Source organism: Klebsiella sp. KE9456 (assembly GCF_043832615.1).
GTDB classification, from domain to species: domain Bacteria; phylum Pseudomonadota; class Gammaproteobacteria; order Enterobacterales; family Enterobacteriaceae; genus Klebsiella; species Klebsiella indica.
Genome location: NZ_JBDYQK010000008.1, coordinates 173,014 through 227,531 on the forward strand (window position 1 = coordinate 173,014; position 54,518 = coordinate 227,531).

51 protein-coding genes (1 of these 51 running past the window's edge) are annotated in these 54,518 nt (G+C 53.8%); 43 read left to right on the forward strand and 8 right to left on the reverse strand.

Features of this window, described 5'->3' with window-relative positions; translation table 11 throughout:
• The 12 genes from ABK821_RS10420 to hisP all read left to right on the forward strand — a co-directional run.
• Positions 1-109 carry the end of a DedA family protein gene (locus ABK821_RS10420; protein WP_138361404.1) on the forward strand. It extends 551 nt beyond the left edge of the window, so the window shows 109 of its 660 coding nt (coding positions 552-660); its start codon lies beyond the left edge, outside the window; its stop codon occupies positions 107-109.
• 194 nt (positions 110-303) lie between these two features.
• Positions 304-1,218 (forward strand): acetyl-CoA carboxylase, carboxyltransferase subunit beta, encoded by a 915-nt coding sequence (accD, locus tag ABK821_RS10425; RefSeq protein ID WP_138361459.1) that lies wholly within the window; start codon positions 304-306, stop codon positions 1,216-1,218.
• A gap of 72 nt (positions 1,219-1,290) precedes the next feature.
• Entirely contained in the window at positions 1,291-2,559 is a 1,269-nt protein-coding gene (folC, locus tag ABK821_RS10430) for a bifunctional tetrahydrofolate synthase/dihydrofolate synthase (protein WP_138361403.1), read from the forward strand.
• Positions 2,549-3,232, forward strand: a complete 684-nt coding sequence (gene dedD / locus ABK821_RS10435) for a cell division protein DedD (RefSeq protein ID WP_138361402.1) — start codon at positions 2,549-2,551, stop codon at positions 3,230-3,232. The genes folC and dedD overlap by 11 nt, the downstream gene beginning before the upstream one ends.
• A gap of 198 nt (positions 3,233-3,430) precedes the next feature.
• Positions 3,431-3,919 (forward strand): colicin V production protein, encoded by a 489-nt coding sequence (gene cvpA, locus ABK821_RS10440; RefSeq protein ID WP_138361401.1) that lies wholly within the window; start codon positions 3,431-3,433, stop codon positions 3,917-3,919.
• Positions 3,920-3,952: 33 nt separating this feature from the next.
• Complete coding sequence (gene purF / locus ABK821_RS10445; protein ID WP_138361400.1) at positions 3,953-5,470, forward strand: amidophosphoribosyltransferase; 1,518 nt, start codon at positions 3,953-3,955, stop codon at positions 5,468-5,470.
• A gap of 145 nt (positions 5,471-5,615) precedes the next feature.
• Positions 5,616-6,200, forward strand: coding sequence for a UbiX family flavin prenyltransferase (locus tag ABK821_RS10450; protein ID WP_138361399.1), 585 nt, complete (start codon positions 5,616-5,618; stop codon positions 6,198-6,200).
• A gap of 277 nt (positions 6,201-6,477) precedes the next feature.
• Positions 6,478-7,260, forward strand: coding sequence for a lysine/arginine/ornithine ABC transporter substrate-binding protein ArgT (argT, locus tag ABK821_RS10455; protein ID WP_138361398.1), 783 nt, complete (start codon positions 6,478-6,480; stop codon positions 7,258-7,260).
• Positions 7,261-7,517: 257 nt separating this feature from the next.
• Positions 7,518-8,300, forward strand: a complete 783-nt coding sequence (gene hisJ / locus ABK821_RS10460) for a histidine ABC transporter substrate-binding protein HisJ (RefSeq protein ID WP_138361397.1) — start codon at positions 7,518-7,520, stop codon at positions 8,298-8,300.
• 67 nt (positions 8,301-8,367) lie between these two features.
• On the forward strand, positions 8,368-9,054 hold the full coding sequence (locus ABK821_RS10465; protein WP_138361396.1) for a histidine ABC transporter permease HisQ: 687 nt from the start codon (positions 8,368-8,370) through the stop codon (positions 9,052-9,054).
• The gene (locus ABK821_RS10470; protein WP_138361395.1) at positions 9,051-9,767 is read left to right on the forward strand and encodes an ABC transporter permease; all 717 of its coding nucleotides are present in this window, start codon (positions 9,051-9,053) and stop codon (positions 9,765-9,767) included. The genes ABK821_RS10465 and ABK821_RS10470 overlap by 4 nt, the downstream gene beginning before the upstream one ends.
• A 7-nt stretch (positions 9,768-9,774) precedes the next feature.
• A complete protein-coding gene (gene hisP / locus ABK821_RS10475; RefSeq protein WP_138361394.1) occupies positions 9,775-10,548 on the forward strand; it encodes a histidine ABC transporter ATP-binding protein HisP in 774 nt (257 codons plus the stop codon).
• Positions 10,549-11,115: 567 nt separating this feature from the next.
• Here hisP and ABK821_RS10480 read toward each other — a convergent pair.
• The 3 genes from ABK821_RS10480 to yfcG form a co-directional block, all read right to left on the reverse strand.
• Positions 11,116-12,009 (reverse strand): TIGR01777 family oxidoreductase, encoded by an 894-nt coding sequence (locus ABK821_RS10480; RefSeq protein ID WP_138361393.1) that lies wholly within the window; start codon positions 12,007-12,009, stop codon positions 11,116-11,118.
• A gap of 19 nt (positions 12,010-12,028) precedes the next feature.
• Entirely contained in the window at positions 12,029-12,391 is a 363-nt protein-coding gene (folX, locus tag ABK821_RS10485; RefSeq protein ID WP_138361392.1) for a dihydroneopterin triphosphate 2'-epimerase, read from the reverse strand.
• 65 nt (positions 12,392-12,456) lie between these two features.
• Positions 12,457-13,086 carry a GSH-dependent disulfide bond oxidoreductase gene (yfcG, locus tag ABK821_RS10490; RefSeq protein WP_343178238.1) on the reverse strand — a complete coding sequence of 210 codons (630 nt, stop codon included), beginning with the start codon at positions 13,084-13,086 and terminating at the stop codon, positions 12,457-12,459.
• A 199-nt stretch (positions 13,087-13,285) separates the two neighbouring features.
• On the opposite strand from yfcG, the gene yfcF reads away from it, so the two are divergent.
• The 3 genes from yfcF to yfcD are packed head-to-tail and all read left to right on the forward strand — an operon-like array spanning position 13,286 to position 15,151.
• Positions 13,286-13,930, forward strand: a complete 645-nt coding sequence (yfcF, locus tag ABK821_RS10495) for a glutathione transferase (RefSeq protein ID WP_343178239.1) — start codon at positions 13,286-13,288, stop codon at positions 13,928-13,930.
• A gap of 56 nt (positions 13,931-13,986) precedes the next feature.
• Positions 13,987-14,538, forward strand: coding sequence for a phosphodiesterase (gene yfcE, locus ABK821_RS10500; protein ID WP_138361389.1), 552 nt, complete (start codon positions 13,987-13,989; stop codon positions 14,536-14,538).
• Positions 14,539-14,596: 58 nt separating this feature from the next.
• Positions 14,597-15,151 carry an NUDIX hydrolase YfcD gene (gene yfcD, locus ABK821_RS10505; RefSeq protein ID WP_138361388.1) on the forward strand — a complete coding sequence of 185 codons (555 nt, stop codon included), beginning with the start codon at positions 14,597-14,599 and terminating at the stop codon, positions 15,149-15,151.
• A gap of 163 nt (positions 15,152-15,314) precedes the next feature.
• Here yfcD and ABK821_RS10510 read toward each other — a convergent pair whose 3' ends face one another.
• Complete coding sequence (locus ABK821_RS10510; RefSeq protein ID WP_343178240.1) at positions 15,315-16,334, reverse strand: LacI family DNA-binding transcriptional regulator; 1,020 nt, start codon at positions 16,332-16,334, stop codon at positions 15,315-15,317.
• A gap of 238 nt (positions 16,335-16,572) precedes the next feature.
• Between ABK821_RS10510 and ABK821_RS10515 the strand changes: the two genes are divergently transcribed.
• From ABK821_RS10515 to ABK821_RS10535, 5 genes are all read left to right on the forward strand, one after another.
• Positions 16,573-17,016 carry a PTS sugar transporter subunit IIA gene (locus ABK821_RS10515; protein WP_138361386.1) on the forward strand — a complete coding sequence of 148 codons (444 nt, stop codon included), beginning with the start codon at positions 16,573-16,575 and terminating at the stop codon, positions 17,014-17,016.
• A 78-nt stretch (positions 17,017-17,094) separates the two neighbouring features.
• Complete coding sequence (locus ABK821_RS10520; protein ID WP_138361385.1) at positions 17,095-17,367, forward strand: PTS sugar transporter subunit IIB; 273 nt, start codon at positions 17,095-17,097, stop codon at positions 17,365-17,367.
• Between the two features lie 20 nt (positions 17,368-17,387).
• The gene (locus ABK821_RS10525; protein ID WP_138361384.1) at positions 17,388-18,779 is read left to right on the forward strand and encodes a PTS ascorbate transporter subunit IIC; all 1,392 of its coding nucleotides are present in this window, start codon (positions 17,388-17,390) and stop codon (positions 18,777-18,779) included.
• Positions 18,776-19,606, forward strand: a complete 831-nt coding sequence (locus ABK821_RS10530; protein ID WP_138361383.1) for a transketolase — start codon at positions 18,776-18,778, stop codon at positions 19,604-19,606. Before ABK821_RS10525 ends, ABK821_RS10530 begins: the two co-directional genes overlap by 4 nt.
• Positions 19,599-20,552, forward strand: coding sequence for a transketolase family protein (locus ABK821_RS10535; protein ID WP_142502325.1), 954 nt, complete (start codon positions 19,599-19,601; stop codon positions 20,550-20,552). Before ABK821_RS10530 ends, ABK821_RS10535 begins: the two co-directional genes overlap by 8 nt.
• 108 nt (positions 20,553-20,660) lie before the next feature.
• On the opposite strand, the gene pta is transcribed toward ABK821_RS10535, so the two are convergent.
• Both pta and ackA read right to left on the reverse strand, forming a co-directional pair.
• Entirely contained in the window at positions 20,661-22,802 is a 2,142-nt protein-coding gene (pta, locus tag ABK821_RS10540) for a phosphate acetyltransferase (RefSeq protein WP_138361381.1), read from the reverse strand.
• Positions 22,803-23,076: 274 nt separating this feature from the next.
• Complete coding sequence (gene ackA, locus ABK821_RS10545; RefSeq protein WP_138361380.1) at positions 23,077-24,279, reverse strand: acetate kinase; 1,203 nt, start codon at positions 24,277-24,279, stop codon at positions 23,077-23,079.
• A 339-nt stretch (positions 24,280-24,618) separates the two neighbouring features.
• Here ackA and yfbV point away from each other — a divergent pair, with 339 nt between their 5' ends.
• The 4 genes from yfbV (at position 24,619) to ABK821_RS10565 (ending at position 28,234) form a co-directional block, all read left to right on the forward strand.
• Positions 24,619-25,074 carry a terminus macrodomain insulation protein YfbV gene (gene yfbV, locus ABK821_RS10550; RefSeq protein WP_138361379.1) on the forward strand — a complete coding sequence of 152 codons (456 nt, stop codon included), beginning with the start codon at positions 24,619-24,621 and terminating at the stop codon, positions 25,072-25,074.
• A gap of 85 nt (positions 25,075-25,159) precedes the next feature.
• Positions 25,160-25,654, forward strand: coding sequence for a YfbU family protein (locus ABK821_RS10555; RefSeq protein ID WP_138361378.1), 495 nt, complete (start codon positions 25,160-25,162; stop codon positions 25,652-25,654).
• A gap of 11 nt (positions 25,655-25,665) precedes the next feature.
• Entirely contained in the window at positions 25,666-26,325 is a 660-nt protein-coding gene (locus tag ABK821_RS10560; RefSeq protein ID WP_138361377.1) for a sugar phosphatase, read from the forward strand.
• Positions 26,326-26,401: 76 nt separating this feature from the next.
• On the forward strand, positions 26,402-28,234 hold the full coding sequence (locus ABK821_RS10565) for an SLC13 family permease (RefSeq protein ID WP_142502323.1): 1,833 nt from the start codon (positions 26,402-26,404) through the stop codon (positions 28,232-28,234).
• A 41-nt stretch (positions 28,235-28,275) separates the two neighbouring features.
• On the opposite strand, the gene yfbR is transcribed toward ABK821_RS10565, so the two are convergent.
• Positions 28,276-28,875: a 5'-deoxynucleotidase gene (yfbR, locus tag ABK821_RS10570; RefSeq protein ID WP_138361375.1), complete on the reverse strand. Its 600-nt coding sequence runs from the start codon at positions 28,873-28,875 to the stop codon at positions 28,276-28,278.
• Positions 28,876-28,965: 90 nt separating this feature from the next.
• Entirely contained in the window at positions 28,966-30,183 is a 1,218-nt protein-coding gene (alaA, locus tag ABK821_RS10575; protein ID WP_138361374.1) for an alanine transaminase AlaA, read from the reverse strand.
• 959 nt (positions 30,184-31,142) lie between these two features.
• Here alaA and ABK821_RS10580 point away from each other — a divergent pair.
• The 19 genes from ABK821_RS10580 to ABK821_RS10670 all read left to right on the forward strand — a co-directional run bounded on the left by ABK821_RS10580 (position 31,143) and on the right by ABK821_RS10670 (position 54,086).
• Positions 31,143-32,117, forward strand: a complete 975-nt coding sequence (locus tag ABK821_RS10580; RefSeq protein WP_138361373.1) for a LysR family transcriptional regulator — start codon at positions 31,143-31,145, stop codon at positions 32,115-32,117.
• Positions 32,118-32,723: 606 nt separating this feature from the next.
• Entirely contained in the window at positions 32,724-33,170 is a 447-nt protein-coding gene (gene nuoA, locus ABK821_RS10585; RefSeq protein ID WP_138361371.1) for an NADH-quinone oxidoreductase subunit NuoA, read from the forward strand.
• A 15-nt stretch (positions 33,171-33,185) separates the two neighbouring features.
• The gene (nuoB, locus tag ABK821_RS10590; protein ID WP_002913178.1) at positions 33,186-33,860 is read left to right on the forward strand and encodes an NADH-quinone oxidoreductase subunit NuoB; all 675 of its coding nucleotides are present in this window, start codon (positions 33,186-33,188) and stop codon (positions 33,858-33,860) included.
• An 86-nt stretch (positions 33,861-33,946) separates the two neighbouring features.
• Entirely contained in the window at positions 33,947-35,755 is a 1,809-nt protein-coding gene (gene nuoC / locus ABK821_RS10595) for an NADH-quinone oxidoreductase subunit C/D (RefSeq protein ID WP_138361370.1), read from the forward strand.
• A gap of 2 nt (positions 35,756-35,757) precedes the next feature.
• On the forward strand, positions 35,758-36,258 hold the full coding sequence (gene nuoE, locus ABK821_RS10600; RefSeq protein WP_138361369.1) for an NADH-quinone oxidoreductase subunit NuoE: 501 nt from the start codon (positions 35,758-35,760) through the stop codon (positions 36,256-36,258).
• The gene (gene nuoF / locus ABK821_RS10605; protein ID WP_308560939.1) at positions 36,255-37,592 is read left to right on the forward strand and encodes an NADH-quinone oxidoreductase subunit NuoF; all 1,338 of its coding nucleotides are present in this window, start codon (positions 36,255-36,257) and stop codon (positions 37,590-37,592) included. The genes nuoE and nuoF overlap by 4 nt, the downstream gene beginning before the upstream one ends.
• Positions 37,593-37,795: 203 nt before the next feature.
• Positions 37,796-40,522 carry an NADH-quinone oxidoreductase subunit NuoG gene (gene nuoG / locus ABK821_RS10610; protein ID WP_343178241.1) on the forward strand — a complete coding sequence of 909 codons (2,727 nt, stop codon included), beginning with the start codon at positions 37,796-37,798 and terminating at the stop codon, positions 40,520-40,522.
• Positions 40,519-41,496, forward strand: coding sequence for an NADH-quinone oxidoreductase subunit NuoH (gene nuoH, locus ABK821_RS10615; RefSeq protein ID WP_138361366.1), 978 nt, complete (start codon positions 40,519-40,521; stop codon positions 41,494-41,496). Before nuoG ends, nuoH begins: the two co-directional genes overlap by 4 nt.
• Before the next feature lie 14 nt (positions 41,497-41,510).
• Positions 41,511-42,053, forward strand: a complete 543-nt coding sequence (nuoI, locus tag ABK821_RS10620) for an NADH-quinone oxidoreductase subunit NuoI (protein ID WP_138361365.1) — start codon at positions 41,511-41,513, stop codon at positions 42,051-42,053.
• A 10-nt stretch (positions 42,054-42,063) separates the two neighbouring features.
• Entirely contained in the window at positions 42,064-42,618 is a 555-nt protein-coding gene (gene nuoJ / locus ABK821_RS10625) for an NADH-quinone oxidoreductase subunit J (protein WP_138361364.1), read from the forward strand.
• Positions 42,615-42,917, forward strand: a complete 303-nt coding sequence (nuoK, locus tag ABK821_RS10630) for an NADH-quinone oxidoreductase subunit NuoK (RefSeq protein ID WP_138361363.1) — start codon at positions 42,615-42,617, stop codon at positions 42,915-42,917. The genes nuoJ and nuoK overlap by 4 nt, the downstream gene beginning before the upstream one ends.
• On the forward strand, positions 42,914-44,755 hold the full coding sequence (gene nuoL, locus ABK821_RS10635; protein ID WP_138361362.1) for an NADH-quinone oxidoreductase subunit L: 1,842 nt from the start codon (positions 42,914-42,916) through the stop codon (positions 44,753-44,755). Before nuoK ends, nuoL begins: the two co-directional genes overlap by 4 nt.
• Positions 44,756-45,006: 251 nt before the next feature.
• Complete coding sequence (gene nuoM / locus ABK821_RS10640; protein WP_138361361.1) at positions 45,007-46,536, forward strand: NADH-quinone oxidoreductase subunit M; 1,530 nt, start codon at positions 45,007-45,009, stop codon at positions 46,534-46,536.
• A 6-nt stretch (positions 46,537-46,542) separates the two neighbouring features.
• Positions 46,543-48,000: an NADH-quinone oxidoreductase subunit NuoN gene (nuoN, locus tag ABK821_RS10645; RefSeq protein ID WP_308560929.1), complete on the forward strand. Its 1,458-nt coding sequence runs from the start codon at positions 46,543-46,545 to the stop codon at positions 47,998-48,000.
• Between the two features lie 688 nt (positions 48,001-48,688).
• Positions 48,689-49,222 (forward strand): fimbrial protein, encoded by a 534-nt coding sequence (locus ABK821_RS10650; RefSeq protein ID WP_138361359.1) that lies wholly within the window; start codon positions 48,689-48,691, stop codon positions 49,220-49,222.
• Positions 49,223-49,282: 60 nt separating this feature from the next.
• Positions 49,283-49,945 (forward strand): molecular chaperone, encoded by a 663-nt coding sequence (locus tag ABK821_RS10655; protein ID WP_343178242.1) that lies wholly within the window; start codon positions 49,283-49,285, stop codon positions 49,943-49,945.
• A 30-nt stretch (positions 49,946-49,975) separates the two neighbouring features.
• A complete protein-coding gene (locus ABK821_RS10660; protein ID WP_343178243.1) occupies positions 49,976-52,525 on the forward strand; it encodes a fimbria/pilus outer membrane usher protein in 2,550 nt (849 codons plus the stop codon).
• A 19-nt stretch (positions 52,526-52,544) separates the two neighbouring features.
• Positions 52,545-53,564 (forward strand): fimbrial protein, encoded by a 1,020-nt coding sequence (locus ABK821_RS10665; RefSeq protein WP_138361356.1) that lies wholly within the window; start codon positions 52,545-52,547, stop codon positions 53,562-53,564.
• A 12-nt stretch (positions 53,565-53,576) separates the two neighbouring features.
• On the forward strand, positions 53,577-54,086 hold the full coding sequence (locus tag ABK821_RS10670) for a fimbrial protein (protein ID WP_138361355.1): 510 nt from the start codon (positions 53,577-53,579) through the stop codon (positions 54,084-54,086).
• Positions 54,087-54,518: the final 432 nt, after the last annotated feature.

Sequence of the window (54,518 nt, forward strand, 5' to 3'; positions counted from 1 at the left end):
ACAGGAAAATCTGAAGCTGCTGATTGTGGCGATTATCATCCTTTCGGTACTGCCAGGCGTGATTGAAGTCATCCGTCACAAGCGGGCAGCGGCGAAACAGGCGAAATAACGCGGTGAATTTCTTCGGTCGGTACACTGTCGTCCGAAGAGTAAAGTGTGAGCGGTTCGACCACTTTTTTATCCCATGTTACGGGATGTTATGATTTAATGTGCAACATTCATGGTCTGTAAGGGGCAAAAATGGCATTATGCGCCCCTTGCGACAAAACTGGCATCGACCAGGTTCTGGTAGAAAGGTTATCAATGAGCTGGATTGAACGAATTAAAAGCAATATAACCCCCACCCGTAAGGCGAGTATCCCTGAAGGTGTATGGACCAAGTGCGACAGTTGCGGTCAGGTATTGTACCGGGCAGAGCTGGAGCGCAACCTGGAGGTTTGCCCTAAGTGCGATCACCATATGCGCATGTCGGCGCGCAATCGCCTGCATAGCCTGCTGGACGAAGGTTCTCTTGTGGAGCTGGGAAGCGAGCTCGAGCCAAAAGATGTGCTGAAGTTCCGCGATTCGAAAAAGTATAAAGACCGTCTGGCATCAGCCCAGAAAGAGACTGGCGAAAAAGACGCGCTGGTGGTCATGAAAGGCACCCTGCATGAAATGCCGGTTGTTGCCGCTGCTTTTGAGTTCTCCTTTATGGGAGGATCAATGGGGTCTGTGGTCGGCGCGCGTTTTGTGCGTGCGGTCGAACAGGCTCTGGAAGACCACTGTCCGCTGATTTGCTTCTCGGCCTCTGGCGGCGCGCGTATGCAGGAAGCGCTGATGTCGCTGATGCAGATGGCGAAAACCTCCGCGGCGCTGGCGAAAATGCAGGAGCGCGGGCTGCCGTATATCTCCGTGCTGACCGATCCGACGATGGGCGGGGTATCGGCGAGCTTTGCCATGCTGGGCGATCTCAACATCGCTGAGCCAAAAGCACTGATCGGTTTTGCGGGTCCCCGCGTTATCGAACAGACCGTGCGTGAGAAACTGCCGCCGGGATTCCAGCGCAGTGAGTTTCTGATTGAGAAAGGGGCGATCGATATGATCGTTCGTCGCCCGGAAATGCGCCTGAAGCTGGCCAGTATTCTGGCGAAGCTGATGAACCTCCCGACGCCAAATCCGCAGCTTGCGCCGGAAGGCGAAGTGGTGCCAGCGGTGCCGGATCAGGAACCCGAGGCCTGATGATACAGAGGGCGGGCCTGACGGCGCTGCCCTTTTTTTTACGCGTAGTTATCTTAACTCTTGCCGGATATCATGGAAAAACAACCTATTCCTCAGGCCGCGTCGCCCCTGGCAACGTGGCTTTCTTATCTGGAACATCTGCACAGTAAAGCGATTGACCTCGGGCTGGCGCGTGTCAGCGAAGTGGCGAAGCGGATGTCAGTATTAAAACCCGCGCCGTTTATCTTTACGGTAGCGGGAACCAACGGCAAAGGAACCACCTGCCGTACCCTGGAATCGGTACTGATGGCGGCGGGTTATAAGGTTGGCGTCTACAGTTCGCCGCATCTGGTGCGCTATACCGAGCGGGTGCGGGTGCAGGGCGAGGAACTGCCGGAACTCGCGCATACGGCCTCTTTTGCGGAAATTGAAGCCGCGCGCGGCGAGATTTCCCTTAGCTATTTTGAATTTGGTACCCTTTCGGCACTGTGGCTGTTTCAGCAGGCGCAACTCGACGTGGTGATTCTGGAGGTTGGACTTGGCGGCCGCCTTGACGCGACCAATATCGTCGATGCCGATGTGGCGGTGGTGACCAGTATTGCGCTCGATCATACGGACTGGCTGGGGCCGGATCGCGAAAGCATTGGCCGTGAAAAGGCGGGTATTTTTCGCGCCCGGAAGCCAGCTATTGTTGGTGAACCGGATATGCCGCTGACTATCGCCGGGGTTGCCAGTGAAAAAGGCGCGTATCTGCAGCGCCGCGATGTTGACTGGCATTATAAAACAGCCGCGCAGAGCTGGTCGTTCAGCGATCGGCGCGGCACACTGGCCAATCTGCCGCTGCCGCAGGTACCTCTGCCGAATGCCGCGACCGCGCTTGCCGCCCTGCGCGCCAGCGGGCTTAAGGTTGACGAGCAGGCGATTCGCGAGGGGATTCAAAATGCGATGCTTCCGGGGCGCTTTCAGATAATCAGCGATACTCCACGGGTGATCCTGGATGTTGCGCATAATCCACACGCGGCGGCTTACCTCGCCGGGCGTCTCAAAACCTCAGGGAAAACGGGGCGCGTACTGGCGGTGATTGGTATGCTGCATGACAAGGATATCGCGGGTACGCTGGAAAACCTGAAAGCGGAAGTTGACGACTGGTACTGTGCGCCGCTGGAAGGGCCGCGTGGCGCCACGGCGGCACAACTGATGGAACATTTGCGCGCAGGCCAGGTCTATACCAGCGTCGCGCAGGCGTGGCATGCGGCGATGGCTGATGCCAGACCAGAAGATACGGTGCTGGTGTGTGGTTCATTCCATACGGTGGCGCATGTAATGGAAGAGATAGACGCGGGGAGAATCGGTGGCCAGTAAGTTTCAGAACCGTTTAGTCGGGACGATCGTGCTGGTGGCGCTGGGGGTGATTATCCTGCCAGGGCTGCTGGATGGTCAGAAAAAACACTATCAGGATGAGTTTGCGGCCATTCCGCTGGTACCAAAACCGGGGGATCGCGATGAGCCGGATATGCTGCCAGCGGCGACGCAGGCGTTGCCTTCACAGCCTCCGGAAGGGGCGGCGGAAGAGGTGAGAGCCGGGGATGCCGCGGCGCCATCGCTCGATCCGTCGCGGATCCCGGTGAACAGTAACAGTTTTGATGTGGCGCAGGAGCCGGTTGTGACGGCAAAATCGCAACCTCAATCTCCACCGAAACCTCAGCCTGCACCTAAACCTGAACCGAAACCTCAGCCTAAGCCGGTCGAGAAACCACAGCCGCAGAAGCCGGCTGAAATTCCGGCGCCGACCGGTAAAGCTTATGTTGTGCAGTTGGGCGCGCTGAAGAACGCCGATAAGGTCAATGAGATTGTCGGCAAGCTGCGCGCCTCCGGGTTTACTGTCTACACGGTGCCTTCGACGCCGGTGCAGGGGAAAATCACGCGCATTCTGGTGGGGCCGGATACCTCGAAAGAAAAGCTGAAGGGGCAGCTTGGCAAGCTGAAGCAGCTTTCAGGACTCAGCGGCGTGGTGATGACCTACAGTCCGAACTAACCCTATTCTCTTTTTAGCTGAGAAGAGTGTAATCTGTGAACAGCCTCCGCTGAAGGGGTGTAAGGCGGTATGGCGTTGAATGTTTTTTCAGCGCCATTTTTATTTCTGTAGGGTATGGAAATCCCTACGCAAACGTTTTCTTTTTCTGTTAGAATGCGCCCGAACCGGAAGACAGGGCGTGAAAATCGTGGGACGTATATGGTCTGGATTGATTACGCCATTATTGCGGTGATCGGTTTTTCCTGCTTGGTTAGCCTGATCCGCGGCTTTGTTCGTGAAGCTTTATCTCTGGTAACCTGGGGATGCGCTTTCTTTGTTGCCAGCCATTACTACACTGACCTGGCTGTCTGGTTCACGGGCTTTGAAGACGAACTGGTTCGAAATGGGATTGCTATCGCGATACTGTTTATCGCAACGCTTATCGTTGGCGCTATCGTTAATTTTGTGATCGGTCAACTGGTGGAAAAAACCGGCTTGTCGGGTACCGATAGAGTGTTAGGGATCTGCTTTGGCGCCCTGCGTGGTGTGCTAATCGTCTCGGCGATGTTGTTCTTTCTCGATAGCTTTACCAGTATGGCGAAAAGTGAAGACTGGCAAAAGTCTGAGCTGATCCCGCAGTTCAGTTTCGTTATCAGATGGTTCTTTGACTATCTGCAGAGCTCGTCAAGTTTCTTGCCCAAAGCATAAGCGTTGGGATGTAGCTTAACGAGGAAAAGACGTATGTGCGGTATTGTCGGTATCGCCGGTGTTATGCCGGTAAACCAGTCGATTTATGACGCGTTAACGGTGCTTCAGCATCGTGGGCAGGATGCCGCAGGCATCATCACTATTGATGCGAACAACCGTTTCCGTTTGCGAAAGGCGAACGGTCTGGTGAGCGATGTTTTTGAAGCCCGCCATATGCAGCGTTTGCAGGGTAATATGGGGATTGGTCACGTTCGTTACCCGACGGCTGGCAGCTCCAGCGCCTCTGAGGCTCAGCCTTTCTATGTTAACTCGCCGTACGGCATGACGTTGGCGCACAACGGTAACCTGACCAACGCTCACGAGCTGCGTAAAAAACTGTTTGAAGAAAAACGCCGCCATATCAACACCACCTCCGATTCCGAAATCCTGCTCAATATCTTCGCCAGCGAGCTGGACAATTTCCGCCACTACCCGCTGGAAGCCGACAATATTTTTGCGGCGATTGCCGCGACCAACCGGCAGATTCGCGGCGCCTACGCCTGCGTGGCGATGATTATCGGTCACGGTATGGTTGCCTTCCGCGATCCGAACGGTATTCGTCCGCTGGTATTGGGTAAGCGCGATGTGGGCGATGGCCGCACCGAGTATATGGTTGCGTCGGAAAGCGTGGCGCTGGATACGCTGGGCTTTGAGTTTCTGCGTGACGTCGCGCCAGGTGAAGCCATATACATCACAGAAAAAGGCCAGTTGTTTACCCGCCAGTGCGCGGAAAACCCGGTCAGTAATCCATGCCTGTTCGAGTACGTGTATTTTGCGCGGCCGGACTCATTCATTGACAAAATTTCCGTCTATAGCGCCCGCGTCAATATGGGGAGAAAACTGGGTGAGAAAATCGCCCGTGAATGGGAAGATCTCGATATTGATGTGGTGATCCCTATTCCGGAAACCTCCTGCGATATCGCGCTGGAAATTGCCCGCATCCTCGATAAGCCATACCGCCAGGGCTTCGTGAAAAACCGCTATGTGGGCCGTACCTTTATCATGCCTGGCCAGCAGCTGCGTCGTAAATCCGTACGGCGTAAACTGAACGCCAACCGTGCTGAGTTCCGCGATAAGAACGTGCTGCTGGTTGATGACTCCATCGTGCGCGGCACCACGTCAGAACAGATTATTGAGATGGCGCGTGAAGCCGGGGCGAAGAAAGTGTATCTGGCCTCTGCTGCGCCGGAAATTCGCTTTCCGAACGTGTATGGCATTGATATGCCAAGTGCTAATGAGCTGATTGCTCATGGCCGTGAAGTGGATGAGATCCGCCAGCTTATCGGCGCAGATGGCTTGATTTTCCAGGGCCTGAACGATCTGATCGATGCGGTTCGTGCGGAGAATCCGGATATTCAGCAGTTTGAATGTTCGGTGTTCAACGGTATCTATGTCACCAAAGATGTCGATCAGCGGTATCTGGATTATCTGGATACTCTGCGTAATGATGATGCGAAAGCGGTTCAGTTGCAGAATGAAGTCGAAAACCTGGAGATGCACAACGAAGGGTGAGTCTTACGGGTTATCATATGGCCTGCGCTCGTAAGAGCGCGGGCCATTTTTTTGGTGATTCATCATCCATCGCAACGTTATGCTGTTGCGTTAGAGAGGATAATCCGGCAAAGTTTGCGCCACTGTGTAAGAAGGAGCAATTACCGTGAAGCGACTCATTGTTGGTATTTCCGGCGCCAGCGGCGCAATTTATGGCGTGCGATTGCTCCAGGTTTTACGCGATGTGTCTGATGTCGAAACTCACCTTATTGTAAGTCAGGCTGCACGGCAGACGCTGGCGCTGGAAACGGATTTTTCACTGCGTGAAGTGCAGGCGTTAGCCGATGTGGTTCACGATGTTCGCGATATTGCCGCCAGTATCTCTTCCGGTTCGTTTAAAACCGCCGGGATGGCGATCCTGCCGTGTTCGATGAAAACCCTGTCCGGCATTGTGCATAGTTATACCGATGGTTTGTTGACCCGGGCTGCGGATGTGGTGCTCAAGGAGCGCCGCCCTCTGGTGCTGTGCGTGCGGGAAACGCCGTTCCATACCGGTCACCTGCGTTTACTGCTCCAGGCGGCGGAAATGGGCGCGGTGATCATGCCGCCGGTGCCTGCGTTCTATCATCGCCCGCAAACCCTTGACGATGTGATTAACCAGACGGTTAATCGCGTTATCGATCAGTTTGATATTACCCTTCCACAGGATCTTTTCACCCGCTGGCAGGGCGCACAGGATTGCACTAAATAAGTGCAATGCATCCGTGAGTGTGCTCTTGTGGTGCAATTTTGTCGTCCCGATCAAATCCCCGATATTTAATTTGCTTTTTTGCGTTCTGGCGCTGCGGTTTATCCGTTATTGCTGGTATCTTTCCCTTTAAGACAAATACGCAACCTTTAATTAACAAATTTAACGTTGTTTTCTGTAGTCATTGTGAAAATGGCATAAAATGTGCAGGAATTTGTCGGCAGTACAAATAACAAGACGACGCATCGCATAACAATATCACGACACTTAAGGGTAACCTATGAAGAAGACGGTCCTGGCTCTCTCTTTAATGATGGGAATTTGCAGCGTTTCCAGCGCATTCGCTGCGCTGCCGAAGAGTATTCGCATTGGCACAGACCCCACCTATGCGCCTTTTTCATCAAAGGATGCGAAAGGGGATTTCGTGGGTTTTGATATCGATTTGGGCAATGAACTCTGTTCGCGTATCAAAGTTAAATGTACCTGGGTGGGCAGCGACTTTGACGCGCTGATCCCGTCGCTGAAGGCCAAGAAAATCGATGCTATCATCTCTTCGCTGTCGATTACTGAAAAGCGTCAGCAGGAGATCGCGTTTTCTGACAAGCTTTACGCGGCGGATTCCCGACTGATTGCCGCCAAAGGTTCGCCGATTCGACCGACGCTGGCATCCCTGAAAGGTAAACATGTCGGCGTACTCCAGGGCTCCACGCAGGAAGCTTATGGAAATGCATACTGGCGCAATCATGGTGTCGATGTGATCGCCTATCAGAATCAGGATTTAATTTATTCAGACCTTGCCGCTGGCCGTCTGGATGCCGCATTTCAGGATGAAGTCGCCGCCAGCGAAGGCTTCCTCAAGCAGCCCGCCGGTAAAGATTTTGCTTTTGCCGGCCCCTCCGTTAAAGACAAAAAATATTTTGGTGATGGTACCGGTATCGGGTTGCGTAAAGACGATACCGAGCTGAAGACGGCGTTTGATAAAGCACTGGCCGATATGCGTAAAGACGGTACCTACGACAAGATGGCGAAGAAATACTTCGATTTTAATGTATATGGTGACTAAGACGCCCGCAGGCCCGGAATGCCGGGCCATGTGGAACCGTCTTGCTCTTTATTGGTGCGTGAGTGATTTTTTTGAACCATCATGGTGCGCAAGATGGCCTCGTTGCACGATAAAATTGCATAGTTACGCGTTTCTGGTGCGAAAAGATTTCCTTTCTGGCGCAGAATGTTTTGCCTTATCGGGGCGAATAATGGCACGATAACTGGTGTAAGTGCTTCTAATAAACCCGTTAGAATGACAGTCTGTTGAGGATAGTTATGAAAAAACTGGCGTTGTCTCTCTCTTTAGCGCTGGCGCTTTCCAGCGTTTCCGCCGTATATGCAGCAATTCCGCAAAAAATTCGCATCGGTACCGATCCGACTTATGCCCCGTTTGAATCAAAAAATGCGCAGGGCGAATTAGTGGGTTTTGACATTGATCTGGCAAAAGAGCTGTGTAAGCGCATTAATACAAAATGTACCTTCATTGAAAACCCGCTGGATGCGCTGATCCCGTCCTTAAAAGCGAAGAAAATCGATGCCATCATGTCCTCGCTTTCGATCACGGAAAAACGTCAGAAGCAAATTGCCTTTACCGATAAACTTTACGCGGCAGATTCTCGTCTGGTGGTGAAAAAGGGGAGTGATATCACCCCCGATCTGGATAAGCTGAAAGGTAAACGTGTGGGCGTGCTGCAAGGAACAACGCAGGAAACCTACGGTAATGAATATTGGGCGCCGAAAGGCATTGAGATCGTCTCTTATCAGGGGCAGGACAATATTTATTCAGACCTGACAGCCGGACGCATTGATGCCGCGTTCCAGGATGAAGTGGCCGCCAGCGAAGGGTTTCTCAAACAACCCATCGGCAAAGATTATCAGTTTGGCGGTCCGTCGATTAAAGATGAGAAGCTGTTTGGCGTCGGTACCGGTATGGGACTGCGCAAAGAGGACAACGAACTGCGAGAAGCACTGAATAAAGCCTTTGCCGAGATGCGTAAAGACGGCACCTACGACAAGCTGGCGAAGAAATATTTTGATTTTAACGTGTACGGAGACTAACCATCTTGCGTACCCCATCGTGCGTCATTTGGCGCGCGATGGTCGATGACAGACAGGGTAAGACAGCATGCTGTACGGGTTTTCTCAGGTTATATTTCAGGGCGCGCTGGTCACCCTTGAGCTGGCGTTAAGTTCGGTTGTTCTGGCGGTGCTCATTGGTCTGGCAGGCGCCGGGGCCAGACTTTCCAACAATCGTGCGCTGGCGCTAATTTCTGAAGGTTACACCACCTTAATCCGCGGCGTACCCGATCTGGTGCTGATGCTGCTGATTTTTTACGGATTGCAGATTGCGCTTAATAGCGTGACAGACGCACTTGGCCTGGCGCAATTTGATATCGACCCGATGGTGGCGGGGATTATCACACTGGGCTTTATTTATGGCGCCTATTTCACCGAAACTTTTCGTGGCGCCTTTCTGGCGGTGCCGAAAGGCCATATCGAAGCAGCGACAGCTTTTGGCTTCAGCGGCGGGCAAACCTTTCGTCGCATCTTATTCCCGGCGATGATGCGCTTTGCGCTGCCTGGAATAGGCAACAACTGGCAGGTGATCCTCAAGGCCACCGCGCTGGTTTCATTGCTGGGACTCGAAGATGTGGTGAAGGCGACGCAGTTGGCTGGTAAAAGTACCTGGCAGCCTTTCTATTTCGCTATCGTCTGCGGCCTGATTTATCTTGTATTTACCACGGTTTCCAATGGTGTGCTGCTGATGCTCGAACGCCGTTATTCTGTAGGCGTGAAGAGGGCTGACCTGTGATTGAAATTATTCAGGAGTACTGGAAATCCCTGTTGTGGACCGATGGCTACCGGTTTACCGGCGTGGCGATTACGCTCTGGTTGCTGATTTCTTCGGTGGTGATGGGAGGCATTCTGGCGGTTTTTCTCGCTATTGGCCGTGTCTCAAGCAATAAATACATTCAGTTTCCTGTCTGGCTGTTTACCTACATTTTTCGTGGTACGCCACTGTATGTGCAGTTGCTGGTGTTCTATTCAGGGATGTACACGCTGGAAATCGTCAAAGGAACAGAACTGCTGAACGCGTTCTTTCGCAGCGGCCTCAACTGTACGGTGCTGGCGCTGACGCTAAATACCTGCGCGTATACCACGGAGATTTTCGCCGGAGCGATTCGCTCGGTGCCAGCCGGAGAGATTGAGGCGGCGCGGGCGTATGGTTTTTCAGCGGTCAAAATGTATCGCTGCATTATTTTGCCTTCCGCGCTACGCATCGCTCTGCCTGCATACAGCAACGAAGTGATTTTGATGCTGCACTCCACCGCGCTGGCTTTTACCGCTACGGTGCCGGATCTGCTGAAAATCGCCCGTGATATCAACTCGGCAACTTACCAGCCGTTTACCGCCTTCGGTATTGCCGCTGTGCTGTATTTAATTATCTCGTATGTGCTGATTAGCTTGTTCCGCAAGGCGGAAAAGCGCTGGCTGCAGCATATCAAACCCTCTTCGACGCACTGAGAACGCCATGTCCGACAATAAATTAAATGTAATCGATCTGCATAAACGTTACGGCGAACAGGAGGTGCTGAAAGGCGTCTCGCTGCGGGCGGAAGCCGGGGACGTAATCAGTATTATTGGTTCATCAGGTTCCGGTAAAAGCACCTTTTTGCGCTGTATTAACTTTCTCGAAAAACCCAGTGAAGGCACGATTGTCGTTAACGGGCAAAATATTGGCCTGGTTCGTGATAAAGATGGCCAGTTGAAGGTTTCAGACAAGAACCAACTGCGTCTGCTGCGTACCCGACTGACAATGGTGTTTCAGCATTTCAATCTCTGGAGCCACATGACGGTGCTGGAAAACGTCATGGAGGCTCCGATTCAGGTGCTGGGATTGAGCAAACAGGACGCGCGCGACAGGGCGGTGAAATATCTGGCAAAAGTGGGTATTGATGAGCGCCAGCAGAGTAAATACCCGGTACACCTTTCAGGTGGCCAGCAGCAGCGCGTTTCCATTGCTCGTGCGCTGGCGATGGAGCCGGAGGTGTTGCTGTTTGATGAACCGACATCGGCCCTCGACCCGGAACTGGTGGGCGAGGTATTGCGTATTATGCAACAGTTAGCGGAAGAGGGGAAAACCATGGTCGTGGTGACTCATGAAATGGGGTTTGCCCGACATGTCTCTTCACACGTGATTTTCCTTCATCAGGGGAAGATTGAAGAAGAAGGGCATCCCGACGAGGTCTTCGGTAACCCAAAAAGTCAGCGCCTGCAGCAGTTCCTGAAAGGTTCGTTGAAGTAGTCATGCGGGTCAGTTAAGGGGCCGTCAGCCGGAGTGCGCGGTTCGGTTAAGTGGCGGTCAGGCGAACGCCTGAGGCGATTTTGAGGCTGACAATAGCGTCGGTTTTTTATGCGCTACAGCGGCGGGAGAGTTACAGCTTCAGCTCAGATTGCTGATAACGCGCGTTCTTTTCGCATTGCCCGGCGGCGCTTCGCTTGCGCAGGCCTGCGTGGAATACATAACTTTATGATATTGCTGGTTTTGTAGGTCGGGTAAGGCGTGATCCGCCACCCGACACGAAAACGGCACAATATGTGATGCCGGTTTGTCATCAGCGTTAGCCCAGGCTCACCGCAAGGGGGCCGTGCATCTGGAAACCTGGCGAGAACGCAGGCCCGCACCCATAACTGGCCGCCAGGTGAAGCCGGTCACAGGCGGTGGATATAACGAAGACCCTCGTATTTCTAGTGAACGGAACAGGCCACTAAGCTAAAAATGGGCGAAAACTAAACATATGCCATTTTCGCCTAACCCACTGCAAAAACGATTGCTGCTGGATAACGTTCCGACCAAATGAGGGGCGTTGAACTAGCTCAGCACATCGGCCAGGGCTTCATCCAGCTCATACCAACGAAAGCCAAATCCGGAGGCTTCAAGCCGTTTTGGCAGCATGCGCTGACCGGTGAGCACCAGCACGGAAGATTCTCCCATCAGCAGCCGGATAGCCGCAGCCGGGACGCGGAAGATCGCCGGGCGGTTCAACGCATGACCCAGCGCGTGGGCAAACTGTTCGTTGCGCACCGGGTAGGGAGCGACCATATTAAACGGGCCGCGCAGGTCATTATCCAGTAGCCACAAAATGCCGTTGACCATATCGTCAATGTGGATCCACGCCATGTATTGTCTGCCGCTGCCAATCGGGCCGCCGAGGCCGAGCTTAAACGCTGGCGTCAGTTTGGCCAGAATACCGCCTCGCGGCGCCAGCACGATGCCGGTGCGCAGCAGGCAGACCCGGGTCTGCTCGTTTTGCGCTTCACAGGCGATCTGCTCCCAGCGGGCGCACAGTTTATGCGTAAATTCGTTATGCGGCGGCTCTTCTTCGGTCACCACCACTTCGCCGAGGTCGCCGTAATATCCGGCAGCGGAACCGCTAATCAGCACCGCTGGCGGCGTGTCGCTGGCATGAATCAGCGCGACCAGTCTTTGCGTGATATCCCAGCGGCTGTGGCACAGTCGCTGCTTTTGCTCTGCCGTCCAGCGTTTATTGGCGATAGGTTCGCCAGCCAGGTTAATGACGGCGTCAACGCCGTTGAGATTTGTCTGCCCTTCGAAATCGCGCCACAGAGTGACGCGCGAATCGAGCCGGGTTTTCGCCTTTTCAGGGCTGCGCGTTGAAACCGTTACGTCATGCCCCAGCGCTAATAGCCGGGGGATAAGATGTCGGCCAATCAGGCCGGTGCCACCAGTAAGCAGAATTTTCATACTGCCTCCTAAGATGCGCTTACCGTCGCCAGCTCATGGTCATGGATACTGAATCGGCATAGCGCAATGCGTACAGTTTATCGATCTCTACTTCAGCATAGGTAACCCAGTGATGTTCGCATGCGATATTGAGCACATCCTGCGTTAATTTTTCCAGCAGGGAGAAGCGGTTATTCTCAATATGGCTAATGATGCGCTTGGTGATCGTGCGGTAGTTCAACGCATCATTAATATCTTCGCTGTTGCGGGATTTATCCGCCGGGTAGTGGATAGCGACGTTGACCACCACATCCTGGCGGTTGGCGATTTCTTCTTCTTTAATTCCAATAAAAGTACGCAGGCGCAGGTTCTTAATTCGAATAATGGCGTCTGGTTGAGACATTGCAGGCTTCCTCCGTGTAGTAATTTCCGCAATCATACATCAAAGCAGCGCTGGCGAGCAGAGGGTTAATTGGCTTGTATTTTCATGAGCACTTCAACGGTGGCAGGACGCTGGCGAATACGCTCGAACCAGTTGTGTACTGCCGGGAAATTTGCCAGATCGATGCGCTGACGCTGATGGGCATTAATCCACGGCCAGCAGGCAATATCGGCGATGCTGTAGTGGTTTCCGCCAAGCCAGGGACTCTCTCCAAGACGTCGGTTGAGGACGCCATACAGACGTTGCGTTTCCACCTGATAGCGCTCAATGGCGTAGGGAACCGCCTGCGGGGCAAAATGATTAAAGTGGTGATTCTGCCCGAGCATCGGCCCCAAACCGCCAACCTGCCAGAATAGCCATTGCAGCGTAACGTGACGCTCGCGAAGTTCACCGCTCAGTAGCTTGCCGGTTTTTTCTGCCAGATACAGCAGGATCTCTCCGGATTCAAACAGGTTTAACGGCGCACCGCCGTCGGCGGGGGCGTGATCAACGATCGCCGGGATCTTGTTATTCGGTGAGATAGCGAGAAATTGCGGACGAAACTGTTCTCCCTTGCTGATATCTACCCGAATCAGGCGATAGGCTAGCTGCGCTTCTTCGAGGAAAAGCGTGATTTTATTGCCATTGGGGGTGGGGGCATAGTAAAGATCGATCATGGCATCTCCCGCCGTTATTGCGCGCAAACTTTTCGAGTATAGGCGAAGGCGCCCGATTTGGCTGACGTGCCGGGTCTGTTATCGATTTCACCTCTCTCAAGTGGTTCAGGCAGAATCCTTATGGCGGCGTCGGTGACATCCTCTGAAAGACAGGATATGTTGATTCTTGTACCCTGACCTATTCGCTATTGAGGACACCATGAACCAGCCCGTCATTACCCTGTGGTCTGATGCCGATTTTTTTTCGCCGTACGTGATGTCAGTATATGTTGCGCTACGGGAAAAAAGCCTGCCTTTTACGCTGAAAACCGTCAATCTTAATTGCGGAGAACACTTACAGAGCGGCTGGAAGGGGTACTCTGCGACCCGTCGCGTCCCGTTGTTGGACGTCGACGCGTTCTCCCTGAGTGAATCCTCCGCAATTACTGAATATCTGGATGAGCGTTTCGCGCCGCCGGAGTGGGAGCGACTTTATCCGCATGACCTGCAAAAGCGCGCGCGGGCGCGTCAGGTGCAGGCCTGGCTCCGTAGCGACCTGATGCCGATTCGTGAAGAGCGTCCGACGACCGTGGTGTTTGCCGGCGCGAAGAAACCGCCGCTGAGTGAAGCCGGACGGAGAAGCGCTGAAAAATTGTTTGAAATCGCCAGCGGCTTGCTGGCCCACGGCCAGCAGAATCTGTTTGGCGAATGGTCTGTTGCCGATAGCGACCTGGCGTTGATGATCAACCGGTTGGTCCTGAACGGCGATGATGTCCCTGGCGCGCTGGCTGACTACGCCGCTTTCCAGTGGCAACGGGCGTCGGTTCAGCGCTTCCTCACACTGTCGGGCAAACATGCTGGCTGATAAGCCCTGGCAGTTCCGCTATTATAGGCGCATCGTAATGCGTGGAGATGGAATGTATGAAGCTGATGTTTGCATCGGATATCCACGGCTCTCTGCCCGCAACTGAGCGCGTTCTTGAACTGTTCGCACAACGCGGTGCGCAGTGGCTGGTGATCCTTGGCGACGTGCTGAATCACGGGCCGCGTAACGCTCTGCCTGAAGGGTATGCCCCTGCCCGGGTTGCGGAGAAGCTAAATGGCGTAGCGGAACGGGTGATTGCCGTGCGCGGCAACTGCGATAGCGAAGTTGATCAGATGCTGTTGCATTTCCCCATTACCGCCCCCTGGCAGCAGGTATTGAGCGCGCGAACGCGCCTGTTTTTGACGCACGGGCATCTGTATAGCCCGGATAATTTGCCTCCGCTTGCCGCTGGCGATGTGCTGGCTTATGGTCATACTCATATTCCGGTTGCCGAGAAGCGCGACGACATTTTTCTCTTCAATCCCGGCTCGGTCAGCATCCCTAAAGGGGGATTTGCCCCCAGCTACGGCTTCCTGAATGGGGGGCAATTGCAGGTTTTAGCACTCGATGATAATCAGGTTATTGCAGAGGTCGCGATTTACCCGTAATTTACCCCTCAACCATATAGACGCGCCGCGAGAGCGCTTTAAAAAGTAAGGTTTTCTGATGGCGGAACAGAATCATTTGGCAAGCACAGAGTGGGTCGATATTGTTAATGAAAACAATGAAGTGATAGCGCAATCCAGCCGTGAACAAATGCGTGCGGAGTGCCTGCGTCACCGGGCGACTTATATTGTTGTTCATGATGGGATGGGCAAAATACTTGTGCAGCGTCGTACCGAAACGAAGGATTTCCATCCGGGGATGCTGGACGCGACCGCCGGCGGCGTGGTGCAGGCTGATGAACAAATGCTGGAGTCCGCGCGCCGTGAAGCGGAAGAGGAACTGGGTATTGCTGGCGTACCGTTTGCCGACCACGGTCAGTTCTACTACGAAGATAAACACTGCCGCGTCTGGGGCGCGCTGTTTAGCTGTGTATCACATGGGCCTTTCGCGCTGCAGGAAGAGGAAGTGAGTGAAGTGTGCTGGCTGACTCCGGAAGAGATCACCGCCCGCTGCGATGAGTTCACCCCCGATTCATTAAAGGCGCTGGCGCTGTGGATGACCCGTAATGCCAATAATGAGTCAGCGAAAGCCGAAAAACAGGAAGAGGCGGAGTAGCCGCCGCTACGCATTACTGACAACGTGCGCGCTTTTCGAATCGCCCGGCGGCGCCTGCGCGAGCCTGCATCGCGAATGCTGAAGGTCGTGCAGGCCGCATCAGGCGCAAATGCGAGCACATTATCCGATACCGCTTTGTCATCGGCCGCAGGCGGAGTAGCCGTTAACAGCTGTCCCGCATGCATAATCTGGAGGCGATAGGTTTTCTGTCGCGCCAGTTTCCCTCATTAAGGCGTTCCAGAAGCGTTTTCCCGGCTTCGATGCCAATTTTTTGATGCGGTACCGCCATAGTGGTCAATGGCGGCTGACAGACCCGGCTGACATCGCTATCCCCAAAGCCGACGATGGCTAAATCATCAGGCACTTTGATGTGTCGACGCTGGCACTCATACAGCGCCCCGCATGCCAGCTCATCGGAAACACAAACCAGCGCGTCGAGCTCCGGCCAGGCCAGCACAAATTCCGCGAGCTGTGATGCGCCAGTGGAAAAACTGGCGGGCAGCGCGGCGTTAATTACCCGGTTGGGGGACATATGGTGGCGCAGCATGGCTTTATACCACCCATGTAAATGCTGCTGAAAAATCCACTGTTCCTGATTGGCGCACAGCAGGGCGATATTCTGATAACCGCGGTGGATGAGCATTTCCGTAAGCTCGAACATCGCCGCCACGTAATCAATGCCGATATTCATGTCGATAGGATCGGCGCGCATCGCGCCTATTTCCATCACCGGAATTGAGGCGTTTTTCAGCCAGTGGCGCACCGTATCGCTGTGTTCAACGCTAAGCAGAATGGCGGCGGCGATGTTAGAGGCCAGTAGCGTTTCGAGCAATTTTTCTTCCTGCTCAAGACGGTGCTGCGATTCCGCCAGCATAATTTGATAACCTGCGGGTTGTAATACCTGTTGCAGCCCGGCGAACATTGCTGAGCAGCCCGCCTCTGCAAGATTGGGTACTACCATGGCAATGGTTCTTGAGGAGGCCGATGCCAGCGCGCTGGCGGCAAGATTAGGCATGTACCCGAGCTCCTGCACCGCCGCTTCGATTTTTTCTCGTAGCTTATCGGAAACCTGTTCGGGCGTACGAAGAGCGCGAGAGACGGTCATCGTACCTACACCAGCCAGTTGAGCAACATCGGCGATCGTCACCTTACCGGTGCTACGCCGTTTTCGGGTTAGAGACATACATATTCCTGCTAAACAGACGCTTTTTATTATCATCCATTGCTTCACCTGTCACGGAGTATACCCCTTAAACGGGCTTTTTTAGCGTCTTTTCATGCAACCAACCGGAATTGATAGCGCTATCACAATTTTGCATATTCTCTTTTGGTAGCGCTATCTTTGTGAACTTTATCGCAGATAACTATTGTCCGCTTGCCTACAGTTTGCTCATCTTTTTTGTTAAAAGATGAGGGGAAAAATGCTGAAGACATGGCTCTCAGATGCCACGATTACGCTGCGGCAGAGTGTAGAAAGCTGGCCGCAGGCGCTGGAGATGTGCGCCCGCCCGCTGCTTGCAGCTGGCGTTATTGTGCCTGAATATGTGGCGGCCATTATTGCGCAACACCATCAACTGGGGCCGTATTATGTACTGGCGCCAGGTCTGGCGATGCCGCATGCGCGACCAGAGGAGGGGGCGAAAGGTTTAGGGTTATCGTTACTGAAACTGGAACAGGGAGTGTCGTTTGGCGCCGAAGAGTTCGATCCGGTTGATATTATCATTATGCTTGCGGCACCGGATAAACATAGTCATATCGAAATGATTGCTGACCTCGCCGAACTATTTTCCAGTGAGGCAGATATGCATAAATTACATCAGGCAACGAGCCTGGAGGAGATAAAAAGAATAATCGCGCGCTTCTGACCTGATTTTAATATCTGATTTCTACCCATTACGCGCCTGCGTGATGCGAACGTACTCTACCCAAAAAAGGTGATAACAATGAAAATTATGGCAATTTGCGGTTCTGGCCTGGGCAGTAGTTTTATGGTTGAGATGAATATTAAAAAAGTCCTTAAAAAGCTCGAAATAGAGGCTGAAGTGGAACACTCCGATCTTTCGTCGGCAACACCAGGGGCGGCGGATTTGTTTGTGATGGCGAAAGATATCGCCGCCAGCGCCAGCGTGCCGGAAAGCCAGTTGGTGGTGATTAACAACATCATCGATATTAACGAACTCGAAGCGCAGTTGCGTGCCTGGTTTGCTAAACAATAACTATTTATAGCGAGGCGGATATGTTTATCCTTGAAACGCTGAATTTTGTTGTTGATATTCTCAAAGTTCCCTCAATACTCGTCGGATTAATTGCGTTAATTGGCCTTGTGGCGCAAAAAAAATCTTTTTCCGATGTTGTGAAGGGAACAATTAAAACGATATTAGGGTTTATTGTTCTGGGGGGCGGGGCGACGGTACTCGTTGGCTCGTTGAACCCGTTAGGAGGAATGTTTGAACATGCCTTTAATATTCAGGGCATTATTCCGAATAATGAAGCGATAGTTTCTATTGCCCTTGAGAAGTATGGCGCTTCAACCGCGCTGATTATGGCATTCGGGATGGTGGCGAATATTCTGGTTGCACGTTTTACGCGCCTGAAATACATCTTCCTGACCGGACATCATACTTTCTATATGGCCTGTATGATTGGCGTCATTCTTACCGTGGCGGGATTCGACGGCGTGGGACTGGTATTTACCGGCTCACTGATCCTCGGACTGGTAATGGCGTTCTTCCCGGCCCTGGCGCAGCGCTATATGAAGCGTATTACCGGTACGGATGATATTGCTTTCGGCCACTTTGGCACGCTGGGTTACGTCCTGTCGGGCTGGATCGGCAGCGTCTGCGGTAAAGGCTCGCGTTCAACCGAAGAGATGAATCTGCCGAAGAACCTGAGTTTCCTGCGTGACAGTTCTATCTCTATTTCCCTGACCATGATGATTATCTACCTGATTATGGCGGTCAGCGCAGGGCGTGAATATGTTGAAAGCACCTTCAGCGGCGGTCAGAACTATCTGGTATACGCCATCATTATGGCGATTACCTTCGCTGCCGGGGTATTTATCATTCTGCAGGGGGTTCGCCTGATTCTGGCGGAAATTGTACCGGCTTTTACCGGCTTCTCGGAAAAGCTGGTGCCTAACGCGCGTCCGGCGCTGGACTGTCCGGTGGTCTATCCCTACGCGCCTAATGCGGTGCTGATTGGTTTTCTGTTTAGCTTCCTCGGTGGATTAGTGGGGCTGTTCCTCTGCGGGCAATTTAAGTGGGTCCTGATTCTACCGGGCGTCGTGCCGCATTTCTTTACTGGCGCGACAGCCGGCGTGTTTGGCAATGCCACCGGTGGACGGCGCGGCGCGATGATCGGCGCGTTCGCTAACGGGCTGCTGATCACTTTCCTGCCGGTGCTGTTGTTGCCTGTACTGGGGGCGATTGGTTTTGCCAATACCACCTTCTCAGATGCTGATTTTGGCGCCGTGGGTATTGTGCTGGGGAATCTGGCCCGCTACCTGTCGCCGCTTGCCATTACCGGCCTTGTTGTCGTGTTGTTCGCGCTGCTGGTTGTCTACAACGTGTTGGCGAAAAAGAAATCTGTGGGCGGTAGCGCGCAGGAGAACACCGGAGCTAAATCATGAATGTGAAAGAAGTGACTGAACTGGCGCGTAATATTCGTCTCGCCACCCTGAAATCGCTGACCAATCTTGGTTTCGGGCACTATGGCGGCAGCATGTCAGTAGTGGAAACGCTGGCCGTGCTGTACGGCGCGGTGATGAAAATCGACCCGGCGGATCCGGACTGGCCAGAGCGTGATTATTTTGTGTTATCAAAAGGCCATGCTGGCCCGGCGCTCTACAGTACGTTGGCGATTAAGGGATATTTCCCGATAGAGGAACTGAGTACGCTTAATCAGAATGGTACGCGCTTGCCAAGCCATCCGGACCGGCTGAAAACGCGCGGTGTGGATGCGACGACGGGGTCATTGGGGCAAGGGATTTCTATTGCTGGCGGGATGGCGTTGTCCCATAAGCTGGCGGGACGCGCGAATCGAGTATTTTGCATCGTCGGCGATGGCGAACTGAATGAAGGCCAGTGCTGGGAAGCGTTCCAGTTCATTGCCCACCACCGTCTGAATAATCTGACGGTGTTTGTTGACTGGAACAAGCTACAGCTTGACGGCAAGCTGGATGAAATTATTCGCGCTTTCAACCTGGAAGATAAATTCCGCGCCTTTGGTTTCGATGTTGTTACCGTCAAAGGCGATGACATACCCGGGCTGCTGGCTGCAGCGCAACCCGTTCCGCCGGTGGACGCGCGTCCGCGCGTGGTGATCCTGGACAGCATTAAAGGGCAGGGCGTGCCGTATCTTGAGAAGCTCAGTAATAGTCATCATTTGCGTCTGACGAAAGAGATGAAAGAGACGCTAAACGAGTTCATTCGCCAACGGGAGGCTGAGCATGATTAAGGTTGCACCAGCGGGACAAAAAGACGCAACGGAGATGCGCAAAATTTATGCCGCATTCGTCACCCGGCAAATCGAAGCTGGTCGCCCGATTATCGCCCTCGAAGCGGACCTGATGAGCTCCATGGCGATGGACGGCGTGGCGCGGGATTACCCACAGCACGTCATCAACTGCGGTATTATGGAAGCTAACGTGATTGGCACTGCTGCCGGGTTAGCGTTGACCGGGCGTAAACCGTTTGTGCACACCTTTACCGCTTTCGCCAGTCGGCGCTGTTTTGACCAGCTATTTATGTCACTGGATTATCAGCGCAATAATGTCAAGGTGATCGCCTCGGATGCCGGTATTACCGCGTGCCATAATGGCGGCACCCACATGTCTTTTGAAGATATGGGAATTGTGCGCGGTCTGGCACATTCAGTAGTGCTGGAAGTGACTGATGCAGTGATGTTTGAGGATATACTGCGTCAGCTTATCGATCTTGACGGCTTCTACTGGGTACGCACGATTCGCAAGCAGGCGTCGAGCGTGTATGCACCGGGGTCAACCTTTACCATCGGTAAGGGTAATGTTCTGCGTGAAGGGGATGATATCACTCTGATTGCCAACGGTATTATGGTGTCGGAGGCGCTGGAAGCGAGTCGTCAGCTTGCGCAGGAAGGCGTGAGCGCGGCAGTGATTGATATGTTTACCCTGAAACCCATCGATCGCATGCTGGTGAAAAACTACGCCGAGAAAACCGGGCGTATCGTGACTTGCGAAAACCACAGTATCCATAACGGACTGGGTTCGGCGGTGGCGGAAGTACTGGTGGAAACCTGTCCGGTACCGATGCGTCGCGTGGGGGTAAAAGAACGTTATGGTCAGGTGGGGACGCAGGACTTTTTGCAGAAGGAGTATGGCCTCACGGCGCATGATATAGTCTCGGCGGCACGAGAGCTACTGTAAATAAAATGGCGACCCTGCTATATGGTCGCCATTTTTGCCGGGTCGCGTTTCGCGAATTCGGCCTGTAAAACGATAGACCCGGTCAGCGCTGCAGCCGGGTCTTTTAGCTTACTGCTGCTGAGCAGACTGAATCGCGGTCAGGGCGATGGTGTAGACGATATCGTCAACCAGCGCGCCGCGGGACAGGTCGTTCACCGGCTTACGCATCCCCTGCAGCATTGGCCCGATGGAGATCAGGTCGGCAGAACGCTGTACGGCTTTATAAGTGGTGTTACCGGTGTTCAGATCCGGGAAGATGAACACGGTAGCGCGACCGGCAACCGGAGAGTTCGGCGCTTTGGATTTCGCGACGTCAGCCATAACCGCAGCATCATACTGCAGCGGACCGTCGATCATCAGATCAGGACGTTTTTCCTGCGCCAGGCGTGTCGCTTCACGTACTTTCTCTACATCGCTACCTGCACCAGAGGTACCCGTAGAGTAGGAAAGCATCGCCACGCGCGGCTCAATGCCGAAGGCAGCGGCAGAGTCTGCGGACTGGATTGCGATTTCAGCCAGTTGCTCAGCGGTCGGATCCGGGTTGATCGCACAGTCGCCGTAAACGTAAACCTGTTCTGGCAACAGCATGAAGAACACGGAGGAGACCAGAGAACTACCCGGTGCGGTTTTGATCAACTGCAGCGGCGGACGAATGGTGTTGGCGGTGGTATGCACCGCGCCGGATACCAGACCATCAACTTCGTCCTGTTCCAGCATCAGCGTGCCGAGAACCACGTTATCTTCCAGTTGCTCACGGGCGACGGCTTCAGTCATGCCCTTGTTCTTACGCAGTTCGACCAGGCGGGCAACATAGCTTTCGCGCACCACTTCCGGGTCGACGATTTCGATACCGGTACCCAGTTCAACGCCCTGAGAGGCGGCAACACGGGTGATCTCATCCGGGTTGCCCAGCAGCACGCAGGTTGCGATACCGCGCTCGGCGCAGATTGCCGCGGCTTTAACGGTGCGCGGTTCGTTACCTTCCGGCAGAACAACGCGCTTGCCTGCTTTACGCGCCAGCTCAGTGAGCTGATAACGGAAGGCGGGCGGGGAGAGACGACGGCTGCGCTCGGAGGTGGCGGTCAGGGATTCAATCCAGTCGGCATTGATATAGTTAGCTACGTACTCCTGAACTTTCTCGATACGCTCGTGATCGTCAACTGGTACTTCCAGATTGAAACTCTGCAGGCTCAGAGAGGTCTGCCAGGTATTGGTATTGACCATGAATACCGGCAGGCCGGTAGCAAATGCGCGCTCGCACAATTTGCTGATGCGCGCGTCCATTTCGTAGCCGCCGGTCAGCAAGATTGCGCCGATTTCCACACCATTCATCGCCGCCAGGCAGGCGGCGACCAGCACGTCAGGACGGTCAGCGGAGGTCACCAGCAGAGAGCCGGCGCGGAAGTGCTCCAGCATGTGCGGGATACTACGCGCACAGAAAGTGACTGACTTCACGCGACGGGTATTGATATCGCCTTCGTTGATGATGGTGGCATTCAGGTGATGAGCCATATCGATCGCACGGGTGGCGATCAGATCAAAGCTCCACGGCACTGCGCCCAGAACCGGCAATGAACTCCCGCTTTGCAACTGAGCGGGATCGATCTTCACGACTTTTGCTTTGGAAGAGTCATCGAAGATTTCCGACAGGTCAGGACGAGTGCGGCCCTGTTCGTCAACCGGCGCGTTCAGTTTGTTGACGATAACCCCGGTAATACTGGTGTTTTTTGCGCCGCCGAAACCGCTACGAGTCAGCTCAACGCGCTCTTTCAGTTGTTCCTGCGTATCGGTGCCCTGGGACATCACGAAGACGATTTCCGCATTCAGCGTTTTGGCGATTTCGTAGTTCAGCGACTGGGCAAACTGGTGTTTGCGGGTTGGCACCAGACCTTCAACCAGCACCACTTCCGCGTCCTGAGCGTTGGCGTGGTAGTTGGCGATGATCTCTTCCATCAGCACGTCTTTCTGATTGCTGGAGAGCAGGGACTCGACGTGGCTCATTTTCAACGGTTCTGCGGCCGGAAGGTCGGAGTTCGCGCGAATGATGGTTGTCGTCTGGTCAGGCGCATCGCCACCGGCACGTGGTTGCGCGATTGGTTTAAAGACGCTCAGACGAACGCCCTTACGTTCCATGGCACGGATAACACCGAGGCTGACGCTGGTCAGGCCTACGCTGGTTCCGGTAGGGATTAGCATGATTGTACGGGACACGATATATCCTCTTTCGTTACCGCCAGTATCAGGCGGGATACAAAACTACACCACCAGCTTCCCGTCATACTCAAGTTACATGTGCGTTGGCTTTGTTACTCGGCTCATCCATGAGCCTCTCCCTTACGGGTCGCCGCTACACGGCGTTCAAATCTGTTCCGGACAGATTTGTCGCTCACCCCAGTCACGTACTACTCGTACGCTCCTGGGGATTCTCTGCGTCGCCGCCTTCCTGCAACTCGAATTATTTAGGGTTATAGCTGGCGGTGTGGAATCAGGCGGTCAGACGGTGGGCGTCTTGCGCGATAACCAGTTCTTCGTTAGTCGGAATGACAACGGCCGGGCGAGTGCCTTCTTTGTTGATGAAGCCAGATTTGCCGAAACGGGCGGCCAGGTTACGTTCGTGATCAACTTCGAAGCCCAGTACGCCAAGTTTGCCGAGGGACAGCTCGCGAACCATCGCCGCGTTTTCGCCGATACCACCGGTAAACACAACCGCGTCGAGACGACCTTCCATTAGCGCGGTGTAGGAACCGATGTATTTTGCCAGACGATGACAGTAAACGTCCATTGCACGGCGAGCATCCGCTTTTTCCTGATAGTTGTCTTCAACATAGCGGCAGTCGCTGGTGACTTCGGTCAGACCGAGCAGGCCGGACTCTTTAGTCAGCATTTTGTTGATCGCGTCAACGCTCATGCCCAGCGTATCGTGCAGATGGAAAATGATTGCCGGGTCGATATCGCCTGAACGGGTTCCCATAACCAGACCTTCCAGCGGGGTCAGCCCCATGGAGGTATCAACGCATTTCCCGTTACGAATAGCGGAAACAGAGCCTCCGTTACCCAGGTGGCAGGTGATGATATTCAGCGTTTCAACCGGTTTGTTCAGAACTTTCGCGGCTTCCTGAGTCACATAAAAGTGGCTGGTGCCGTGTGCGCCGTAGCGGCGTATGCCGTGTTCTTTGTACAGGCTGTACGGCAGGGCGTAGAGGTAAGACTCTTCCGGCATCGTCTGATGGAAAGCGGTGTCGAATACGGCAACGTTTTTCTCTTTCAGGTGCGGGAATGACTTCAGCGCTTCCGCAATACCGATCAGGTGCGCCGGGTTATGCAGCGGAGCGAAAGACGCGGCGTCTTTGATCCCCTGAATGACGGAGTCATCGATCACGACGGAACGGGTGTATTTCTCGCCGCCATGAACGATGCGATGGCCAATTGCGGTCAACTGCGCAGACAGCTCTGGTTTTTGTGCCAGAATAGTGTTAACGATAAAGTTAAGCGCTTCACTGTGAGCGGCGCCAGCGCCTAAATCAGCCTCTTGTTTGCTGCCGTCCATTTTCCATTTGATACGCGCTTCCGGGAGATGGAAGCATTCGGCTAAACCGGACAGGTATTCGTCGCCGTTGAGGGCGTCAAGGATAGCAAATTTTAGTGAGGAGCTACCGCAGTTCAGAACCAGTACTAACTTACTCGACATGGAAGTACCTTTATGATGATACGTGGCTAAAAAAAACGTCAGAATGTCACAAAGCGTAGCGCAGGATGACATCGACATTTATGATTAACATCATGCCTTGTACTGTTTTAGGGCACGATGAGAGAAGTACATTTGATTTTATGCCATTTGCCTGATTTTCAGCCAATGGCAGAATATGCGATAATTTTACTAACCTGGTAAAAGGGTCTAACCGCCCCTTCAGGTGCGCACAGAATACCTGATTGACGCATCCATTGCCAAAATCTTTTGAACGTTGTCATGCATAGTTGGTGTTTTGCACAAATTTTTTAAGTTTTACATGTAAAGTTGAGGTGAGTCATGTCTGGTTCTGAGAAACGCCCTGTGAGTTTTTTTGGTCTGTTTCGCCACGGGCAGCACTATGCAAAGACCTGGCCTCTGGATAAACGCCTTGCCCCGGTATTTATCGAAAATCGCATTATTCGCGCGACTCGCTATGCGATCCGCATTATGCCGCCGGTAGCGGTTTTCACGCTGTGCTGGCAAATTGCGCTCGGCGGCCAGTTGGGGCCGGCGGTGGCTACCGCGCTGTTCGCATTGAGCCTGCCGATGCAGGGGTTATGGTGGCTTGGTAAGCGTTCGGTCACCCCTTTGCCGCCGTCGGTGCTGAACTGGTTTTACGAAGTGCGGGTTAAATTGCAAGAGGCGGGTCAGGCGCTGACGCCTGTCGATGGTAAGCCTGATTATCAGGCTTTAGCTGACACGCTTAAGCGTGCCTTCAAACAACTGGATAAAACTTTCCTTGATGATTTGTAATTGGATCAGGAAAACGCATATAAAAGAAGGCGCATAATTTATGCGCCTTCTTTTTTCACGCCGTAAAGTGCTACAGGAGTCAAAAATGGAAATGACCAATGCGCAACGTCTGATTTTGTCGAATCAGTACAAGATGATGACGATGCTCGACCCGGACAACGCCGAGCGTTACCGCCGTCTACAGACCATCATTGAGCGTGGATATGGGTTGCAGATGCGCGAGCTTGATCGCGAGTTTGGCCAGCTTACCGAGGAAACTTGCCGTACCATCATTGATATTATGGAGATGTATCATGCGCTGAATGTCTCCTGGACTAACCTGAAGGACGCCAGTGGCATTGATGAGCGTCGGGTAACTTTCCTTGGCTTTGATGTGGCCACTGAAGCGCGCTATCTCGGATATGTGCGTTTTATGGTTAATGTTGAAGGGCGCTACAGCCATTTTGATGCCGGGACGCATGGCTTCAACTCCCAGACGCCAATGTGGGAAAAATACCAGCGTATGCTGAGTACCTGGCACGCTTGCCCACGTCAGTATCACTTAAGCAGTAATGAAATTAATCAAATCATCAATGCCTGATGGAGGTTGCCGTGCAGTGTAAGGGGTTCCTGTTTGATCTTGACGGGACATTGGTTAATTCGTTGCCGGTGGTAGAGCGTTCCTGGTGTCGGTGGGCGGATCGATTCGGCATTGCCCACCATGACGTGCTGAGCTTCATTCATGGCAAACAGGCGATAACGTCGCTGCGTCATTTTCTCCCGGGGCGTAGCGAAGAGGAGATTCAGGCTGAGTTTGCCTGGCTGGAAAAGGTCGAAGCGACGGATACTGATGGCGTTACGGCGCTGCCCGGAGCGATCGCATTGCTCAATACTCTGGACAAAGCAGGCATTCCCTGGGCAATTGTGACTTCAGGTTCGATACCTGTCGCCCATGCCCGCCATCGTGCGGCAGGTCTGCCAGACGCCAACGTTTTTGTCACCGCCGAGCGTGTTAAGCATGGAAAACCCGCGCCGGACGCTTATCTGCTGGGCGCTGAATTGTTGGGTCTGGCGGCGGAACAGTGCGCCGTTGTGGAAGATGCCCCCGCCGGGCTGCTCTCCGGTCTGGCTGCGGGTTGCCGTACGATTGCGGTGAATGTCCCCGCCGACGCGCCGCGTCTTGATGAAGCGGATCTGGTGCTAACGACGCTTGAGAGCCTGGCGATCGAGCGTCTTCCTGACGGCAATGTGAATGTTATTCTAAAAGACTAATCTCATGATTTGGCCCCGCGTTGACGGGGCATTTTTATGCCAAACTTTCGACTCTATTTTCGGACAAGGATAAGTTGTGAACGGTGAATTGATCTGGGTGTTATCTCTGCTTGCCGTAGCCGTCGTGCTCTTTGCCACCGGGAAAGTACGCATGGACGCTATCGCATTGTTGGTGATTGTCGCTTTTATCCTCAGCAATACGCTAACCCTTAGCGAGGCTTTCTCGGGGTTTAGCGATCCCAACGTTATCCTTATCGCCGCGCTGTTTATCATCGGCGATGGTCTGGTACGCACCGGAGTCGCCAGCAAAATGGGGGCCTGGCTGGTGAAGGTGGCCGGTAACAGCGAAACAAAAATGCTGGTTTTTTTAATGCTGACCGTCGCCGGGCTGGGCGCCTTTATGAGTTCGACGGGCGTGGTAGCCATTTTTATCCCGGTGGTGCTTAGCGTTTCAATGCGCATGAATACCTCGCCTTCGCGGTTGATGATGCCGCTCAGCTTCGCCGGGCTGATTAGCGGGATGATGACGCTGGTCGCCACGCCGCCTAACCTGGTGGTCAATAGTGAGATGTTGCGTGAAGGGTTGCAGGGATTCGGCTTTTTCAGCGTGACGCCAATCGGCCTGGTGGTACTGGTGCTGGGCATTCTCTATATGCTGGTAATGCGCTTTATGCTGAAAGGAGAAGAGGGCGAGCAGGTGCGCGACGGCCGTAAACGGAGCACTTTTCGTGATTTAATCAAGGATTACCATCTGACCGGCAGGGCGCGCCGCCTGGCGATTCGTCCCGGTTCGCCGATGATTGGCCAGCGCCTGGATGACCTGAAGCTTCGCGAACGTTACGGGGCTAACGTTATCGGCGTTGAGCGCTGGAGGCGCTTTCGGCGAGTAATTGTTAACGTTAATGGGGTATCAGAATTCCGTGCCCGCGATGTTCTGCTGATTGATATGTCCGCCTCGGACGTGGATTTACGCCAGTTCTGCGGCGAGCAAATGCTGGAGCCCATGGTGCTGCGAGGCGAATATTTTTCCGATCAGGCGCTGGATGTGGGGATGGCGGAAGTTTCCCTTATTCCGGATTCCGAACTGGTGGGCAAGACGGTACGTGAGATCGCCTTTCGTACCCGTTTTGATCTCAATATCGTGGGCTTAAAGCGAGACGGTAAGGCCATTGATGGCGCGGTCATTGATGAAGCGCTACAGCTCGGCGATATTCTGCTGGTTGTGGGCAACTGGCGACAGATTGCCGCACTGGCTAAACGAGGGCGCGACTTCGTGGTGTTGAATATGCCAATTGAAGTCAACGATGCCTCTCCTGCGCACAGCCAGGCGCCACATGCAATATTCTGCCTGGTATTGATGGTCGCACTCATGCTTACCGACGAGATCCCCAATCCAATCGCGGCAATCATCGCCTGTTTATTGATGGGCAAATTTCGCTGTATTAATGCTGAGAGCGCGTATAAAGCGATTCACTGGCCGAGTATTATTTTGATTGTCGGGATGATGCCGTTTGCGCTGGCGTTGCAGAAAACAGGTGGTGTTGACCTGGTTGTCAGAGGTTTGATGGACGTGGCGGGCAGCAAAGGTCCCTATCTGATGCTGGCATGCCTGTTCGTGATGTGTGCGGCGATAGGTTTGTTTATTTCAAATACCGCGACCGCGGTGTTGATGGCGCCCATTGCGCTGGCGGCGGCCAGGTCGATGGACGTATCGCCTTATCCTTTTGCGATGGTGGTGGCTATGGCCGCATCGGCGGCGTTTATGACACCGGTATCTTCTCCGGTGAATACTCTGGTGTTGGGGCCCGGTAAGTACACATTCAGCGATTTTGTGAAGATCGGCGTACCGTTCACTATACTGGTCATGGTGGTGTGCGTACTGCTGATTCCGGTACTGTTTCCGTTCTGATGAGTTTCCCGGTCAGCTGATACTGCCCGGGAAATTGGGATTCACAGCGGTGAATCCTGGCTGATTTCATCAAGCGAAAGATGGAAACTTGGTACAAATACTCGCATAAAATAGTCCATCTCCGGGCTGCGGCGTGATTCCAACGTTTTCTCAAGGCGGCTTTTGGCCAGCAAAAACTCATTGTTACCCGCCGACAGCTCTTCAAGGCATTTCAGATAGGCGCATAACGCATCGGCTTGCTTAACGAGCGCTTTCTCTTCTTCGCTATAGTGACGCTCGTCAATTAGCGGAGCAAAAATATCCCGCAGTTCGTCAGGCACCATATCGACCAGCTTTTGCTGGGCGATTTTCTCAATGGCTTTGTACTCCTGAGCAATCTGCGAGTTGAAATATTTCACCGGGGTAGGGAGATCGCCGGTCAGGACTTCCGAAGCATCGTGGTACATCGCCAACAGCGTAATCCGTTCGGCGTTAACCTGACCGCCAAATTTTCGGTTCTTAATCGCCGCCAGTGCGTGAGCCACCATCGCGACCTGCAAACTGTGTTCGGATACGTTTTCTGTGCGCACATTGCGCATCAGCGGCCAGCGATTGATGAGTTTCAGGCGGGAAAGGTGGGCAAAAAAATGACTCTGACTCATAGGAACCCTTAATCAGTAACAACGTCGGGAGCCATTGTGCGCCGGGAATGCCGCCGGATGCAACAAGTCCCGGCGGCGGATCTGACGAAATCAGAGCTGATGATAACCGGAAAGGAAACGCCCGAAGCGGGTGATTGCCATTGCCAGTTCGTCTTCGCGAGGAAGGGTGACGATACGCACGTGATCCGGCCATGGCCAGTTAAAGGCGGTGCCCTGAACCAGCAGGACTTTCTCCTGCAGCAGGAAATCGAGCACCATCTTCTGGTCGTCATGGATATTAAAGCGTTTCGCGTCAATTTTCGGGAACATATACAGCGCGCCCTGCGGCCTGGTGCAGGAGACGCCGGGGATTTCGTTGATCAACTCCCAGGCGCGGTTACGCTGCTCGTACAGGCGACCGCCAGGTACAATAAATTCACTGATGCTCTGATAGCCGCCGAGGGCCGTTTGAATCGCGTGCTGGGCCGGGACATTAGCGCACAGGCGCATAGAGGCCAGCATCTCCAGGCCTTCGATATAACCTTTTGCGTGTTTCTTCGGGCCGTTAAGCACCATCCAGCCCTGGCGGAAACCGGCAACGCGGTAGGTTTTTGACAGGCCGTTAAAGGTCACGGTGAGCAGATCCGGCGCCAGCGGCGCAATTGAGTGGTGCTGCGCGTCATCGTAAAGGATCTTGTCGTAGATCTCATCGGCGAAAATAATCAGGTTATTTTCACGGGCGATCTCAACGATCTCCATCAGCAACTCTTTTGAGTACACCGCGCCGGTCGGGTTATTCGGGTTGATGATCACGATACCGCGGGTGCGCGGGGTGATTTTGGCGCGGATATCGTCGAGGTCCGGGAACCAGTCAGAAGATTCATCACAAAGATAGTGCACCGCTTTGCCACTGGAAAGCGCCACGGCGGCAGTCCACAGGGGATAATCTGGCGCAGGCACCAGCATTTCATCGCCGCTGTTCAGCAGCGCCTGCATAGCCTGGACGATCAGTTCGGAAACGCCGTTGCCGATATAAATATCTTCGACCGTAACATCTCGCATTCCACGCGCCTGGTAGTGTTGCATGATGGCCTTGCGTGCGGAATATAGACCCTTTGAGTCGCTATAACCCTGGGCGGTGGGGAGATTACGGATGACGTCAACGAGGATTTCGTCGGGGGCATCAAAGCCGAATGGCGCCGGGTTGCCGATGTTCAGCTTCAGGACTTTGTTGCCTTCTTCTTCAAGGCGTTTCGCTTCTTTCAGAACCGGGCCGCGGATATCGTAACAGACGTTATCTAATTTGCTGGATTTTTCGATGGGGGACATGAACCTTTGACCTTTTAGCTGTTAGTGCCACTCCCTGCCGTGGAAGTCAGCACGAAATAATGTACTCCCCATCCCGGTCATTTTGAAGGGTTAACAGGAGAAGATTTTGTCGTTTTTGTTTTTTTGGAGTAATCAATATTCCTGATGATTGTTGGTTTTGTTTGTGGATTATGCCTTTATATGGCTAGTTTGTGGTCATATGTTGTGATTTTTTTAATTTTTTCGAACAGTTATATGGTTTGTTGTCTTGAGGGGTGTCCGTTTGTTTTTACGTAAAAGAGTCACTTCTTTTTGCTAAACGTTTAATTCACAGGCTACAAGACTTTGTAACAAGCTTGCCTGATATTTTTAATAAAAGCATTTAATCGATGAGTAATTTTTATTTTATGCAAATAAAATTTTATCGGCTGTTAATTTAATTAATGCGTAGAATCGTGTTTAAAATGGGCGATAAGACAAGTTAATAACGCTTATAAATATTGTTTTTTTCGGTTAGAATATCATCGTTAATATTGATGCCAGGCAAGCCAGACAGCGGTTGTGATATTATTAATATATTGTTATTGCAGGTTTTTGTTTGTGTTGTTGAGTGCCGACATCAGTTTGGATGTTTGTGGTGCGTAAAAGGATGAGCGTTGAGGGTTATTTTTGCGCCGCGTCACAGTAAACGGCGTCAGCGTAATTAAACGCGCCAGGGTGTATCACAAAATATTACTCAGCGATTCCGTGCATTTGCGGCTGATGAGTGCTTTCAAAAGCAATACAGGCACGGACGGCGTTTCGAGCCCGGAGCGTACACGTAATACTCGTACGTGGGATTATTCGCTTCGCTCACCTTCAGGGCCGCACTGGTGTGCGTTCAACATCGAACGCATTTTGTTTGAGCGCTGTCCGAGTCAAAATGGCAAGTGAAACAGCCCTGTGGGCCAGGCGCTCAGTCGCCTGTAAGTGAAGCCAATATGATAAATGAAAATCGCCCGATACTAAATTTAGACCTCGATCTGTTAAGAACCTTTGTTGCTGTCGCCGATCTCAACACATTTGCCGCTGCGGCTACTGCAGTACGCCGTACCCAGTCGGCAGTAAGCCAGCAAATGCAGAGGCTGGAGCAGCTGGTAGGAAAAGAGCTCTTTGCTCGTCATGGGCGCAATAAACTTCTGACGGAACAGGGCATTCAGCTACTGGGATACGCGCGGAAAATTCTGCGTTTTAATGATGAAGCCTGCATGTCGCTGATGTTCGGTAGTTTGCAGGGAACGCTCACGATCGGCGCATCTGATGAGACGGCGGAGACTATTTTGCCTTTCTTGTTGAACCGAATCGGCAGTTTTTATCCCAGGCTGACTCTCGAAATCAAAGCGCTCAATCATGTTGATGTTGAAAAGAGGCTGGCGAACGGGGCAATCGATCTTGCGTTGACCACCCGGCAGACAAGCGGTTATGAACAGATAAGGTTACGTACATCACCAACGTTATGGTACTGCGCAGCCGATTATATCCTGCCACAGGGCGAGTCTGTACCGCTGGTCCTGACCGATACGCCTGACACGCTCCGTGAAGCAATGATTACCGCCCTCAATGCCGCCCGGATCCCCTGGCATCTTGCCCACGCGGCGTCCTCAATCGCCGGCGTGAAAGCGGCGGTGAAAGCGGGTCTTGGCGTGACCGCGCAACCGGTAGAGATGATGGGGAGAGAGTTTCGGGTGCCCGGTAAGAGCGAAGGGTTACCCGGGCTGCCGGACACGCACTATATGCTGAGCTGTTATCCTCAGAAGGTCAGTGAGTTGGCGCGCGTCATTTTTCAGTCACTGAGCGCAGAACATCAACCGTGGTCTGTGCAGCGCGTTTATACCCCGGAAGGGGGAGAAGATCATCCCCTGTTTCATGAAGGGGAAAGTCCGACAAAAGGCACGAAATCTGGTAACAAAATGTAAGTGCGAAAAAGAACCACAAATGTGCGAAATGAACGCAGTGGTTCTTTTTTTCAATTTTTTTTGATGAATTACATGTTTTATTGGTTGTTTTTGATTGAAATCATACGGTTAATCTTCCTGTTCATCGTTTCGCCTCAATTTTTTCTGCACGTTTAATACTTCCTGCTAATGTTAAAAAACCGGATAGTTTGTTGCCGTTTTTTTGATTGAATTAACAAAACCGTGTCATAGATCAAGAAAATACCCCTACTTAGGGGGATGAATCGTGGCTAAATCCTGTCAAAATAGGCGGGTAATTTTGATTTACGGCGGAAACGGACACGATTCACCAGCACTAAATCCCTTCGATATGCAAGGCTACTTAGCAGAAAAGGGCATTTAATGTTAATGAAAAGAATCCAATGTAAATTAATGTTGTGAAAACTTTTGTTAAAGTTGACAAAAGGTTAACGAAAGGGGTAAAAAGCCACCGCAACTGGCCTTCCACATCAACAATCAAGGACGCTTTTTGCACGGCTATTTTTTTATTCCTCCCTGTGAAACGCTGTGGCGTTCATCTGCCGGTAAGAGCAGAGGGTTTTAGCGCTACACTTTTTTGGTTAAGCAATGCGTATGTCAACATCCACTGAAGTTATCGCTCATCATTGGGCATTCGCTATATTTCTCATTATTGCTATTGGTCTGTGCTGCCTGATGCTGGTTGGCGGCTGGTACCTCGGCGGACGCGCGCGGGCGCGTAGCAAAAACACGCCGTTTGAATCGGGGATCGACTCCGTTGGTTCTGCTCGCTTACGCCTTTCTGCGAAGTTTTATCTGGTAGCCATGTTCTTTGTCATCTTCGACGTGGAAGCCCTGTATCTCTACGCATGGTCGACTTCTATCCGTGAAAGCGGCTGGGTCGGCTTTGTGGAAGCCGCCATTTTCATTTTAGTGCTACTGGCTGGTCTGGTTTACCTCGTTCGTATCGGCGCCCTGGACTGGACGCCTGCGCGTTCCCGTCGCACGCTGGTTAACCCGGAAACAGGCAGTCCCACTAACCGTCATACGCAGTAAAAGCGAGGCAATAAGATGGATTATACGCTCACCCGCATCGATCCTAACGGTGAGAACGACCGTTACCCCCTGCAAAAACAGGAGATCGTAACCGACCCCCTGGAGCAAGAAGTCAATAAAAGCGTGTATATGGGCAAACTCGAACACGCGTTGCATGACATGGTGAACTGGGGCCGTAAGAACTCAATCTGGCCTTACAACTTTGGCCTTTCTTGCTGCTACGTGGAAATGGTGACGTCATTCACTGCGGTGCATGACGTTGCGCGTTTTGGCGCAGAAGTATTGCGCGCCTCCCCGCGTCAGGCGGACCTGATGGTGGTGGCCGGGACCTGCTTTACCAAAATGGCCCCGGTCATTCAGCGCCTTTATGACCAGATGCTGGAGCCGAAGTGGGTTATCTCAATGGGCGCATGCGCCAACTCCGGCGGTATGTACGATATCTATTCCGTTGTGCAGGGCGTGGATAAATTTATTCCGGTTGATGTTTATATCCCGGGCTGTCCACCGCGTCCGGAGGCTTATATGCAGGCGCTGATGCTGCTACAGGAATCCATTGGTAAAGAACGTCGCCCGCTTTCGTGGGTGGTTGGCGATCAGGGCGTCTACCGCGCCAATATGCAATCGGAACGTGAGCGTAAACGCGGCGAACGTATTGCAGTGACCAATCTGCGGACGCCGGACGAGATTTAACTTGCGCCTGCGGGCGGGATAGCAACTTCGCAAATCAATCTACAACAGCGCGAAGCCTCGCCAGCAGTCACCACGGACCTTTTGCAATGGTGAACAATATGACCGATTTAACCGCGCATGACGCCGCACCAGCCTGGCAAACCCGCGATCACCTTGATGACCCGGTGATTGGCGAACTGCGCAATCGTTTTGGGCCGGATGCCTTTACCGTTCAGCCAACCCGCACCGGCGTCCCGGTCGTTTGGGTGAAGCGCGAACAACTGCTTGAGGTGGGTGATTTCCTGAAGAAATTACCGAAACCTTACGTAATGCTGTTTGACCTGCACGGCATGGACGAGCGACTGCGCACGCACCGTGACGGCCTGCCCGCCGCGGATTTTTCTGTTTTCTACCACCTGATCTCAATAGAGCGCAATCGCGACATCATGCTCAAGGTGGCCTTGTCTGAAAACGATTTGCATCTGCCGACGTTTACCAGGCTGTTCCCTAACGCCAACTGGTATGAACGGGAAACCTGGGAGATGTTTGGCGTGACCTTCGATGGTCACCCGAACCTGCGTCGCATCATGATGCCGCCGACCTGGGAAGGCCACCCGCTGCGCAAAGACTACCCGGCGCGCGCGACCGAATTCGATCCGTTTGAGCTGACCAAAGCCAAACAGGATCTGGAAATGGAAGCGCTGACGTTTAAGCCGGAAGAGTGGGGCATGAAGCGCGGGACCGAAAACGAGGACTTTATGTTCCTTAACCTCGGCCCGAACCACCCCTCCGCGCATGGCGCGTTCCGCATTATCCTGCAACTTGATGGCGAAGAGATCGTCGACTGCGTACCGGACATTGGCTACCACCATCGCGGCGCGGAGAAAATGGGCGAGCGCCAGTCATGGCACAGCTACATTCCGTATACCGACCGTATTGAATACCTCGGCGGCTGCGTTAACGAAATGCCGTACGTGCTGGCGGTAGAAAAACTGGCGGGGATCACCGTGCCGGACCGTGTTAACGTGATTCGCGTCATGCTTTCCGAACTGTTCCGTATCAACAGCCACTTGCTGTATATCTCTACCTTTATTCAGGATGTCGGGGCGATGACCCCGGTGTTCTTTGCCTTTACTGACCGCCAGAAAATTTACGACCTGGTGGAAGCGATTACCGGCTTCCGTATGCACCCGGCCTGGTTCCGTATCGGCGGCGTCGCGCACGACCTGCCGCGCGGCTGGGATCGTCTGCTGCGTGAATTCCTGGAGTGGATGCCGAAGCGTCTGGACGCTTACGAGAAAGCCGCGCTGCGTAACACGATCCTGATTGGCCGTTCGAAAGGGGTTGCCGCCTACACCGCAAAAGAAGCGCTGGAGTGGGGCACCACCGGCGCTGGCCTGCGCGCTACCGGTATTGGTTTCGACGTACGTAAATGGCGTCCGTATTCTGGCTATGAAAACTTCGACTTTGAAATCCCGACCGGCGGCGGCGTTTCCGACTGCTACACCCGCGTGATGCTGAAAGTGGAAGAGCTGCGCCAGAGCCTGCGCATTCTCCAGCAGTGCCTCGACAACATGCCGGAAGGCCCGTTCAAAGCGGATCATCCGCTGACCACGCCGCCGCCGAAAGAGCGCACGCTGCAGCATATCGAAACCCTGATTACGCACTTCCTGCAGGTTTCCTGGGGCCCGGTGATGCCGGCCAACGAATCCTTCCAGATGATAGAGGCGACAAAAGGGATTAACAGTTACTACCTGACCAGCGATGGCAGCACCATGAGCTATCGTACCCGTATCCGCACGCCGAGCTATGCGCACCTGCAGCAGATCCCGGCGGCCATTCGCGGCAGCCTGGTATCCGACCTGATCGTCTATCTGGGTAGTATCGATTTTGTAATGTCAGACGTGGACCGCTAATTATGCACGAGAATCAACAACCACAAACTGAGGCTTTTGAGCTGAGTGCGGCAGAGCGTGAGGCGATTGAGCACGAAAAGCACCACTATGAAGACCCGCGCGCGGCGTCCATTGAAGCGCTGAAAATTGTGCAAAAGCAGCGCGGCTGGGTGCCGGATGGCGCAATCTACGCGATCGCCGATGTGCTGGGGATCCCGGCAAGCGATGTCGAAGGTGTGGCGACGTTCTATAGCCAGATTTTCCGCCAGCCGGTGGGGCGTCATGTGATCCGCTACTGCGACAGCGTGGTGTGCCACATTACCGGCTTCCAGGGGATTCAGTCGGCAATTGAGAAGACGCTGGACATCAAACCGGGTCAAACCACCTTTGATGGCCGTTTCACTCTGCTGCCGACCTGCTGCTTGGGCAACTGCGACAAGGGGCCGACCATGATGATTGATGAGGACACTCACAGTTATTTGACGCCGGAAGCGATTCCTGACCTCCTGGAGCGGTATAAATGAAAAACGTTATTCGTACTGCCGAAACCCATCCGTTAACCTGGCGTCTGCGCGACGACAAACAGCCGGTCTGGCTGGATGAATACCAGAGTAAAAACGGCTACGCCGGGGCGCGTAAAGCGCTCTCCGGGATGGCGCCTGATGAAATCGTCACCGCGGTAAAAGAAGCCGGTCTGAAAGGGCGCGGCGGTGCGGGCTTCTCCACCGGTCTGAAGTGGAGCCTGATGCCGAAAGACGAGTCCATGAACATCCGCTACCTGCTGTGTAACGCCGATGAAATGGAGCCGGGCACTTATAAAGACCGTTTGCTGATGGAACAACTGCCGCACCTGCTGGTGGAAGGGATGCTGATCTCCGCGTTCGCGCTGAAAGCGTACCGTGGCTACATCTTCCTGCGTGGCGAATATATTGAAGCGGCGGTGCATCTGCGCCGGGCGATTGCCGAAGCGACCGAAGCCGGTCTGTTGGGCAAAAACATTCTCGGCACCGGCTTTAACTTCGAACTGTTTGTCCATACCGGGGCAGGGCGCTATATCTGCGGCGAAGAAACCGCGCTAATTAACTCCCTCGAAGGCCGCCGCGCCAATCCGCGCTCTAAACCGCCGTTCCCGGCAAGCTCCGGGGTATGGGGCAAACCGACCTGCGTCAACAACGTGGAAACGCTGTGTAACGTTCCGGCGATCCTCGCGAACGGCGTTGAGTGGTATCAGAACATCTCGAAGAGCAAGGATGCGGGCACCAAGCTGATGGGCTTCTCCGGTCGCGTGAAAAATCCGGGCGTCTGGGAACTGCCGTTCGGCACCACCGCGCGTGAAATTCTTGAAGATTACGCTGGCGGCATGCGTGATGGCCTGAAATTTAAAGCCTGGCAGCCTGGCGGCGCGGGGACCGATTTCCTGACTGAAGCGCATCTCGACCTGCCGATGGAATTTGAAAGTATCGGTAAAGCGGGTAGCCGTCTGGGGACGTCGCTGGCGATGGCCGTTGACCACGAGATCAACATGGTGTCGTTGGTGCGTAACCTGGAAGAGTTTTTCGCCCGTGAGTCCTGCGGCTGGTGTACGCCGTGCCGCGACGGGCTGCCCTGGAGCGTGAAAATCCTCCGTGCGCTGGAGCGCGGCGAAGGCCAGCCGGGAGATATTGAGACACTTGAGCAATTGTGTCGGTTCCTCGGGCCGGGAAAAACCTTCTGTGCGCACGCGCCGGGCGCGGTTGAGCCGCTGCAGAGCGCGATTAAATATTTCCGCGAAGAATTCGAAGCTGGCATTAAACAGCAGTTCAGCAATACCCATGCAATCAACGGGATTCAGCCGAATCTGCTTAAGACGCGCTGGTGATTTTAACCCCTCACCCTAACCCTCTCCCCTCAGAAGTAGAGGGTTAGGGCCAGAGCCGCAGTCGTTTTTCTCCCTCTTTTGCAGAGGGGAGGGTGAATGAACCGGAACCGCTTTCTCTCTCGCCCCTTTGGGGAGAGGGTCGGGGTGAGGGGAAGAATTTTGATTAACGCTCGGTCTCGGCTGAGCCAACTGGAAGCATGCTAATGGCTACGATTCATGTAGACGGCAAAGAATACGAGGTTAACGGGGCGGACAACCTGCTGGAAGCTTGTCTCTCTCTGGGCCTTGATATTCCCTACTTTTGCTGGCATCCGGCGCTGGGAAGCGTTGGTGCTTGCCGCCAGTGTGCGGTGAAGCAATATCAAAACGCGGAAGACACGCGTGGCCGCCTGGTGATGTCCTGTATGACACCGGCATCCGATGGCACTTTTATTTCCATCGACGACGCAGAAGCGAAACAGTTCCGCGAAAGCGTAGTTGAGTGGCTAATGACCAACCATCCGCATGACTGCCCGGTCTGCGAAGAGGGCGGCAACTGCCACTTACAGGATATGACCGTGATGACCGGTCATAGCTTCCGTCGCTACCGCTTCACCAAGCGTACTCATCGCAATCAGGATCTGGGGCCGTTTATTTCGCACGAAATGAACCGCTGCATTGCCTGCTATCGCTGCGTGCGTTACTACAAAGATTATGCCGACGGCACCGACCTCGGCGTGTATGGCGCGCATGACAACGTCTACTTTGGCCGTCCGGAAGACGGTGTGCTGGAAAGCGAATTCTCCGGCAACCTGGTGGAAGTGTGCCCGACCGGCGTCTTCACTGATAAAACGCACTCCGAGCGCTATAACCGTAAATGGGACATGCAGTTTGCGCCAAGCATCTGTCAGCAGTGTTCCATCGGCTGCAACATCAGCCCCGGCGAGCGCTACGGTGAACTGCGCCGTATCGAAAACCGTTATAACGGCACCGTTAATCGCTATTTCCTCTGTGACCGCGGTCGTTTCGGCTATGGTTATGTGAACCTGAAAGATCGCCCGCGTCAGCCGGTTCAGCGTCGCGGCGACGATCTGATTGCCCTCAACGCCGAGCAGGCGATGCAGGGGGCGGCGGATATTCTGCGTCAGTCGAAAAAGGTTATCGGTATTGGTTCCCCGCGCGCCAGCATCGAGAGCAACTTCGCGCTGCGCGAGCTGGTGGGCGCCGATAACTTCTATACCGGTATCGCAAAGGGCGAACAAGAACGCCTGCAGATGATGCTGAAAGTGCTGCGCGAAGGCGGTATCCATACTCCGGCGCTGCGCGAAATTGAATCCTACGACGCGGTGCTGATTCTTGGGGAAGATATTACCCAGACCGGCGCGCGTATCGCCCTGGCGGTGCGTCAGGCGGTTAAAGGCAAAGCGCGTGAAATGGCGGCGGCGCAAAAAGTCGCCGACTGGCAGATCGCCGCGATCCTTAACATCGGTCAACGGGCGAAGCATCCGCTGTTCGTCACCAATATTGATGATACCCGTCTTGATGATATCGCCGCCTGGACCTACCGCGCGCCGGTGGAAGATCAGGCGCGTCTCGGTTTTGCCATCGCCCACGAGCTGGACGACAGCGCACCGGCGGTAGAGGGGATGAGCAGTGAGCTGAAAGGCAAAATCGACGTTATCGTTCAGGCATTAGCCGGGGCGAAAAAGCCGCTGATTATCTCCGGAACTAACGCTGGCAGCATTGAGATTATCCAGGCGGCGGCAAACGTCGCGAAAGCCCTGAAGGGGCGCGGCGCGGATGTCGGCGTTACCATGGTGGCTCGCGCGGTGAACAGCGTTGGCCTCGGGATGATCGGCGGCGGCTCGCTTGATGAGGCGCTGAGCGAACTGGAGACCGGCGCTGCTGATGCGGTTATCGTGCTGGAAAACGACCTGCACCGCCACGCTTCCGCCGCCCGTGTTGATGCGGCGCTGGCGAAAGCGCCGCTGGTGATGGTGGTTGACCACCAGCGCACAGCGATTATGGAAAACGCGCACCTCGTGCTCTCCGCGGCAAGCTTCGCCGAAAGCGATGGCACGGTGGTTAACAATGAAGGCCGTGCTCAGCGCTTCTTCCAGGTTTACGACCCGGCTTACTATGATGCGAAAACCGTGATGCTGGAAAGCTGGCGCTGGCTGCATTCATTGTACAGCACCGTTAACAACCGCCAGGTTGACTGGACGCAGCTGGACCATGTCATTGACGCCGCGATTGCCGCCTTACCGCAGCTGGCGGGTATTAAAGACGCCGCGCCGGATGCGACCTTCCGCATTCGTGGGCAGAAGCTGGCGCGTGAACCGCACCGCTACAGCGGTCGTACCGCGATGCGCGCTAACATCAGCGTTCATGAGCCGCGTCAGCCGCAGGATAAAGACACCATGTTCGCCTTCTCAATGGAAGGGAACAACCAGCCGGGCGCGCCGCGTTCGCAGATTCCGTTTGCCTGGGCGCCAGGCTGGAACTCGCCACAGGCGTGGAACAAATTCCAGGATGAAGTGGGCGGTAAACTGCGTCATGGCGATCCGGGGGTGCGTCTGATTGAAGCTTCCGCCAGCGGTCTGGCGTACTTTACTAGCATACCGGCAGGCTTCCAGGCTGAAGAAGGGAAGTGGCGTATCGCGCCTTATTACCACCTGTTCGGCAGTGACGAAATGTCGCAGCGCTCTCCGGTATTCCAGAGCCGGATGCCACAGCCGTACATCAAGCTTAATCCGGCGGACGCCGCGAAGCTTGGCGTTAATGACGGTGCAACGGTCTCCTTCAGCGTTGATGGTCAGACGCTCCGCCTGCCGCTGGTTATTTCGGCGGGGCTGACGGCGGGTCAGGTTGGCTTACCGATGGGCATGCCAGGGATTGCGCCGGTACTGACCGGCGCGTGTATTGATACTCTGCAGGAGGCGAAAGCATGAGTTGGTTAACTCCCGATCTCATCGACATTCTGTTAAGCATCCTCAAAGCGGTGGTGATTCTGCTGGTAGTGGTTACCTGCGGCGCGTTTATGAGTTTTGGCGAGCGTCGTCTGCTGGGCCTGTTCCAGAACCGTTATGGGCCAAACCGCGTGGGCTGGGGCGGTTCGCTGCAGCTCGTCGCCGATATGATCAAGATGTTCTTTAAAGAGGACTGGGTTCCGCGCTTCTCGGATCGCGTGATCTTTACTCTGGCGCCGGTTATCGCCTTTACCTCGCTGCTGCTGGCCTTTGCGATTGTGCCGGTCAGCCCGAGCTGGGTTGTCGCTGACCTGAACATCGGCATTCTGTTCTTCCTGATGATGGCCGGGCTGGCGGTCTATGCGGTGCTGTTCGCCGGTTGGTCGAGCAACAACAAATACTCCCTGCTCGGCGCGATGCGTGCTTCTGCCCAGACCCTGAGCTATGAAGTGTTCCTCGGGCTTTCCCTGATGGGCGTGGTGGCGCAGGCGGGGTCGTTCAATATGACCGATATCGTCAATAACCAGGCGCATTTGTGGAACATCATCCCGCAGTTCTTTGGCTTCGTAACCTTTGCGATTGCGGGCGTGGCGGTGTGTCACCGTCACCCGTTTGACCAGCCGGAAGCGGAACAGGAACTGGCCGATGGTTACCACATCGAATATTCCGGCATGAAGTTCGGTCTGTTCTTCGTCGGTGAATATATCGGAATTGTTACCGTATCGGCGCTGATCGTGACGCTGTTCTTCGGCGGCTGGAATGGCCCATGGTTACCTCCTTTCATCTGGTTCGCGCTGAAAACCGCGTTCTTTATGATGATGTTCATTTTGATCCGCGCATCATTACCGCGTCCCCGTTATGACCAGGTAATGTCCTTTGGCTGGAAGGTATGCCTGCCGTTAACGCTGATCAACTTGTTGGTAACGGCGGCTGTCATTCTCTGGCAGGCGCAATAAGGGGTGAATTGACCATGACCTTAAAAGAATTATTGGTAGGGTTTGGCACCCAGGTCCGCAGTATCTGCATGATCGGGATGCACGCCTTTGCCAAACGTGAAACTCAGATGTACCCGGAGGAGCCGGTATATCTGCCGCCGCGCTACCGTGGCCGCATTGTGTTAACGCGCGATCCGGACGGCGAAGAGCGCTGCGTTGCCTGTAACCTGTGTGCGGTAGCCTGTCCGGTAGGCTGTATCTCGCTGCAAAAAGCAGAGATGAAAGATGGCCGCTGGTATCCGGAATTTTTCCGTATCAACTTCTCACGCTGCATTTTCTGCGGCCTGTGCGAAGAAGCGTGCCCGACCACGGCGATTCAGTTGACCCCGGATTTTGAACTGGGCGAATACAAGCGTCAGGATCTGGTGTACGAGAAAGAGGATCTGCTGATTTCCGGCCCGGGCAAATACCCGGAATATAACTTCTACCGGATGGCGGGTATGGCAATCGACGGCAAAGATAAAGGCGAAGCAGAGAACGAAGCTAAGCCTATCGACGTCAAAAGCCTGTTACCGTAAGGAGAGGGTAATGGAATTCGCTTTTTATATCTGTGGCCTGATAGCCATCCTCGCGACCTTGCGGGTGATCACCCACACCAATCCGGTGCATGCGCTGCTGTACCTGATCATTTCTCTGCTGGCGATAGCCGGGGTGTTCTTCTCGCTGGGGGCGTATTTCGCTGGCGCGCTGGAAATTATCGTCTACGCCGGAGCCATTATGGTGCTGTTCGTGTTTGTGGTGATGATGCTCAACCTGGGCGGTAGCGAAATCGAGCAGGAGCGTCAGTGGCTGAAGCCGGGGATCTGGATTGGCCCGGCCATTCTTTCTGCGGTGTTGCTGGCGGTGATTGTCTACGCCATCCTCGGCCTGAACGATCAGGGTATCGACGGCGTGGCGATTAACGCCAAAGAGGTGGGTGTTGCGCTGTTTGGACCGTATGTTCTGGCGGTGGAACTGGCCTCCATGCTGCTGCTGGCGGGCCTGGTCGTCGCCTTCCATATTGGCCGCGAAGAGCGCGCCGGGGAAGTGCTGAGCAACCGTCCGAACGACAGCGATAAAAGAAAAACGGAGGAACACGCATGATCCCTTTAACACATGGATTGATCCTCGCCGCTATCCTGTTTGTCCTCGGGCTGACGGGGCTGGTTATCCGCCGCAATTTGCTGTTTATGCTGATTAGCCTGGAGATCATGATCAATGCCGCCGCGCTGGCCTTCGTGGTTGCCGGAAGCTACTGGGGCCAGACTGATGGTCAGATAATGTATATTCTCGCCATCACCCTCGCCGCCGCAGAAGCGAGTATCGGCCTGGCGCTGCTGCTGCAGCTCCATCGTCGTCGCCAGAATCTGAACATTGATTCAGTAAGTGAGTTGCGTGGATGAACATGCTTGCCTTAACCATTATTTTGCCATTGATTGGCTTTGTCCTGCTGGCGTTCTCCCGCGGTCGTTGGTCGGAAAATCTATCCGCTACGGTGGGCGTGGGCTCGGTAGGTCTGGCGGCGCTGGTCACGGTGTTCGTCGGCGTCGACTTCTTTGCTAACGGTAAACAGGCGATCAGCGTGCCGCTGTGGACCTGGATGTCGGTGGGCGATTTCAACATTGGTTTTAACCTGGTGCTGGATGGTCTCTCTCTGACGATGCTTTCCGTGGTGACCGGCGTCGGCTTCCTGATCCACATGTTCGCCTCATGGTATATGCGTGGTGAAGAGGGCTACTCCCGTTTCTTCGCTTACACTAACCTGTTTATCGCCAGCATGGTGGTGCTGGTGCTTGCCGATAACCTGCTGCTGATGTATCTCGGCTGGGAAGGCGTGGGCCTGTGCTCCTATCTGCTGATCGGTTTCTACTACACCGATCCGAAGAATGGCGCGGCGGCGATGAAAGCGTTTGTGGTCACGCGTATCGGCGACGTATTCCTCGCTTTTGCGCTGTTCATTCTTTACAACGAACTGGGTACCCTGAACTTCCGTGAAATGGTCGAGCTGGCGCCTCAGCACTTCGCCGCGGGCAACAATATGCTGTGGTGGGCAACGCTGATGCTGCTGGGCGGCGCGGTAGGTAAATCCGCGCAGCTGCCGTTGCAGACCTGGCTTGCCGACGCGATGGCGGGCCCGACGCCGGTCTCCGCGCTGATCCACGCCGCAACCATGGTGACTGCCGGTGTCTACCTGATTGCCCGTACTCACGGCCTGTTCCTGATGACCCCGGAAGTGTTGCATCTGGTGGGGATTGTTGGGGCGGTTACGCTGGTGCTGGCCGGTTTCGCCGCGCTGGTGCAGACCGACATCAAACGTGTACTCGCTTACTCCACCATGAGCCAGATTGGCTACATGTTCCTCGCGCTTGGCGTGCAGGCGTGGGATGCGGCGATTTTCCATCTGATGACCCATGCGTTCTTTAAAGCGCTGCTGTTCCTCTCTTCCGGCTCGGTGATTCTCGCCTGCCACCATGAGCAGAACATCTTTAAGATGGGCGGTTTGCGGAAGTCTATTCCGCTGGTGTACGTCTGCTTCCTGGTGGGGGGCGCGGCGTTGTCTGCGTTGCCGCTGGTGACCGCGGGCTTCTTCAGTAAGGATGAAATTCTGGCAGGCGCGATGGCTAACGGTCATATCAACCTGATGCTTGCCGGTCTGGTCGGGGCATTTTTTACCTCGCTGTATACCTTCCGTATGATTTTCATCGTGTTCCACGGTAAAGAACAAATTCACGCGCATGCAGGGAAGGGAATTACCCATCATCTGCCGCTGATTGTGCTGCTGGTGCTTTCAACCTTCGTTGGCGCGCTGATTGTACCGCCGTTGCAGGGGGTTCTGCCGCAGACCAGCGAACTTGAGCATAGCCGTGTAATGACGCTGGAAATAACCTCTGGCGTTGTCGCGATTGCCGGCATCCTGATTGCCGCCTGGCTGTGGCTGGGTAAACGCACGCTGGTGACCTCGCTTGCCAATAGCGCCCCGGGCCGTCTGCTCGGAACCTGGTGGTACAACGCCTGGGGCTTCGACTGGCTGTATGACAACGTGTTCGTGAAGCCGTTCCTTGGCGTGGCGTGGCTGCTGAAGAGCGATCCGCTGAATGCGTTGATGAACATTCCGGCGATTCTGTCCCGTTTCGCAGGCAAAGGCCTGGTGGTGAGCGAGAACGGCTATCTGCGCTGGTATGTGGCTTCCATGAGCATCGGTGCGGTTGTGGTGCTGGCGCTATTGATGGTATTGCGTTGAGTTTGTTGGCTGGATGAACGATTGCCGGATGGCGTTGTGCTTATCCGGCCTGCAAGCCCAAAAATAATTTTTAGAATTCGTTGAAAATCTGTTCCTGAAGTACAGGTGTCATCGGCGAAGTCAGACCGAAGACCGCCAGCGCAGAGCGACCGGAGCGTACAAAAGTACGTGAGGATTGCGAGCACTGCCGGGATTCGGGCTGGTGAGCGAGATAGCCTGAGCAGGAGTAAATATAAGGGACATACTTAGCTATGTTATTACCTTGGTTAATACTCATCCCCTTTATCGGCGGCTTTCTGTGCTGGCAGTCCGAACGCTTTGGCGTGAAGATGCCGCGCTGGATCGCGCTGATCACCATGGGATTGACGCTGGTGCTCGGTCTGCTGCTGTGGATGCAGGGCGGCTATTCTCTGACACAATCCACCGGTATTCCGCAATGGCAGTCTGAGTTCGTGCTGCCGTGGATCCCGCGCTTCGGTATTAGCATCCATCTGGCTATCGATGGTCTGTCGCTACTGATGGTGGTGCTCACCGGTTTGCTGGGCGTGCTGGCGGTACTTTGCTCCTGGAAAGAGATTGAAAAATATCAGGGCTTTTTCCACCTGAACCTGATGTGGATTCTGGGCGGCGTGATCGGCGTGTTCCTCGCCATCGACCTGTTCCTGTTCTTCTTCTTCTGGGAAATGATGCTGGTGCCGATGTACTTCCTGATCGCGCTGTGGGGCCATAAAGCCTCTGACGGCAAAACGCGTATCACGGCGGCCACCAAGTTCTTCATCTATACCCAGGCGAGCGGTCTGATCATGCTGATCGCCATCCTGGCGCTGGCGTTTGTCCACTTCAATGCGACCGGCGTCTGGACGTTCAACTACGAAGATCTGCTGAAGACGCCAATGTCGCACGGGGTGGAATACCTGCTGATGCTGGGCTTCTTTATCGCCTTCGCGGTAAAAATGCCGGTGGTTCCGCTACATGGCTGGTTGCCGGACGCGCACTCCCAGGCGCCGACAGCGGGTTCTGTTGATCTGGCCGGTATTTTGTTGAAAACGGCAGCCTACGGTCTGCTGCGCTTCTCGCTGCCGCTGTTTCCGAACGCGTCCGCCGAGTTTGCCCCCATCGCAATGTGGCTGGGCGTCATCGGTATTTTCTACGGCGCATGGATGGCATTCGCGCAAACCGATATCAAGCGTCTGATTGCCTACACCTCTGTTTCCCATATGGGCTTTGTGCTGATCGCGATCTATACCGGTAGCCAGCTGGCTTATCAGGGCGCGGTGATTCAGATGATTGCCCACGGTCTTTCCGCTGCCGGTCTGTTTATTCTCTGTGGTCAGTTGTACGAACGTCTGCATACTCGCGATATGCGTCTGATGGGCGGCCTGTGGAGCAAAATTAAGTGGTTACCGGCGCTGTCGATGTTCTTTGCCGTCGCGACGCTCGGGATGCCGGGTACCGGTAACTTCGTCGGCGAATTTATGATTCTGTTCGGCAGCTATAAAGCCGTGCCGATGATTACCGTTATTTCTACCTTTGGTCTGGTGTTCGCGTCGGTTTACTCGCTGGCGATGCTGCATCGCGCCTACTTTGGCAAAGCAAAAAGCGAAATCGCCGCCAAAACGTTGCCGGGGATGTCCCTGCGTGAATTGTCTATCATCCTGCTGCTGGTGGTTCTGCTGGTGTTGCTGGGCTTCTTCCCGCAGCCGATTCTGGATACCTCGCACTCTGCGATGAGCAACATTCAGCAGTGGTTTGTTAATTCTGTTTCTACTACAAGGCCGTAATTCGCCATGACAATAACTCCACAACAACTGATCGCACTGCTACCGCTGCTGATCGTCGGCTTGACGGTGGTGGTTGTGATGCTCTCCATTGCGTGGCGACGCAATCATTTCCTCAATGCCACGCTGTCGGTTCTCGGCCTGAACGCCGCGCTGATTTCACTTTGGTTCGTGGGTCAGAACGGCGCGATGGACGTCACGCCGCTGATTCGTGTTGACGGTTACGCCATGCTCTATTCCGGGCTGGTGCTGCTGGCCAGTCTGGCGACCTGTACCTTTGCTTATCCGTGGCTTGAGGGGTACAAGGACAATAAAGAAGAGTTCTATCTGCTGGTGCTGATTGCCGCAATGGGCGGTATTCTGCTGGCGGGCGCCAATCATCTGGCGTCCCTGTTCCTCGGTATCGAACTGATTTCGCTGCCGCTGTTCGGTCTTGTCGGCTATGCCTTCCGCCAGAAACGCTCGCTGGAAGCCAGTATCAAATATACCATTTTGTCTGCCGTTGCCTCTTCGTTCCTGCTGTTCGGTATGGCGCTGGTGTATGCGAACTCTGGCAACCTGTCGTTTCTTGCCCTTGGTAAGAGCCTGGCGGACAACGCTCTGCATGAGCCGCTGTTGCTGGCAGGGCTGGGTCTGATGATCGTTGGTCTCGGCTTCAAACTGTCGCTGGTGCCGTTCCATTTGTGGACGCCGGACGTATACCAGGGGGCGCCTGCGCCGGTATCAACCTTTCTGGCGACCGCCAGCAAGATTGCCATTTTTGGCGTGGTGATGCGTCTGTTCCTCTATATGCCGGTGGGCAATAGCGAAGCGGTGCGCATGGTACTGGGTCTTATCGCGTTCACGTCCATTATCTTCGGTAACCTGATGGCGCTCAGTCAGACCAATATTAAACGTCTGCTTGGCTACTCTTCCATTTCCCATCTTGGCTACCTGCTGGTGGTGATGATTGCCCTGCAGAGCGGCGAGATGTCGATGGAAGCGGTAGGCGTGTATCTGGCCGGTTATCTGTTCAGCAGCCTCGGCGCGTTCGGCGTGGTGAGTCTGATGTCCAGCCCGTACCGTGGGCCGGATGCGGATTCGCTCTATTCCTATCGTGGCCTGTTCTGGCATCGTCCGATTCTGTCGGCGGTGATGACGGTGATGATGCTGTCTCTCGCCGGTATTCCGATGACGCTGGGCTTTATCGGTAAATTCTACGTGCTGGCGGTCGGTGTGCATGCGCACCTGTGGTGGCTGGTGGGCGCGGTGGTTGTTGGGTCTGCAATCGGCCTCTACTACTATCTACGCGTGGCGGTGAGCCTCTATCTGAGTGCACCGGAGACACTGAATCGCGATGCGCCATCCGACTGGCAGTACAGCGCCGGAGGCATCGTGGTGCTGATCTCCGCGCTGCTGGTACTGGTGCTAGGCGTATGGCCGCAGCCGCTGATTAGCATTGTGCAACTGGCGATGCCGCTGATGTAATTTGCCTGCTCAATGGTAAAGGATCGCTTCGGCGATCCTTTAAATCGGATGATAACCTGTAGTAGATTTTGTGCTCGCCTTATTCATCTCACTTTGCGTTTTTTACTCCCTGATTTCTATTTATCAATAACGGACAAATTTATTTAATAAGTGTCCGCTGTTTTTTTACAAAGTGAATCGGGTAATGAAAACTATTATTTCGCTATAAATAGGGTTTTGTGAGGGGTAATAATAGTGTGATGTGCGATTAATTCGGATTTTGGCTTGTGGAAATATCCAGAGTGAGAATATTTATATGAAAAATAAGAATGCGGGGTTTATACTAGTCTGATAAATGAGATAGATATGTTATATTTATCGGGGGGATAACTATAATGTTGATAAATAAATTTAAACGTAATTTATACATAAAATAAATCTAAAAAACTAAAGATATAAATATTCATGATATTTAATGTGATTTACCCGAAGTAAAGCTGCGAATATTCCTAAGCACGAATTGACAATATTAAAATCTGTCGATAGCATGGCGCCAGTTTGATACGGATAACGACTTGAATATTATATCCATTTAATGGAGTGATATTCTTTGTATTATTAATATCAAGCACAAATGAAAGGATGCGCACGGTATTGCGCTTTTACGTTAATACATTGACTGCATTAACTGTATTGAAAAGGATAAATCATGAATAAAACATTACTTGCTACTATGGTTGCTGGTTGCGCGGTGTTCTCTGGTGCTGCGTTTGCAGTAGACGGTCAGGTGAAGTTTACCGGTGCTGTCATCGATGCGGGCTGTGACGTGGTCAACAATATGGCTAACCCGCTGGAAGTGCTGATGGGGCAGGTTCCCAAGACGCAGTTTACCGGCGTTGGCTCGACTGCCGCAGAACAACGCTTCGCTATTAAGTTAGAAAACTGCCCGAATACGGTGACTAAAGCATCGGTAATATTCTCTGGCGATAACGTTGGCGGCGACGACAGCAAACTGAAACTGACTGGAGCAGGTTCTTCTGGCGTCGCGTCCGGTGTAGCCCTGCAGCTGGTTGATGGCAGCACCAACGCGACCCTGCCGCTGTATTCCCGTTCGACCAGCCTGGATATTCCGGGTTCCGGTGATATCGATCTGCCGTTCCGTGTGCGTTATATCCAGACTGAGAGCACCGTTACTGCTGGTACCGCTGACGGCGCTGCGAACTTCACTATCAGTTACAACTGATTCCCGTCTATTTGACCGTGCAGCGAGCCGAATACGGCTCGCTTTTCCAGGGAGCAGGAGATGAAACGATACCTCAACGTGCTGATGGTTGGATGGCTGTTAGTCGGTTCTGCGGCATATGCGGGCGTCGTCACCGGCGGTACTCGTCTGATTTATCACGGTGGCAAAAAAGAGGCCTCTCTCAGCGTAACGAATAATGATGCTACACCATATCTTATTCAAAGCTGGGTAGAGGCGAATAACGGCTCTTCGCCCTTTCTGTTAACCCCGCCATTATTTCGCCTGGAGGGTGAACAGCAGACCCGTCTGCGGGTGATTTATAGCGGCGGGTTACCAGAAAATAAAGAAAGTATGTTCTGGATGAATATCAAAGCGATTCCATCCTCTCAGGCTAAAGAGGGCGCCAATACCTTACAGATCGCCATTAAAACGCGCATCAAATTAATTTATCGGCCGAAATCCGTTGCGGGAACGCCAGAAATGGTGACGGAGCAGCTGCGCTGGACGCGCAGCGGCAATACGCTGCAGGTTACTAACCCCACCGGATTTTATATGAATTTCGCTGAGGTAAAGATTGGTGGCGCAGAAGTCAAAGACGCTAATTGGGTGGCGCCGGGAGAAACGGCGCGCTTTGAACTACCGCGCGGTAGCGCAGGCACTTTGCGCTGGAAATTGATTAATGATTACGGAGGAATTGGCGCACCGCACAGCGCTGATTTATAAAGGCCGTCAGGCCAGGGAGTTCCAGAGAGAATGACAAATAACCATAATAAATGGCAGCTAAATCAGATAGCTGTAGCTCTGGTCGTTGCTTTACTACCGTGGTGTGATGATGCGCTGGCGCGGGATGTATTTAACCCGGCCTTGCTGGAAATAGACGGCCCGCAGACGGGCATCACGGATCTATCGGCCTATGAGCGTGTTGGAGGGCAGCAGCCGGGAACCTACCGGGTAGATATTTACCTCAACAATGTCTTTATGGATACCCGGGACGTGGCTTTTCAACAGCGCGACGCTCAGGGAGCAATCGAATTGCAGCCCTGTTTGAACGTTGAGGAGCTTGCCGTGTGGGGTGTGCGCGTTGCGCAGTTTCCTGAACTGGGCCGCAAATCGGCGGACTGTGCGGATTTGGGCGTAATACCGCAGGCAAAAGCCGATTTCCGTTTTAGCCAGCAGCGCCTGTTATTAAGCTTCCCTCAGGCGGCGGTTGCCAGCGCCGCGCGGGGATGGGTCGATCCGAAACGGTGGGATGACGGGGTGACGGCGCTCCTGCTGAATTACTCTTTGAGCGGGGCGAATAACTGGTCGCGTAAAGATCATACGCCCGACAGCGACAGCCAGTACGTTAATCTGCGTCCCGGCATCAATATCGGGCCGTGGCGTTTACGCAATTACACAACGTGGAACCGCAGCAGCAGCGGCGAGGTGTCACATAGCAGTTGGGATACGGTTTATACCTATGCGCAGCGCAATATTACCGCTCTGAAAGGCGTGTTGACGCTGGGTGACAGCAACACCGATGCCGATGTTTTCGAAGGCATTCCTTTCCGTGGGGCGATGCTCGCGTCCGATGACGATATGCTACCGGAAAGCCTGCGCGGATATGCGCCTGTCGTTCGTGGCATCGCCCGGACGAATGCCCAGGTCACGATTCGTCAGAACGGCTATGAGATTTACCAGTCCTACGTCTCTCCCGGCACGTTTGAAATCACCGATATGTATCCAACCGGCGGCTCGGGCGATTTATCGGTCACCATCAAAGAGTCTGATGGCAGCGAGCAGCACCTGGTGGTGCCCTATGCATCGCTTCCCGTACTTCAGCGTGAAGGCCGTCTGAAATACAGCCTTACCTCCGGCGTATACCGCGCCTATGACAATAGCATTGATCAGACGCCTCTAAGCCAGGCCACGGCGATTTACGGTCTGCCCTGGGGAGCGACCCTTTACGGTGGGGGGCAATTTAGCCGCAAATATCAGGCGCTGGCGCTGGGGATGGGGAAAAACCTCGGCGCGATCGGCGCCGTCTCAGCGGATGTCACCCAGGCGTGGTCGAAGCAGCGGAATCAAGACCGGGAGAGCGGGCAGTCGCTACGGGTCCGCTATAGCAAGGATCTGCCGGGCATGGGAACCAACGTGACGCTGGCGGGATATCGCTATGCGACCAGTGGCTACTGGGATATGCAGGAGGTACTGAATACCTATCAGGATAATCGCGATAGCGCTTCGAGCGAACGGCGGCGTAACCGCGGAGAAGCGACGCTCAGCCAGAGCCTCGGCGACGAAATAGGGTCGCTGTCGCTGAGCTATGTCCATGAGGATTACTGGTCCACCGGGCGTACGATGGAATCCGTTGGCGTCAGTTACAACAATAGCTGGCGTGGTATTAGCTATAGCCTGAACTACAGCTATAACCGCAATACCACCGATCGGAGTAGCGGAAAACGTAATGACGAAGATCATCTGTTCGCGCTCAGTATTAGCGTACCGCTCGGTGAATGGCTACCTATGCCAGTTTATGCAAATTACGCGTTGAACAGCAGCAAAAATGGTTCTACCAGCAATACGCTGGGGCTGTCCGGCACGCTGCTGGAGCGTAATAACCTGAGCTGGAGCGTGCAGGAAGGCTATACCAGCCAGGGAAGAGGCGAGAGCGGCAGCATCAACGCGGACTGGCGCGCAACCTATGCTGAACTGACCGGCGGCTACAGCCATGACAAATACAACCATCGCCTGAACTACTCCCTGCGCGGCGGGGCACTGGTACATGAAAACGGCCTGACGCTGGGCCAGCCTTTTGGCGAAACGGTGGCTTTAATTAAGGCCCCTGGCGCCGCGGGCGTCGGCGTAAACAACCAGACCGGCGTCAGGACCGACTGGCGCGGCTATACCGTGGTGCCTTACGCCTCGCCTTATCGCAAAAATACGCTGACCCTTGATACCAGCACCATGCCGGATGATGTCGAGCTTGCGTTAACCACCCAGACGGTGGTGCCGACTCGCGGCGCGGTGGTTCGCGCAAATTATGTTACCAGCGTAGGCAATCGGGTGCTGATGACGATACGCCGGGAGAATGGTCAGCCCTTGCCTTTTGGCGCAATGGTAAGCGTGACAGGTGCCGCAGCACCAGCGCAAGCTTTTATCGTTGGTGATGGCGGGCAGGTCTATCTGACCGGGCTGGCACCTGATGGCGAACTTAATGTGAAATGGGGGGCTGGCGCACAAGAGCGCTGTCGGGTCCCGTATGCGTTGCCGTCAGGCAAAACCCTAACCGGTATTATTGTCGCCCAGGGGCTATGCCGCTAATCGAAAGGATGCAGAGACAATGAAACGATTTTCAGGAATATTGGCGGGTCTGGCGGCGCTGATGATATCGCCGCAGGCGATGGCGGGAAATGGCTGGTGCCAGAATAATAGCGGTGCTCCATTTCAGGACAGCTTTTCGTTTGTTCAAACGTTCACCGACCCTTTGCAAAATCAGGCCGGCAGGTTGTTTAACCGTTTGTACGGGTGGAATACCGGGGGAACATACCTGACAACATGTGATTGCAAATATTCCGCTACTCTGCGGGTTAAAGCGACGATACCGGGCCTGACTCAGACCCAGACCCGCAACGGACTCAATTTCTATCGACTTAATGAATACCTCGAAATTGCCAGCGAGATATATTTAGCGGGGTATCAAAATCAATTTTTTCCTACCCCGGTTAATAATCAGGGTTTTGATGTTATTGTATGTGGTGCAAATGGTACATATTTTGATGCCGGCTCGCGAGGATATATATCACTCTATTTTACCCGACCTTTTGTCGGCCAGGTGACGATCCCTCAGACGGTTGTTCTTAATGTTTACGGTTCGACGAAATCGGGAAGCTATAGCTCGATTCCAATGACGCAGATATCAATGAGCGGTACGGTGACGGTACCGCAATCCTGTGAAATTAATACCGGTCAGCCGATTCACGTCGATTTTGGCGATATTGCGGCCAACAACTTTAAAACAGCGGGCCAGATGCCGACGGGTTTCACTCCGCATACGGTAAATATGACGCTGGCCTGTACCAATATTTCCAACAAGGTAAAAATCGCCCTTTCATTTCAGGGGGCAGCGGATAACCATGACAACTCTGCGCTGGCCACCAGCAATAATGACATTGGCGTACGGATCGAAAATATTACCGGAACCAAAATCCCTGTTCTTTCAGGATTGTTACCGGTCAATATGAACTACTCTGCCCAGATCGGCGAAACAACCATGAAAATCTATCCGATTAATACTACCGGCAATTTGCCCGCAGGCGGCGGATTTACGGCCACGGCAACCATTCAGGCTGAAATTCAATAACAGGAGCAAATAATGAAAAAGGCGCTATGGCTGGCATTGTTACTACCTGTTTGTGCATCATGGGGAGGCGTCCCCCTGTATGTGAAAGGTAATATTTATTTTCTTCCCTGTAATGTGAGCACCGACACAAAATATCAGGAGGTGGATTTTGGTACGTTTCTGAAAAGTGATTTTCAGACGCCCGGTACCGCTTCAGAATGGAAAACATTTAATCTGAAGGTGGAAAACTGCCCGCCAGGAACAACAAAAGCGACGGTGAAGTTTGACGGCATAACGGATAGCGATGATGCCACGCATTTCGCCAATCAGGCGGCCAGTAATCCGGCGCAGAATATTGCGCTGCAAGTAACCAACGCCGGGCATACGATAACCTACAAAAATCAGGACCAGATGACGATTGATATTAACAGTGGCAACGCGACGGGCGTCTTTCCGCTGGCGGCACGCTTATATTCAACCCAGGGGGCGGTGACGGCCGGTAGATTTGAGTCTGTAGTACAGTTGACATTCACCTGGCAGTAACTTTAGAGCCTATCTCATCAGGACTATTTTGCTTGTCATTTTGAACCTGGGCAGTGCTCAGAATCCTCACGTACTAGGTGTACGCTCCGGTTCTTCCGCGCTGGCCGTGTTCAAACTGTCTGTGCCAATAACGCCTGGTGGGATAGGCTCTTAATATCTATAGTCGCCATACTTGAGGTTGCAGGTGCGTTGGTAATAGCCCGACCCACATCCCCTAATGCCGTTCACTTAAGCCAATCATCGGTGTTGTCTTTTGTTTTATTTGTCAGCGGCAATCGCATTATTGGTGGTTATGGCGAATATGGCGCATTTTTCATTTTCGCCCATTCAGATTCCGTGGTCTGTTCCGTTCACGATAAATACGCGGATAGTCGTTATATCCACAGCGTGTGAACGGGCAGGGGGACGTTTCGCCCGTCCCCCTGCACCCCC

Bases quoted from the DNA above. Each gene is read 5' to 3' on its own strand.
- yfbV (WP_138361379.1), top strand. From the start codon at position 24,619: ATGTCTGGTTCTGAGAAACGCCCTGTGAGTTTTTTTGGTCTGTTTCGC.
- yfcD (WP_138361388.1), top strand. From the start codon at position 14,597: ATGGCGGAACAGAATCATTTGGCAAGCACAGAGTGGGTCGATATTGTT.
- nuoA (WP_138361371.1), top strand. From the start codon at position 32,724: ATGCGTATGTCAACATCCACTGAAGTTATCGCTCATCATTGGGCATTC.
- nuoM (WP_138361361.1), top strand. From the start codon at position 45,007: ATGTTATTACCTTGGTTAATACTCATCCCCTTTATCGGCGGCTTTCTG.
- cvpA (WP_138361401.1), top strand. From the start codon at position 3,431: ATGGTCTGGATTGATTACGCCATTATTGCGGTGATCGGTTTTTCCTGC.
- nuoE (WP_138361369.1), top strand. From the start codon at position 35,758: ATGCACGAGAATCAACAACCACAAACTGAGGCTTTTGAGCTGAGTGCG.
- folX (WP_138361392.1), bottom strand. From the start codon at position 12,391: ATGTCTCAACCAGACGCCATTATTCGAATTAAGAACCTGCGCCTGCGT.
- nuoK (WP_138361363.1), top strand. From the start codon at position 42,615: ATGATCCCTTTAACACATGGATTGATCCTCGCCGCTATCCTGTTTGTC.
- ABK821_RS10480 (WP_138361393.1), bottom strand. From the start codon at position 12,009: ATGAAAATTCTGCTTACTGGTGGCACCGGCCTGATTGGCCGACATCTT.
- yfcG (WP_343178238.1), bottom strand. From the start codon at position 13,086: ATGATCGATCTTTACTATGCCCCCACCCCCAATGGCAATAAAATCACG.
- ackA (WP_138361380.1), bottom strand. From the start codon at position 24,279: ATGTCGAGTAAGTTAGTACTGGTTCTGAACTGCGGTAGCTCCTCACTA.
- nuoN (WP_308560929.1), top strand. From the start codon at position 46,543: ATGACAATAACTCCACAACAACTGATCGCACTGCTACCGCTGCTGATC.
- nuoF (WP_308560939.1), top strand. From the start codon at position 36,255: ATGAAAAACGTTATTCGTACTGCCGAAACCCATCCGTTAACCTGGCGT.
- yfcF (WP_343178239.1), top strand. From the start codon at position 13,286: ATGAACCAGCCCGTCATTACCCTGTGGTCTGATGCCGATTTTTTTTCG.
- alaA (WP_138361374.1), bottom strand. From the start codon at position 30,183: ATGTCCCCCATCGAAAAATCCAGCAAATTAGATAACGTCTGTTACGAT.
- ABK821_RS10655 (WP_343178242.1), top strand. From the start codon at position 49,283: ATGAAACGATACCTCAACGTGCTGATGGTTGGATGGCTGTTAGTCGGT.
- ABK821_RS10510 (WP_343178240.1), bottom strand. From the start codon at position 16,334: ATGTCTCTAACCCGAAAACGGCGTAGCACCGGTAAGGTGACGATCGCC.
- ABK821_RS10660 (WP_343178243.1), top strand. From the start codon at position 49,976: ATGACAAATAACCATAATAAATGGCAGCTAAATCAGATAGCTGTAGCT.
- nuoH (WP_138361366.1), top strand. From the start codon at position 40,519: ATGAGTTGGTTAACTCCCGATCTCATCGACATTCTGTTAAGCATCCTC.
- ABK821_RS10520 (WP_138361385.1), top strand. From the start codon at position 17,095: ATGAAAATTATGGCAATTTGCGGTTCTGGCCTGGGCAGTAGTTTTATG.
- hisP (WP_138361394.1), top strand. From the start codon at position 9,775: ATGTCCGACAATAAATTAAATGTAATCGATCTGCATAAACGTTACGGC.
- ABK821_RS10670 (WP_138361355.1), top strand. From the start codon at position 53,577: ATGAAAAAGGCGCTATGGCTGGCATTGTTACTACCTGTTTGTGCATCA.
- nuoI (WP_138361365.1), top strand. From the start codon at position 41,511: ATGACCTTAAAAGAATTATTGGTAGGGTTTGGCACCCAGGTCCGCAGT.
- nuoJ (WP_138361364.1), top strand. From the start codon at position 42,064: ATGGAATTCGCTTTTTATATCTGTGGCCTGATAGCCATCCTCGCGACC.
- ABK821_RS10580 (WP_138361373.1), top strand. From the start codon at position 31,143: ATGATAAATGAAAATCGCCCGATACTAAATTTAGACCTCGATCTGTTA.
- yfbR (WP_138361375.1), bottom strand. From the start codon at position 28,875: ATGAGTCAGAGTCATTTTTTTGCCCACCTTTCCCGCCTGAAACTCATC.
- ABK821_RS10525 (WP_138361384.1), top strand. From the start codon at position 17,388: ATGTTTATCCTTGAAACGCTGAATTTTGTTGTTGATATTCTCAAAGTT.
- nuoG (WP_343178241.1), top strand. From the start codon at position 37,796: ATGGCTACGATTCATGTAGACGGCAAAGAATACGAGGTTAACGGGGCG.
- ABK821_RS10530 (WP_138361383.1), top strand. From the start codon at position 18,776: ATGAATGTGAAAGAAGTGACTGAACTGGCGCGTAATATTCGTCTCGCC.
- ABK821_RS10665 (WP_138361356.1), top strand. From the start codon at position 52,545: ATGAAACGATTTTCAGGAATATTGGCGGGTCTGGCGGCGCTGATGATA.
- folC (WP_138361403.1), top strand. From the start codon at position 1,291: ATGGAAAAACAACCTATTCCTCAGGCCGCGTCGCCCCTGGCAACGTGG.
- ABK821_RS10515 (WP_138361386.1), top strand. From the start codon at position 16,573: ATGCTGAAGACATGGCTCTCAGATGCCACGATTACGCTGCGGCAGAGT.
- accD (WP_138361459.1), top strand. From the start codon at position 304: ATGAGCTGGATTGAACGAATTAAAAGCAATATAACCCCCACCCGTAAG.
- argT (WP_138361398.1), top strand. From the start codon at position 6,478: ATGAAGAAGACGGTCCTGGCTCTCTCTTTAATGATGGGAATTTGCAGC.
- purF (WP_138361400.1), top strand. From the start codon at position 3,953: ATGTGCGGTATTGTCGGTATCGCCGGTGTTATGCCGGTAAACCAGTCG.
- ABK821_RS10650 (WP_138361359.1), top strand. From the start codon at position 48,689: ATGAATAAAACATTACTTGCTACTATGGTTGCTGGTTGCGCGGTGTTC.
- ABK821_RS10555 (WP_138361378.1), top strand. From the start codon at position 25,160: ATGGAAATGACCAATGCGCAACGTCTGATTTTGTCGAATCAGTACAAG.
- nuoB (WP_002913178.1), top strand. From the start codon at position 33,186: ATGGATTATACGCTCACCCGCATCGATCCTAACGGTGAGAACGACCGT.
- ABK821_RS10535 (WP_142502325.1), top strand. From the start codon at position 19,599: ATGATTAAGGTTGCACCAGCGGGACAAAAAGACGCAACGGAGATGCGC.
- hisJ (WP_138361397.1), top strand. From the start codon at position 7,518: ATGAAAAAACTGGCGTTGTCTCTCTCTTTAGCGCTGGCGCTTTCCAGC.
- ABK821_RS10465 (WP_138361396.1), top strand. From the start codon at position 8,368: ATGCTGTACGGGTTTTCTCAGGTTATATTTCAGGGCGCGCTGGTCACC.
- nuoC (WP_138361370.1), top strand. From the start codon at position 33,947: ATGGTGAACAATATGACCGATTTAACCGCGCATGACGCCGCACCAGCC.
- yfcE (WP_138361389.1), top strand. From the start codon at position 13,987: ATGAAGCTGATGTTTGCATCGGATATCCACGGCTCTCTGCCCGCAACT.
- nuoL (WP_138361362.1), top strand. From the start codon at position 42,914: ATGAACATGCTTGCCTTAACCATTATTTTGCCATTGATTGGCTTTGTC.